Source organism: Paenibacillus sp. FSL F4-0122 (assembly GCF_038002845.1).
Classification (GTDB): domain Bacteria; phylum Bacillota; class Bacilli; order Paenibacillales; family Paenibacillaceae; genus Paenibacillus_AQ; species Paenibacillus_AQ odorifer.
In genome coordinates this window covers 2,998,920-3,056,103 of the sequence record NZ_JBBODI010000001.1, presented here as the reverse complement: position 1 = coordinate 3,056,103, position 57,184 = coordinate 2,998,920, and the positions used below count along the sequence as shown (strand labels likewise).

At 44.4% G+C, this 57,184-nt stretch carries 57 protein-coding genes, 14 tRNA genes and 4 rRNA genes (2 of these 75 only partly in view); 10 read left to right on the top strand and 65 right to left on the bottom strand.

The annotated features are described in order from the left end of the window. Positions 1-746, bottom strand: partial view of a beta-galactosidase gene (locus tag MHH49_RS13225; RefSeq protein ID WP_341138783.1) — the beginning only. 1,306 nt of this gene lie to the left of the window's left edge; the window shows 746 of its 2,052 coding nt (coding positions 1-746); it begins with the start codon at positions 744-746; the stop codon falls past the left edge of the window. Positions 747-916: 170 nt separating this feature from the next. Between MHH49_RS13225 and MHH49_RS13220 the strand changes: the two genes are divergently transcribed. Continuing rightward, entirely contained in the window at positions 917-1,750 is an 834-nt protein-coding gene (locus MHH49_RS13220; protein WP_341138193.1) for a helix-turn-helix transcriptional regulator, read from the top strand. A gap of 55 nt (positions 1,751-1,805) precedes the next feature. Here the strand turns inward: MHH49_RS13220 and MHH49_RS13215 are convergent, their stop codons facing one another. The 9 genes from MHH49_RS13215 to MHH49_RS13175 all read right to left on the bottom strand — a co-directional run bounded on the left by MHH49_RS13215 (position 1,806) and on the right by MHH49_RS13175 (position 8,419). Continuing rightward, positions 1,806-2,330, bottom strand: coding sequence for a hypothetical protein (locus tag MHH49_RS13215; protein WP_076141929.1), 525 nt, complete (start codon positions 2,328-2,330; stop codon positions 1,806-1,808). A 30-nt stretch (positions 2,331-2,360) separates the two neighbouring features. Further along, the gene (locus MHH49_RS13210) at positions 2,361-2,858 is read right to left on the bottom strand and encodes a hypothetical protein (protein ID WP_341138192.1); all 498 of its coding nucleotides are present in this window, start codon (positions 2,856-2,858) and stop codon (positions 2,361-2,363) included. 357 nt (positions 2,859-3,215) lie between these two features. Beyond that, positions 3,216-4,004: a helix-turn-helix domain-containing protein gene (locus MHH49_RS13205; protein WP_076296442.1), complete on the bottom strand. Its 789-nt coding sequence runs from the start codon at positions 4,002-4,004 to the stop codon at positions 3,216-3,218. A 419-nt stretch (positions 4,005-4,423) separates the two neighbouring features. Further along, positions 4,424-4,795, bottom strand: a complete 372-nt coding sequence (locus MHH49_RS13200) for an iron chaperone (protein WP_076296443.1) — start codon at positions 4,793-4,795, stop codon at positions 4,424-4,426. 58 nt (positions 4,796-4,853) lie between these two features. Continuing rightward, entirely contained in the window at positions 4,854-5,288 is a 435-nt protein-coding gene (locus tag MHH49_RS13195) for a hypothetical protein (RefSeq protein WP_094902382.1), read from the bottom strand. After that, a complete protein-coding gene (locus tag MHH49_RS13190; protein WP_036681352.1) occupies positions 5,272-5,490 on the bottom strand; it encodes a helix-turn-helix transcriptional regulator in 219 nt (72 codons plus the stop codon). The genes MHH49_RS13195 and MHH49_RS13190 overlap by 17 nt, the downstream gene beginning before the upstream one ends. A 574-nt stretch (positions 5,491-6,064) precedes the next feature. Then, positions 6,065-6,553 carry a DUF2199 domain-containing protein gene (locus MHH49_RS13185; protein ID WP_341138191.1) on the bottom strand — a complete coding sequence of 163 codons (489 nt, stop codon included), beginning with the start codon at positions 6,551-6,553 and terminating at the stop codon, positions 6,065-6,067. Between the two features lie 94 nt (positions 6,554-6,647). Further along, entirely contained in the window at positions 6,648-7,124 is a 477-nt protein-coding gene (locus MHH49_RS13180; RefSeq protein ID WP_341138782.1) for a GNAT family N-acetyltransferase, read from the bottom strand. A gap of 500 nt (positions 7,125-7,624) precedes the next feature. Beyond that, entirely contained in the window at positions 7,625-8,419 is a 795-nt protein-coding gene (locus MHH49_RS13175) for a MerR family transcriptional regulator (protein ID WP_341138190.1), read from the bottom strand. Between the two features lie 253 nt (positions 8,420-8,672). Between MHH49_RS13175 and MHH49_RS13170 the strand changes: the two genes are divergently transcribed. Then, entirely contained in the window at positions 8,673-9,347 is a 675-nt protein-coding gene (locus MHH49_RS13170; RefSeq protein ID WP_341138189.1) for a DUF4097 family beta strand repeat-containing protein, read from the top strand. A 475-nt stretch (positions 9,348-9,822) separates the two neighbouring features. Here MHH49_RS13170 and glmS read toward each other — a convergent pair whose 3' ends face one another. From glmS to MHH49_RS13130, 8 genes are all read right to left on the bottom strand, one after another. Further along, positions 9,823-11,655, bottom strand: coding sequence for a glutamine--fructose-6-phosphate transaminase (isomerizing) (gene glmS, locus MHH49_RS13165; RefSeq protein WP_036681297.1), 1,833 nt, complete (start codon positions 11,653-11,655; stop codon positions 9,823-9,825). Positions 11,656-12,295: 640 nt separating this feature from the next. Next, positions 12,296-13,636, bottom strand: a complete 1,341-nt coding sequence (glmM, locus tag MHH49_RS13160) for a phosphoglucosamine mutase (protein ID WP_036681292.1) — start codon at positions 13,634-13,636, stop codon at positions 12,296-12,298. Between the two features lie 88 nt (positions 13,637-13,724). Next, complete coding sequence (locus tag MHH49_RS13155; protein WP_341138188.1) at positions 13,725-15,185, bottom strand: CdaR family protein; 1,461 nt, start codon at positions 15,183-15,185, stop codon at positions 13,725-13,727. Next, positions 15,178-16,008: a diadenylate cyclase CdaA gene (gene cdaA, locus MHH49_RS13150; RefSeq protein ID WP_036681290.1), complete on the bottom strand. Its 831-nt coding sequence runs from the start codon at positions 16,006-16,008 to the stop codon at positions 15,178-15,180. Before cdaA ends, MHH49_RS13155 begins: the two co-directional genes overlap by 8 nt. 214 nt (positions 16,009-16,222) lie before the next feature. After that, positions 16,223-16,837: a zf-HC2 domain-containing protein gene (locus MHH49_RS13145; protein WP_036681404.1), complete on the bottom strand. Its 615-nt coding sequence runs from the start codon at positions 16,835-16,837 to the stop codon at positions 16,223-16,225. A 121-nt stretch (positions 16,838-16,958) separates the two neighbouring features. Continuing rightward, complete coding sequence (gene sigW, locus MHH49_RS13140; protein ID WP_036681288.1) at positions 16,959-17,525, bottom strand: RNA polymerase sigma factor SigW; 567 nt, start codon at positions 17,523-17,525, stop codon at positions 16,959-16,961. 514 nt (positions 17,526-18,039) lie between these two features. Next, positions 18,040-20,832 carry a phosphoenolpyruvate carboxylase gene (ppc, locus tag MHH49_RS13135; RefSeq protein ID WP_036681287.1) on the bottom strand — a complete coding sequence of 931 codons (2,793 nt, stop codon included), beginning with the start codon at positions 20,830-20,832 and terminating at the stop codon, positions 18,040-18,042. A gap of 234 nt (positions 20,833-21,066) precedes the next feature. Next, on the bottom strand, positions 21,067-21,960 hold the full coding sequence (locus MHH49_RS13130; protein WP_036681285.1) for a LysR family transcriptional regulator: 894 nt from the start codon (positions 21,958-21,960) through the stop codon (positions 21,067-21,069). Between the two features lie 165 nt (positions 21,961-22,125). On the opposite strand from MHH49_RS13130, the gene MHH49_RS13125 reads away from it, so the two are divergent. The 4 genes from MHH49_RS13125 (at position 22,126) to MHH49_RS13110 (ending at position 27,256) form a co-directional block, all read left to right on the top strand. After that, the gene (locus tag MHH49_RS13125; protein ID WP_076099886.1) at positions 22,126-23,094 is read left to right on the top strand and encodes an ABC transporter ATP-binding protein; all 969 of its coding nucleotides are present in this window, start codon (positions 22,126-22,128) and stop codon (positions 23,092-23,094) included. A 90-nt stretch (positions 23,095-23,184) separates the two neighbouring features. Next, positions 23,185-24,264 carry an ABC transporter substrate-binding protein gene (locus tag MHH49_RS13120; RefSeq protein ID WP_076099904.1) on the top strand — a complete coding sequence of 360 codons (1,080 nt, stop codon included), beginning with the start codon at positions 23,185-23,187 and terminating at the stop codon, positions 24,262-24,264. A gap of 5 nt (positions 24,265-24,269) precedes the next feature. Next, positions 24,270-25,949, top strand: a complete 1,680-nt coding sequence (locus tag MHH49_RS13115; RefSeq protein ID WP_076141916.1) for an ABC transporter permease — start codon at positions 24,270-24,272, stop codon at positions 25,947-25,949. Beyond that, positions 25,946-27,256, top strand: coding sequence for an MBL fold metallo-hydrolase (locus MHH49_RS13110; RefSeq protein WP_341138187.1), 1,311 nt, complete (start codon positions 25,946-25,948; stop codon positions 27,254-27,256). The genes MHH49_RS13115 and MHH49_RS13110 overlap by 4 nt, the downstream gene beginning before the upstream one ends. 103 nt (positions 27,257-27,359) lie before the next feature. Here the strand turns inward: MHH49_RS13110 and MHH49_RS13105 are convergent, their stop codons facing one another. From MHH49_RS13105 to MHH49_RS12990, 24 genes are all read right to left on the bottom strand, one after another. Further along, positions 27,360-27,641, bottom strand: coding sequence for a holin (locus MHH49_RS13105; protein ID WP_076099882.1), 282 nt, complete (start codon positions 27,639-27,641; stop codon positions 27,360-27,362). Positions 27,642-27,653: 12 nt separating this feature from the next. Continuing rightward, entirely contained in the window at positions 27,654-28,346 is a 693-nt protein-coding gene (locus MHH49_RS13100) for a M15 family metallopeptidase (RefSeq protein ID WP_341138186.1), read from the bottom strand. Next, positions 28,318-28,707 carry a hypothetical protein gene (locus tag MHH49_RS13095; RefSeq protein WP_341138185.1) on the bottom strand — a complete coding sequence of 130 codons (390 nt, stop codon included), beginning with the start codon at positions 28,705-28,707 and terminating at the stop codon, positions 28,318-28,320. Before MHH49_RS13095 ends, MHH49_RS13100 begins: the two co-directional genes overlap by 29 nt. Continuing rightward, positions 28,700-28,900, bottom strand: coding sequence for a hypothetical protein (locus MHH49_RS13090; RefSeq protein ID WP_036681274.1), 201 nt, complete (start codon positions 28,898-28,900; stop codon positions 28,700-28,702). Before MHH49_RS13090 ends, MHH49_RS13095 begins: the two co-directional genes overlap by 8 nt. A 2-nt stretch (positions 28,901-28,902) precedes the next feature. Further along, a complete protein-coding gene (locus MHH49_RS13085; protein ID WP_036681272.1) occupies positions 28,903-29,184 on the bottom strand; it encodes a hypothetical protein in 282 nt (93 codons plus the stop codon). Between the two features lie 94 nt (positions 29,185-29,278). After that, on the bottom strand, positions 29,279-29,497 hold the full coding sequence (locus MHH49_RS13080) for a hypothetical protein (protein WP_036681268.1): 219 nt from the start codon (positions 29,495-29,497) through the stop codon (positions 29,279-29,281). A 25-nt stretch (positions 29,498-29,522) separates the two neighbouring features. Next, positions 29,523-29,963: an XkdW family protein gene (locus MHH49_RS13075; protein WP_036681266.1), complete on the bottom strand. Its 441-nt coding sequence runs from the start codon at positions 29,961-29,963 to the stop codon at positions 29,523-29,525. 18 nt (positions 29,964-29,981) lie between these two features. Continuing rightward, positions 29,982-31,478, bottom strand: a complete 1,497-nt coding sequence (locus tag MHH49_RS13070; RefSeq protein ID WP_036681265.1) for a hypothetical protein — start codon at positions 31,476-31,478, stop codon at positions 29,982-29,984. A gap of 11 nt (positions 31,479-31,489) precedes the next feature. Further along, positions 31,490-32,101 carry a putative phage tail protein gene (locus tag MHH49_RS13065; protein WP_076105556.1) on the bottom strand — a complete coding sequence of 204 codons (612 nt, stop codon included), beginning with the start codon at positions 32,099-32,101 and terminating at the stop codon, positions 31,490-31,492. A 3-nt stretch (positions 32,102-32,104) separates the two neighbouring features. Then, entirely contained in the window at positions 32,105-32,440 is a 336-nt protein-coding gene (locus tag MHH49_RS13060) for a hyaluronate lyase N-terminal domain-containing protein (protein WP_076099872.1), read from the bottom strand. Positions 32,441-32,451: 11 nt separating this feature from the next. Beyond that, positions 32,452-33,474: a DUF2793 domain-containing protein gene (locus MHH49_RS13055; protein ID WP_341138184.1), complete on the bottom strand. Its 1,023-nt coding sequence runs from the start codon at positions 33,472-33,474 to the stop codon at positions 32,452-32,454. A 1-nt stretch (position 33,475) separates the two neighbouring features. After that, entirely contained in the window at positions 33,476-33,889 is a 414-nt protein-coding gene (locus tag MHH49_RS13050; RefSeq protein WP_036681259.1) for a hypothetical protein, read from the bottom strand. 1 nt (position 33,890) lies between these two features. Then, entirely contained in the window at positions 33,891-34,949 is a 1,059-nt protein-coding gene (locus MHH49_RS13045; RefSeq protein WP_094902367.1) for a baseplate J/gp47 family protein, read from the bottom strand. Further along, positions 34,942-35,373: a DUF2634 domain-containing protein gene (locus tag MHH49_RS13040; RefSeq protein WP_076147401.1), complete on the bottom strand. Its 432-nt coding sequence runs from the start codon at positions 35,371-35,373 to the stop codon at positions 34,942-34,944. The genes MHH49_RS13045 and MHH49_RS13040 overlap by 8 nt, the downstream gene beginning before the upstream one ends. Next, positions 35,370-35,666, bottom strand: coding sequence for a DUF2577 domain-containing protein (locus MHH49_RS13035; protein WP_076147429.1), 297 nt, complete (start codon positions 35,664-35,666; stop codon positions 35,370-35,372). Before MHH49_RS13035 ends, MHH49_RS13040 begins: the two co-directional genes overlap by 4 nt. 5 nt (positions 35,667-35,671) lie before the next feature. Beyond that, entirely contained in the window at positions 35,672-36,634 is a 963-nt protein-coding gene (locus MHH49_RS13030) for an XkdQ/YqbQ family protein (protein ID WP_036681255.1), read from the bottom strand. A 9-nt stretch (positions 36,635-36,643) separates the two neighbouring features. Further along, entirely contained in the window at positions 36,644-37,396 is a 753-nt protein-coding gene (locus tag MHH49_RS13025) for a LysM peptidoglycan-binding domain-containing protein (protein ID WP_076147399.1), read from the bottom strand. Position 37,397: 1 nt separating this feature from the next. Further along, the gene (locus MHH49_RS13020; protein ID WP_341138183.1) at positions 37,398-39,443 is read right to left on the bottom strand and encodes a hypothetical protein; all 2,046 of its coding nucleotides are present in this window, start codon (positions 39,441-39,443) and stop codon (positions 37,398-37,400) included. Positions 39,444-39,637: 194 nt separating this feature from the next. Beyond that, entirely contained in the window at positions 39,638-40,060 is a 423-nt protein-coding gene (locus MHH49_RS13015) for a phage tail assembly chaperone (RefSeq protein WP_036681247.1), read from the bottom strand. Positions 40,061-40,186: 126 nt separating this feature from the next. After that, positions 40,187-40,657, bottom strand: a complete 471-nt coding sequence (locus MHH49_RS13010; RefSeq protein ID WP_036681245.1) for a phage tail tube protein — start codon at positions 40,655-40,657, stop codon at positions 40,187-40,189. 1 nt (position 40,658) lies between these two features. After that, the gene (locus MHH49_RS13005; protein ID WP_341138182.1) at positions 40,659-41,981 is read right to left on the bottom strand and encodes a phage tail sheath family protein; all 1,323 of its coding nucleotides are present in this window, start codon (positions 41,979-41,981) and stop codon (positions 40,659-40,661) included. Next, complete coding sequence (locus MHH49_RS13000; protein ID WP_036681241.1) at positions 41,981-42,160, bottom strand: hypothetical protein; 180 nt, start codon at positions 42,158-42,160, stop codon at positions 41,981-41,983. Before MHH49_RS13000 ends, MHH49_RS13005 begins: the two co-directional genes overlap by 1 nt. Then, positions 42,157-42,570, bottom strand: a complete 414-nt coding sequence (locus MHH49_RS12995; protein WP_038573440.1) for a phage tail terminator family protein — start codon at positions 42,568-42,570, stop codon at positions 42,157-42,159. Before MHH49_RS12995 ends, MHH49_RS13000 begins: the two co-directional genes overlap by 4 nt. A 531-nt stretch (positions 42,571-43,101) precedes the next feature. Next, a complete protein-coding gene (locus tag MHH49_RS12990) occupies positions 43,102-43,599 on the bottom strand; it encodes an ArpU family phage packaging/lysis transcriptional regulator (RefSeq protein WP_038574900.1) in 498 nt (165 codons plus the stop codon). Between the two features lie 288 nt (positions 43,600-43,887). On the opposite strand from MHH49_RS12990, the gene MHH49_RS12985 reads away from it, so the two are divergent. Then, on the top strand, positions 43,888-44,319 hold the full coding sequence (locus tag MHH49_RS12985) for a helix-turn-helix domain-containing protein (RefSeq protein WP_038573442.1): 432 nt from the start codon (positions 43,888-43,890) through the stop codon (positions 44,317-44,319). Positions 44,320-44,347: 28 nt separating this feature from the next. Then, on the top strand, positions 44,348-44,761 hold the full coding sequence (locus tag MHH49_RS12980; protein WP_036681396.1) for an ImmA/IrrE family metallo-endopeptidase: 414 nt from the start codon (positions 44,348-44,350) through the stop codon (positions 44,759-44,761). Between the two features lie 100 nt (positions 44,762-44,861). On the opposite strand, the gene MHH49_RS12975 is transcribed toward MHH49_RS12980, so the two are convergent. The 20 genes from MHH49_RS12975 to MHH49_RS12880 form a co-directional block, all read right to left on the bottom strand. Further along, positions 44,862-44,935: transfer RNA gene (locus MHH49_RS12975), tRNA-Pro, on the bottom strand. Between the two features lie 14 nt (positions 44,936-44,949). Then, positions 44,950-45,023: transfer RNA gene (locus MHH49_RS12970), tRNA-Gly, on the bottom strand. 11 nt (positions 45,024-45,034) lie between these two features. After that, positions 45,035-45,108 (bottom strand) — tRNA-Pro (locus MHH49_RS12965). Between the two features lie 32 nt (positions 45,109-45,140). Continuing rightward, positions 45,141-45,217 (bottom strand) — tRNA-Arg (locus tag MHH49_RS12960). 7 nt (positions 45,218-45,224) lie between these two features. Continuing rightward, positions 45,225-45,299 (bottom strand) — tRNA-Gly (locus tag MHH49_RS12955). Positions 45,300-45,305: 6 nt separating this feature from the next. Beyond that, positions 45,306-45,389: transfer RNA gene (locus MHH49_RS12950), tRNA-Leu, on the bottom strand. A gap of 16 nt (positions 45,390-45,405) precedes the next feature. Continuing rightward, positions 45,406-45,478: transfer RNA gene (locus tag MHH49_RS12945), tRNA-Lys, on the bottom strand. Between the two features lie 5 nt (positions 45,479-45,483). After that, positions 45,484-45,558, bottom strand: a tRNA-Gln gene (locus MHH49_RS12940). A 43-nt stretch (positions 45,559-45,601) separates the two neighbouring features. Beyond that, positions 45,602-45,677 (bottom strand) — tRNA-Val (locus tag MHH49_RS12935). 40 nt (positions 45,678-45,717) lie between these two features. Next, a tRNA-Glu gene (locus MHH49_RS12930) sits at positions 45,718-45,792 on the bottom strand. 11 nt (positions 45,793-45,803) lie between these two features. Beyond that, positions 45,804-45,879 (bottom strand) — tRNA-Thr (locus MHH49_RS12925). Position 45,880: 1 nt separating this feature from the next. Beyond that, a tRNA-Asn gene (locus tag MHH49_RS12920) sits at positions 45,881-45,956 on the bottom strand. A 6-nt stretch (positions 45,957-45,962) separates the two neighbouring features. Further along, positions 45,963-46,079: ribosomal RNA gene (gene rrf, locus MHH49_RS12915) — 5S ribosomal RNA — on the bottom strand. Positions 46,080-46,152: 73 nt separating this feature from the next. After that, positions 46,153-49,079, bottom strand: a 23S ribosomal RNA gene (locus MHH49_RS12910). 139 nt (positions 49,080-49,218) lie between these two features. Further along, positions 49,219-49,294, bottom strand: a tRNA-Ala gene (locus MHH49_RS12905). Between the two features lie 26 nt (positions 49,295-49,320). After that, a tRNA-Ile gene (locus MHH49_RS12900) sits at positions 49,321-49,397 on the bottom strand. 46 nt (positions 49,398-49,443) lie between these two features. Continuing rightward, positions 49,444-49,560 (bottom strand): 5S ribosomal RNA (rrf, locus tag MHH49_RS12895). A gap of 124 nt (positions 49,561-49,684) precedes the next feature. After that, positions 49,685-51,242, bottom strand: a 16S ribosomal RNA gene (locus MHH49_RS12890). The 16S, 23S and 5S rRNA genes sit together here with 14 tRNA genes alongside, the layout of an rRNA operon. Before the next feature lie 360 nt (positions 51,243-51,602). Continuing rightward, positions 51,603-51,833, bottom strand: coding sequence for a hypothetical protein (locus tag MHH49_RS12885; protein ID WP_036680631.1), 231 nt, complete (start codon positions 51,831-51,833; stop codon positions 51,603-51,605). Positions 51,834-52,085: 252 nt separating this feature from the next. Further along, a complete protein-coding gene (locus tag MHH49_RS12880; RefSeq protein WP_341138181.1) occupies positions 52,086-52,697 on the bottom strand; it encodes a stage II sporulation protein M in 612 nt (203 codons plus the stop codon). 108 nt (positions 52,698-52,805) lie between these two features. On the opposite strand from MHH49_RS12880, the gene pdaB reads away from it, so the two are divergent. Further along, the gene (gene pdaB / locus MHH49_RS12875) at positions 52,806-53,609 is read left to right on the top strand and encodes a polysaccharide deacetylase family sporulation protein PdaB (RefSeq protein ID WP_036680629.1); all 804 of its coding nucleotides are present in this window, start codon (positions 52,806-52,808) and stop codon (positions 53,607-53,609) included. A gap of 50 nt (positions 53,610-53,659) precedes the next feature. On the opposite strand, the gene MHH49_RS12870 is transcribed toward pdaB, so the two are convergent. Together MHH49_RS12870 and MHH49_RS12865 are read right to left on the bottom strand one after the other, a co-directional pair. Beyond that, positions 53,660-54,481, bottom strand: coding sequence for a PPK2 family polyphosphate kinase (locus tag MHH49_RS12870; RefSeq protein WP_052097348.1), 822 nt, complete (start codon positions 54,479-54,481; stop codon positions 53,660-53,662). A gap of 242 nt (positions 54,482-54,723) precedes the next feature. Next, positions 54,724-55,314: a KinB-signaling pathway activation protein gene (locus tag MHH49_RS12865; protein ID WP_038574906.1), complete on the bottom strand. Its 591-nt coding sequence runs from the start codon at positions 55,312-55,314 to the stop codon at positions 54,724-54,726. Between the two features lie 132 nt (positions 55,315-55,446). Here MHH49_RS12865 and gerD point away from each other — a divergent pair, with 132 nt between their 5' ends. Next, positions 55,447-56,133, top strand: a complete 687-nt coding sequence (gene gerD / locus MHH49_RS12860) for a spore germination lipoprotein GerD (RefSeq protein WP_036680627.1) — start codon at positions 55,447-55,449, stop codon at positions 56,131-56,133. Positions 56,134-56,192: 59 nt separating this feature from the next. Here gerD and MHH49_RS12855 read toward each other — a convergent pair whose 3' ends face one another. Further along, positions 56,193-57,184, bottom strand: the 3' portion of a protein-coding gene (locus MHH49_RS12855; protein WP_076186606.1) for an Mrp/NBP35 family ATP-binding protein. It continues 118 nt past the right edge of the window; the window shows 992 of its 1,110 coding nt (coding positions 119-1,110); its start codon lies off the right edge, out of view — the gene reads right to left on this strand; its stop codon occupies positions 56,193-56,195.

Here is a 57,184-nt window from a genome sequence, read left to right as displayed (position 1 = left end):
ACCCATTGCTTAGGGGCAAGTTTACGAATGATATCCGCTTGGTTTTTGGCAAAAGAAATTGTATTGTCCGAAATAAACCGTTTTTCATCCAATGCCTGATGAGGATTGGGCTGCTTCGGTACTGGAGTCGGACGTGGGAGATAGACCTGAGACCAGTCACTATAGCTTTGATTCCAAAAAACAGCTCCCCATGCCTCGTTCAAATGCTCAAGCGTAACATATTTCTGCTGTAGCCATTCCCGGAAGGCCTTATGGTCACTCTCCGAATAAAATTCACTGATCTCACAGTTGAGTTCATTATCAATTTGCCAGCCAACTACACCCGGATGATTGCCGTAATGTTCAGCCATTTGTTCTGCAATACGTGCACACAGTTCCCGGTATTTAGGACTGCTGTAATTATAATGACGGCGCATGCCATGCTGAAGTGTAACACCTTCGTAGGTTACATTTAATACTTCTGGATACTTATCAGTCAACCAAGCTGGAGGCGTTGCCGTCGGAGTACCAAGTACAACCTGAAGACCATATTTATGTGCTAGATCAATCGCCCGATCAAAGAGCCCGAACTGAAACTCCCCTTCTATGGGTTCAAAAATAGACCAAGCAAACTCCCCCATCCGAATGATCGTAAAGCCGAGTTCACGCATCCGGCGATAATCGTCCTCCCACATGTTTTCTGGCCAGTGCTCCGGATAATAACAAACGCCAAGCTCGAATTTTTCAGTTGCGACAGGTTTCTTCATCATTACCTCCAAAGTATTAAAAATATGCTTTCAATATTTTATAATTCTATTGTAGTATCAATGATAAGAGATCTTATATAACAAAATATTGCTATCATATAACAATCTTGCGTTTATTGCCTTAATCCAACTTGCGCTCTGTTGCGCTACAGAAATGGGTGCTGCCAAACATGAAGAAACAATGGTATTTGCCGACACCGGCTTTTTCAAAATATGTCTGTTATCCTGAATTTTTGGGACATTACACTCACTTTCCACAACATACAGAGAGAAGAAGCGAAGGGTTTCTGGGGAGTTATAACCTGCATTTGATTTTTGGTGGGGAGGGTTATGTATTCCATGAGGGCGAACGTATTCCGATGAGTAGAGGACGAGGTTTTCTGTACCCAAAAGGGGCTTATCAGCAATACGGCTCTGACCCAGGCGAGCCTTGGGATGTCCGATGGGTTCATTTTAATATTGAAATCGTCCTCCCCTTATTAGAAGAAGTGGACCAGTCTCGTGCATACCTGTTCACTTTTGATTTGGATGCTAAGCTGGACGAGCTATTCGAGGAAATGTACCTACTGAGCGCTTCCTACGTGACCCGTAGCGAGCCAAGACTATCTGCTCTGCTGTATGAGCTTCTAGTTAAATTGCTGCAGAACTCCGAGCCGCTTCACGGCTCAGTACCGCACGAGGTTAGGCAGTCCATCCGGAGTGCTGCAGATATCATTCATGTCGAATGTGCCAGCCCTTGGTCTCTGGAATCGATGGCAAGATTGACCGGGTACAGCAGCTATCATTTTCTAAGGCTGTTCCGGGTGGTTATGGGCAAAACTCCAAACCGTTATTTAATCGATTGTCGGCTGGCTAAAGCCAAGCTTTTACTGGTTTCCACAGGACTCTCCATTGCTCAGGTTGCGACTCAGTCCGGTTTTGCCCAGTCCAGCTATTTCATTAAAGTGTTCAGAAGGTTTGAAGGCATGTCTCCTGTGAAATACCGGCAGGCTTTTGGGGCGTAGACGATCTTCCTTCAGTCCGTAGAGATTCAATCTTAGTCTCTTGGACTTATCACCCTTAAAGATCATCCTTAAGAGAAATTTCACTCTCAATATCTAAACTTATTGTTTCGGAATGAATCTCCCCTTCATTATCATTCCATGTAATAGATAAAGTGGTGTTTTCATAATTTTGTCTATTTTTATTTAATTCGTCATACGAATACGGACCTGTTATAGACCCGATATCAGTGTTACTTAATATTGAAACGGGTCCATCCGTTGACCTAGCTTCATTTACAAGAACTGTTTCATCCTTATTATTAGTGTTTTTTTCATTGACTTCATACTTATAATAGCTACTATTCACTAAAGCGCTTGGGTCTCCCTTGAACACTAACTTCCCATGTCCCCGTAAAATTTTGCTAGATGAAATTATTATTTTGTAATCTAAAACATCCCATGTATCCCCTGTACCCTTAAGCGTATATACTTGAACACCAGTGTTTAAATTAGTTTCGAACTCTTTATTGAAATATAAATAACTCCATATCGCATTCGAAATAATAACCACAGCTACAAGCACTAGGATTAGTTTTTTCATATCTGCTCCTTTATAAATACTCCCCAGCCATTATTTATATCTTAAATTCCATTCTTTTGACCAATTCGGAAATGCTTCTCCGGTCAATTCTTCGAGTGTTTTTCCATCAATGGTGTAAACCCAGCCCATATGTAATTCATCGAAATCAGGAAAACTATAGCCTCCTATCACTTCATCGTCTGCTTCTAGCAGAAAAATCAGGGTTTGTTTTTTTGTATCCTTCTCATTATCTAAGGGGTGGTTTTTAACGATTAACTTACTTGTAGTTATTTCCTTACCTATATAATCGATTGGATCAACACTTTGAACACTCCAATATTGTATGTATGGCATTTCCGTCAGCAGTTTTTTATCTAATAAATATTCAGAAACAATTCCTTCATTACTAATGATCAGATAGCCCATATCGGTAATAAATTGTTCAGCTTTGCTATATTCTTTTTTTGAATTATCGCTAATTTCCTCATCACTACATCCCAATAAAAAGATTAAGAATAACGGAACTATGATTGTCCTTAATTTTTTCATAGGTTCTCTCCTTGCATTGTTTATTATCTCCGCGATAGCCCCATAGATTAATCTTGTTGTATGAATTTAGTATCATCAAACTCTTTAGCGTCTTATAGGCTCTCCATTCCACGCTGCTCTTCTAATTGTTATACCGTCTGACTTCATAAAATAAGTTTTAAACTGACCCTAGAAATTGAAACAGCGACAGCAATGGACGAGAAAATAAAATCCTAGACTTTCGCTGTTTCATTGAACTAAAGTTCCCCATTAACATAATATTCCTTAACTTATTTGCTTTCTTAATCAGGATTCGTTATATATTGTTAACAATAGACATCTGCCAAATATTATACATTGATTCAAGAGCCTAACTTATTATTCTGCCAACTTTTTTCTTATTTTTCTCCAAAAGCCGTCATTCCTCCGATTAATATGCTTTTCATTGTAGATCAGCAGACTATAGGAGGACAACAAAGTAGATGTTCGAATAATTACATATGTGCCTATAGCAATCAAAATGACGCAAATAGGATAATAAGGGATTAACACGCCTTTGGAGATCCCCTTTCTCTCTAGCAAAAAGCCCATTCCACCTACCGCCAACATGCCAGCACCCACAATGATCACAGCTGCGTACCTACTCTTCAATCTATTCAAACGTTCTGTTAATTGCTTCACATAACCTTGATCCAGCATAAGAGCCTCTTTATCCAGCACATGGTACCTTTCCTCGTCTTTCAGTATGGCGGACACAAGAACAACGACACCCGCTGCCGCCAACAAAATGATAATAAGAAAAGAATAAATGACTTGTTCCTTCCGAAGCATCAAATACGGCAAAAAAGACATAATTAGAAGGCACACACCTGTCGCAATGCGATTGGATGACTTTCGCTGATGAATCAAATACCCTTCCGCCATCTCTTGGCTGACATAATACCCACGCTCTTCAACGCCGCCCTTTACCTCGCCCTCCTTTAGCAAATAATCAATGGACACCTCGAACAGGTTTCCAATCATTAGCAATTTTTCGGTTTCGGGGTACCCCTGTCCGTTTTCCCACTTGCTGACTGCCTGTCTGGTTGTGCACAGTTTTTCGGCCAGCACTTCCTGGGAATAACCTTTTTCTTTTCTAAGTTGCAACAATTTTTCACTGAAAGACATTTGCTTGCTCTCCTTTGCTATATCTTGCCTTAATTATAGAAAAACAATGGAGTCTATGCTATATGATTGAGGTTGCGTTTACGACACTTGCAGTTGCAAATGCGTAATACATTTTCTTCTGACATCTAGAATCGCAGCAATACCCTGACCTCTTAAACGTTTCCGCGTTCAGGAATACTAGTGGCTTAGAGCGTTCCAGCACCGAGTCATAGTCTTAGCCTCCTAGGATTGTCTCCGCATAACAGGTTGAACTAACGTGTATAAATTCGCTTTCAACATTCCATCCACCTTCCAAAATATTGAATATTTTGTGCTGAGAATTCAAATAAAAAAGACAAATCACGTATTAAAGTGACTTGTCCTACGGTGCTTCCACATATAAATTTGCTTAAAATGAATTGAACGCTAAATAATACGTTTTATTTCCGCCAAAAAGTTGAACAGTCTGCCTTATCCAAAATATTAAACTCGATCATTTTTTCAAGTAATGAGAAATCAACTGGACTTTCCCACCGGATGCGTAACAACTGCTTGGTGTGATCATAACCTGCCTGCACAATTTCATCAGAAAAACGATTAATTCCTGCAATTTCAGGGGCAACCGCCAAATGATGTTTGGATACACTAAAGCCAATAATAAAAGTATCGTGATCGGTAAACATAGGCTGATTCCACGCAACTTTTGGCTTTAAATCAGTGAATTTTCTGGCTACCCAAGTCAAAACTTCTTCCATTCTTTCCCGATGTTGCGGGTTATCAATTTGCGCTAAATATTCTGCAAATACTTCCATGTCATTCTCTCCTAAAAAAATATTTTCAAATGGTCTAATTGATGTTACGTCACTCCAATTACATTCTCTTAGCATAATAATTAAACAGGAAGATTCCTAAGGAGATTTGAAAAACAAAAACACCACATAACACAGTGACTACAGTTTGATCTACTCCCATTAAACTAAATACAACAGTTAGAGCCATTAGGATGTAAAAGTTAACAATATTAGTTTTCCAACCGGCTTTTTCTCTTATTCTTATTTTCCGTTCGTCATTAGCCTCAATTTTACTCATTCTAACTTTCTCATCATTTTTTACTTTGTTCTGAGGCTTATTAAGCCATAACGAATACCCCATATTTCCTACTCCAAGCACTGCAAGGACTGAACCCACACCAATGAGCAAACCGGAAATTCCTTTTAGCTTCTCGTCAGTTAAAATAAATCCACCCATATAAACCATAATAGCACCTGCAATTGTTAAGAGCACCCATTTACTTGCCGTTTTCATTACCCAGCTCCTCCTCGTAAATGAAAATATCTTCAATACTCATTTCAAAAAATCGCGCAATCTTAAATGCAAGAATGATGGATGGGTTATACCGGCCATTTTCAAGTGAACCAATCGTTTGCCTGGATACTTCCAATTTATCCGCTAGTTCTTCTTGTTTAATACCTTTTTCTTTTCTAATCTCTTCAAGCCTGTTTTTCAATATCTTACCTCCTGAAGCAATTATGGAAAGTTAACTTTCCGTAAGAATAACACATTGAAGTGTGTATGTAAAGCTAACTTTCCATCAGCTGAAATTGATTGCAATTTAACCCGTGATCTTTATAGGTGTAATGATTTAGGGCACGCCTTGTTGATACTACATCTGTAGAATTGGGCATGAAAAAACGCCACCCGCTAACTCCCTAATAGGAGTACGGGGTGACGTTGAGTGTTTTACGGGCGAAAACTTATGAAAGAAAAGTTCAGTTAGCTTAGCCTGCCTCAAGAATATACCCTCCGAAAGTTTGCCTTTTTAATAAAAAAGTCCCGATGATTATTCACATCATCGGGACTAACGTGTCATTGTCAGCAGAAAATAAAATATTAGACTGTCTCTGTTTCATTGAACAAAAGTCTCCTGTTAGCTTAAACGACATTACGCACCGAGTTTAGCCTTGCAGGGTTGTCTGCTAATTACGGTTCACCGAAAATCCTTAGCAGACCAAGCAGAGCGGCGTAGATATGATTTAATAAGATGTCGGCAGCTTCTTCGACTATACTTTCAAATTCTTCTCTTACTGACTATGATTTATTAAATGAGCAATTTCTTTAACTCTCTCCATTGTAATTCCTTCTCTTTGTTCAACTGCAAGTTGATGATTCGTTTGTTCTAATTCTATTAACGGAACAGCACCAACCTCTTGTGTATGCACCATTGTCTTTAACGATAATGTAGTTATTGGATATATTGAAAGTTCAGTCGATAACCAACCAAAATAAGGTTCTTCCGTCTCCCTTCCTAATACGTGCAATAATTCATTAGACTTCAGAAAGTTTTCTTCACTAAGAGAAACCCACACACTCCATATAAATTTCTCTTTGCTATCAATTATTGGTATTTCAATATGTCCTCTAATAAAGAAATGCTGTTCATCAATTACACAAAAATCTCTAATTAATTCTGTTCTTTTCTCTTCTGGTACAGTGTAAAAATAATATGGTGCTTCACTTCCGTAACATAAAGGAAGTTCACTTAATTCGTTGTTACAGTGAGGGCATTTCATGTTTTCTGCTCCTTATAGTTTCTCGCCGATTTCTTATAACGTCTTATTTGGGAACTTTGTGATAATTCCATCTGTTGAGTATTCGCGAAATTACTTAGTTATCCTGCCCTTTTAATTCAATAAAAACGGCAGCTGATCCTCTGATCGGCTGCCTTCTTGTTGCGATTAAACTATCGTGACCCATTAGTTTAATCATATCAACTCTGAGTATAAACATTGGTGTAGCTCCATCCTCTGTATTAAAGCCAATTTTATTATAGAAATTCACTGCATGAGGATAAGAAATTAATACTTTTGTTTTACACCCTTTATATCTATCAAGCATTATATTCATCATTTCCTTACCTATACCAATACCTATACTCTGATAACTCGGATTAATAAGCATATAATGAAAATATACCGTTAAAACACCATCTGACAAAGCATTTATTAAACCGACAAGCTTTCCTCCTTCCCAAGCGGTAACAATTGAATGAGACCCTCCGATTGCTTGTAAAAGCTCGTTTGGATACTTGCCAGACTCCCATTCTACCGAAAGAAATAACTCTTGGAGTGCATCCTTAGTGATATCCTCTTAGCTTGGAGCGTAATAAATACTCACCCCTATACCTTCCTTTCATAAAACTAACTACGGCACAACATCTGTTTTAAACTCCCATATTTCGATGGTTTTGCAATCCTTACGAAGCCATAAAATAATACCAACAAAGAAATTTCGGATTTATCAAAGTGAATAATCACTTTATTTACCTCAATATACTATTAAAAAATATGTATAGAAAATGGATTAACTGAAGTGGAATTTGTATTTATTCACATTAGAGAATTCATGATAATACTTTTTTCACTTAAGCATACAAATCCTAAGAGGCATATAGCGTTAATCTGCCAGTTAGCTAAATAGATAACATTGAACTATAGTTAAATATTTAGCTAATCGGCGAAGTATAACGTTCTTGTCCTCAGCCTGGGGCAAGAAACGTGATTGCTTAATCAAAAAAAAGCCGCTAAATTAGCTACTTTTAATCAAACGATTTTCTCTTCCTAAACCTTTCCTTTGTTTTTAATCTAACATGTGCTTTTCTTAATGAACAGTTGTATCTGATAATCCCACTGCAATATTCCAGTCACAATAATGTTATGAAGAACAAAATCTGGACACACATCGTATTCCGTCTTTGCCCTTTCAAGTAAATTTTGTAATACAGCATTCTTATTCTCTTCGGTACAGTTTGCACACAGATAGTCCCCTTCTGGTAGCACAGTTAACCCCTCTAAAGACGGATATTTCAAGCAAACAGCAAATAACCGTGTTATTCCTTCAGTCGTAAACATTCCCGCCATATCTTCAAACAGAAATTGTGAATGCAGAGAAGTCTCAATTTGTTGATAGAAATGTCTGTGATAGTCCCATAAATTCTTAAGTGTGGGGCTTTCCATTTTATTCGAAAACATAATTACCCTTTCCTCTATGTGTCTGACAAAGTAATTTTCACTTTGACTATAATCGTTGTGGAACTTATTTTCATAATGTAGATAAGCACGTTTAATTTTCGATTTTGCATACTGCAGACGAGCAATTTTATCGTCTGCTCTTTTTTCTGCCTGTTTTAGAAATTCAATTACTTTAGAGAGATCATTCTGCTGCAATATATCTTTAATATCCATTAAAGTAAGATCCATTGCTTTGAGCAGTTCAATGGTTTGCAGCTTTACGAGCTCCTGCTCGGAATAGTATCGATATCCCGACAATTCATCTTTATGGCATGGCTTGACTAACCCAATACGATCATAGTGCCGCAAGGTCTCACTGGTCATCTCTACGATTTCTGCTGCTTGCTTAATTGTAAAATAGTTGTTCATATCTACCCTCTTGACCTTTTTGTAACACAAAAGTTTATGATGATTAAAACATATGCGACTGATAAACGCAACGAAATACAAAAATGATCCGATCCAACTCTTGCAACATATTTGGGTAGACTTTTTCAAGATCATTATGTTTAGCTCTAATGCTTAGTTGCATATCGCAATTTTTTTTGCAGAGCAGCTTAGGATTGGTATTCGTAGGACTGGCATTAAAAAGAAAAATGATTTAACAAAGGAGCATTTTATAATGAAAAGTACTGCAAAAAAATTACTAACTACTATAGGCATATTGGTGACACTATTGATATCATTGGCAGGATGCTCCTCCTACTCCACTTCCATGGAGGAAAAAAATTACATCATCCCTGCCCAAAAGATTGATACTTTAACAATTGATGTAAAGGACAAAAAAATAACTATCCTCCAATCTAAAGATGAACAAATTCATATTGTTTACTATGAAAGTGAGAAAGATTTTTACAAGATTGATCTATCTGATGATAAAGAACTATCAATGGTAAGTGACAGTAATAAGGAATGGAACGACTATATCGGAGGAAAAGGCTCGCAAGTAACCAGAACTATTCAGGTATGGATACCTGACGCAACTTTAAAAAATTTGACTTTAAAAACATCAAATGAAAGTATTGTATTACCAACAATCGCGTTTTTGGGGACAGTGGAAGTAAACATAAATAACGGAAATATCCAATTGGACAAATTGAATGCAGGGGCGGCTATAACCCTTGAAACAAAAAACGGAAATATTAGCGGTTCAATTCTAGGGTCATATGATGATTTCGCGATCTTAAGCAAGGTAAAGAAAGGAGATAGCAATTTGCCTGCCAATAAAGAGAATGGTTCAAAAAAATTATCTGCTTATACAAATAACGGAAATATTAACTTGCAATTTTCTGAGTAGCCAGTAGTTAAATATTAGATCGTATGAAGTCAGATACAATATTGAAAGGGATAACCCCTGTTTCACTTTTGAAACTTCTGGCCTACCTCTTCGACTATTCCACCGGCCTATGACCGATACAATATCCCTCCCTCTTGTAATGGAAAATCACCTTGATAAAGTTGTTAATCCGACCCGTAAATCGATTATCTTATGATGTACCCGAGGGCCAAAATTAAGCTTGATCGTGAATTCCATCAAAATAAGGTATAAGCCGCATTACAGCGGCTTATACCTTCATGATTTTATTTGACTGTTTTGAACCATCCTTTGGAACTGAATGTATCCGATGCATATAAAAAGTACTACTAACGATATAATTTAAATAATACCGTATATTGGATATTCAAACTATCCTGCCAGTTAGCTTAATGAAGCATCTCAGTCTAATACTTTATTTTCTTTTGACAACAACTATACTTTTATATCACCAAACCTACTCCACAGTAACACTCTTCGCCAAGTTACGTGGTTTATCCACATCATGACCCAGCGCAAGAGAAGCATAATAAGACAATAATTGCAGAGGCACTACGGACAAAGCTGCTGTCAGCATTGGAAGTGTCTTTGGAATCACGAACACTTGATCAACTGATCTAAGCAGGTCAGTCAAATGCTCTTGGTGAGTGATTGCCAGCACGTCTGCGCCACGAGCTTTCACTTCTTTGATGTTGCTGACGGTCTTCTCAAGTACAGCTTCCTGAGTTGCCAGGGCAATAACTGGAACACCTTCTTCGATCAGAGCCAATGTACCGTGTTTCAATTCACCTGCAGCATAAGCTTCGGAGTGAATATAAGAGATTTCTTTCAGCTTCAAAGATCCTTCTTGAGCAACAGCGTAGTCTACGCCGCGGCCGATGAAGAACAAGTTTTTGTGCTCAGAAATTTGTTCAGCATAACCTTTGATCGCTTCTTTTTGAGCTAGGATCTCTTCCACTTGCTCTGGCAGAGATTGCATAGCTGCAAGAATCTTAGTAACTTGTGCTTCGGTTTGTGTTCCACGAACTTCAGCCAAGTAAAGAGCAAACAATCCAAATGCGATCAATTGTGAAGTGTAAGCTTTGGTCGAAGCTACTGCAATTTCCGGACCCGCCAAGGTTACCAACACATCGTTTGCTTCCCGAGCAATAGAGCTGCCCACTACGTTAGTGATCGCCAATACGTGTGCCCCGTTAGCTTGCGCTTCACGCAGAGCTGCCAAAGTATCTGCAGTCTCACCGGATTGGCTGACTACGATAACCAAAGTTTCTGGAGTCACGATTGGGGAACGGTAACGATATTCCGAAGCGATATCATTTTCTACTGGAATACGAACCAAAGATTCGATCATAGTACGTCCTACCACACCTGCGTTGTATGCTGTTCCGCAAGCAACGACTTGAATGTTACGGATGTTCTTGATTTGTTCTTCAGTCATGTTCAATTCAGGCAATACAACCTTGTTGCCTTCCGCATTGATGCGACCACGCATTGTGTCGCGGTAAGCCTTAGGTTGCTCGTGTATTTCTTTCAACATGAAATGCTCGTAGCCGCCTTTTTCTGCGGTAACTGCATCCCAATCGACAGTAATCATTTCCCGAGAAATAAAATTGCCTTCAATCGTCATCAATTCGACAGCATCTCTTGTCAGCACAGCCATTTCGCCGTCATTCAAAATATATACGTTACGGGTATATTCAAGCAGTGCAGGAATATCTGACCCGATAAAGTTTTCTCCTTCGCCAAGACCGATAATGAGCGGGCTAGCTTGACGAACAGCCACCAGTTTATCTGGTTCATATTCAGTCAGGACGCCTAATGCAAACGCACCGCGCATGAACGTAATCGCTTTTTGTACAGCCTTCACGATATCCCCGTCATATTCGCGAGCAATCAGATGTGAAATAACTTCTGTATCTGTTTCAGAGACAAAGTGGCATCCGCCAGCGATCAGCTCTTCTTTCAGATCCAGATAGTTTTCGACAATACCGTTGTGAACTACCGAGAACTTCATGCTGTTATCCGTATGTGGATGTGAGTTCTCATCGGATGGTTTACCGTGAGTTGCCCAGCGTGTGTGTCCGATACCTGCGCTACCTGCCAGCGGGCTGTCTTGGAGCTTCGACTGCAGATTCGCCAAACGGCCTTGAGCTTTCACTACTTGCAGTCCTTCTTGGGTAAATACAGCAATACCAGCGGAATCATATCCACGATATTCCAATTTCTTCAAGCCCTCAACCAAGATCCCCTGCGAATTCTGATTACCAATATATCCTACAATACCACACATTATAATTTCCCCCGTCCGAGTTATCGTAATGTGGCGGCATAAGGAAAGAAACGTGCCGTGCGGCATGTTTTTGAGAAAAAGCAAATATTCTGTTGTATTTTAGGATCAACAAAATAAACTGTCACTTACATTCTAATGTTCATGAAATGCACAGCCTTCTCCTCTGCCGTGGCAGAAATAACGTGTTTCCTTCTGATGCGCGCACACATGAATAATATAATTTGTTGCACCCATGAAAACGTTGTGTGAAAGGTCGCCCTTTCATTTTCCGTATCCATTTACGGCTCTGGTGCATCACCGGGAGGTCCCCGCCGAACATTTCGAACACCTCCACCTCGTCAGCTTACGTCTGCCGTGATCCGTTCAAGCCATAGCCTACATAACAAGTAAGCAGCTTTCCCTTCTCTCCCGCGCTAGACCAAGCTCTGGCGCTTGCTATTGCTAACCTCACAATCCCCGCTTTCCTTCTAGAATGACACTTAATCTATTATATGCACCTTGTAGTACTTTGGCAATGGCGCACCAACCTAAATTTTACAAAACCAGTTCAAACGATCCAATCCTAAAATAAAATAACACTGGTGCAACGAATCCGAATCGCTCTCGCTCACTGCACCAGCCTTATAGTTAAGGTAATGGATTATACCAATTCGCGTTGAACTACTTCCACAATTTGATTCACATAAAGATCCAGATCTGCCTTATCCGGTCCCTCTGCCATAACGCGGATTAGAGATTCCGTACCTGACGGACGTACAAGCACACGGCCATTGTCGCCTAGCTTGCCTTCTACTTCAGCGATAGCCGCTTCTATAGCTACGTTATTAGGGTAATTAGTCTTATCCTGTACACGAACATTAACCAGCACCTGCGGGTATTTAGTCATCATACTCTTAACTTCGCTAAGCTGTTTGCCTGTAGCCTTAAGTGTGTCTACCAGCTGAATAGCTGTAAGAATACCATCACCAGTAGTATTGTAATCCAGGAAAATAACATGTCCAGACTGTTCTCCACCTAGATTAAAGCCTCCACGACGCATTTCTTCCATAACATAACGATCCCCTACAGCTGTCTTAGCGGTATTCAGGGATAATTTCTCGGTAGCTTTATAAAATCCGATGTTACTCATAACGGTTGATACAATCGTGCTATCCTTCAGCTTACCTGCACGGTTCATCGCATCGCCACAAATACAAAGGATAAAGTCACCATCGACTTCATCACCATTATTATCAATAGCGATCAAGCGGTCTGCATCTCCGTCAAAAGCAAGTCCCAAATCAGCTCCATGACGTAAGACTTCTTCACGCAAAGTCTCTGGATGTGTCGAACCAAATCCATCATTAATATTCAATCCATCTGGCTCAGCCCCGATAGAGATCACCTCAGCGCCAAGCTCTCTGAACAGTCTTGGAGCAAGCTCATACGCTGCGCCATGCGCACAGTCCAGTACAACCTTGATTCCCTTAAAGTCCTGAGAAATGGTAGTTTTCAAATACTCCAGATAAAGATACTTAGCGTCATTATCTACGGTAACCATACCTAAACCTGAACCGATAGGACGAGGCAATTCATCTACCTCCGCATCCATAAGCTCTTCAATTTGCAGTTCGGTTTCATCTGTTAGCTTGAAGCCATCCCCACCAAAGAACTTAATGCCGTTATCCTCTACCGGATTGTGAGAAGCTGAGATCATGACGCCTGCGTCTGCTTTTAACAATCTCGTAATATAGGCAACAGCAGGTGTACTAACTACGCCTATACGGATTACATCAGCTCCAATAGACAATAAGCCCGCAATCAGCGCGGATTCCAATAAAGGACCGGAAATACGTGTATCCATTCCGATAACAACCTTCGGTTTATCCAAGTTACCCGCTAGTACATATCCTCCACAACGGCCAATGCTATAAGCCATTTCTGCAGTCAATTCACGGTTTGCTACTCCCCGCACACCGTCTGTTCCAAAATACTTCCCCATTATTTTTCTCCTTTGAATACGCTACGTTAGCTTAATGTACTATCATATGATTTGCATACTATTTTGGTGTACCTCTGGGCTCAAAAGATTACGTCCCGCCCGTACCTACAGGATTTTCGGAATTCGTACTTGTGTTAGCTGTGCCGTTATTCTCCGGATTGGTATCCGTTGGTACAGGCGTTGGTGTTGCTCCAGCCTCTCCGCTATGAGTGGGCTTCTCCGTAGGTTCCTCATCACCTATAACAGGTTCAGAACTTGGCTCAGGAGTAGTAGTTACCCCCCCCGTATCTGGATGAGGTGTAGGAACTGGCGCTGCAGGTGATAACAGCTGCACGGTCACAGTAAGAGGCACCCCTGAATTGGCTAGTGCGATAAACTGGGGCAGCGATACCCGCAAAGAAACCTCGTGAGTTCCAGCCGAAAGACCGCTAACATCAGCCACAACCCCTATATCTTTCTTATCAAGTTGATCTAGTAAAGCAGGCGCACCCTTTAAGGTAAGCGCTATTTCCTTGCTTGAAGGATTAACAATACTTCCTTCCAGATCATCCCCCACACCCTGAAGCTTGACAGGTACCGCCTCAATCGTCCGCTCAGCAATTTCTGAGATGGTTAATGAAACATTCACAGCTTCGGGCATGACTTTCTCCGTTCCAGCCGGAGGCTTCAAATCGACCTTTACTTGTTTCGTTCCAGCAGAATCTATTGCACTAAGGTTAACAGTGGCTTCATAGGCTGATAAAGCTGCCAAAGCCTCTGCTTGTCCATACACTACGACTGCTTCCTGCTCAGGTGTCAATTTGGATAATACGAGAGAATCCGAAAGTTTTCCAGTAAAGCCAATCTCCAGCGGCAAACTCTTAAACGGTAAGGTAATCGGCAATTCCACGGATACAGTAGAAGGCTCAATTACAGCATTTTTAATTTCATTTCCATCCTTATCATAAGCGTGTAGCTTCAATTTTTTCTCTTTAAATGTCTCATTTTCACCGTTAAGCTCAATGGTTCCTTGTATCTTAGCTACCTTGCTCAGTTCATTATCAGCAAGTGTGACTTCGACAGTATCTGTAGGCTGCAGGACCGGGGTGCCTATTTGGTAGCCCTCTGCAGGTTTCCCCTTCGTAACCAAGGATATGGGAAAAGACTTTGTATTCCGTGATTCTACATGTACGGTAACCTCTTTAGGATTCATTCTTACCAGGGATACACCTTTTGGCAGTTTATAATAAAGTGGCAACGTGGTATCTCCAGGTTCGACCTTAGTCAGATCAAGCATTACTTTATAGTCATCCGAGAACTGAAAGGAGATATCGGAATTTTTACCCGCTACCTCCAGACTCACACTGTCGACAGCCAAAGGTTCAAGGACATATTTATCCTCGTCAAGGCCGGTCACTTCAATCTTCACATTCTCAATAGTTTTTGTTTTAATATCCACTGTTGTCTGTCCAGAAGGCGCAGTATCGACATGAACCATCGTAAACAAAATGATCCCGAACACAAGGGCCAGAATCTTATTGAAATTGTTATTGTTCATCCACTTATCCATGGTTCTTGTCCCCCTTCCGTTTCCAGAAAGTTGAACCCTTCTCCTTCAGCGATGAACTTACACTAAGCTCTTGATGGAGCTTCGATATCATGGATTCTTCCTTAATGTCTCTCACGATCTGGCCATTAATTGCAAGGGAAATCTGCCCTGTCTCCTCTGAGACAATGACAGACACCGAGTCCGCAACCTCACTTATTCCTATAGCAGCGCGATGACGGGTTCCCAGTTCTTTGCTGATAAAAGGATTCTCGGACAAAGGCAAGTAACAAGCAGCCGCAGCAATCTGATTTCCCTGCATAATAAGGGCTCCGTCATGCAGAGGTGTATTGGGAATGAAGATGTTAATGAGTAATTCGGAGCTGACCAGGGAACGCATGGGTATACCTGACTCTGTATATTCGTTTAGCCCTGTCTCCCGCTCAAAAACGATTAACGCCCCTATTTTTCTGCGAGATAAATAATTCACGGCTTTAATCACTTCGCCGATTAACTTACTGATCTCTTCGTCACTTTCTCCAGCCCGTCCGAAAAATCTGCCCCGTCCAAGCTGCTCCAGTCCCCTTCGTAGTTCCGGCTGAAAAATGATAAAGACAGCTAGGACCCCGAAAGTAAACATTTGATTCATTAGCCATTTAAGTGTATACAAGTCCAAGATTGTGCTTACCGCCCAAATCAAGACCAGAACCAATATCCCTTTTAAAAGCTGAATCGCCCGCGTCCCGCGTACCATATTAAGCACTTTATAAATAATGTAACTGACGATTAGGATATCAATTATATCTTTAATGGAATCTTTCCATGTTAGCTCAGTAAAATAACTCATTGCCTAAAACCCCCGTCATTTCAAATTAGCTGGGTTTATGTAAAATGTCTGTTAGCTCTGTATCATATCTAGGTTATAACGTTCGGGCTTCAGTTGCAAGTTTAGTCCCTCAATCCTTTCCGAAACCACCCAATTTAAGGAAACAAAAAAGCGCCATCTTTCCGGAAAAAGAGGCGCTAATTAATATTCCTGCTCAAGGTAACCACTGCCCGCATTAACGGTAGGCAACTTCAGAGAACATGTTCGTCACTTTATACCAGAACCAGCTTACTGCCTGGTCTATGCTTTTGACTTGCCCAGAAATATGAGCTGTTGAAGCCTGATATAGAGATCCGTCAATGACTGTCACGTTGCCGTTCACTTCTCCATATACCTGTGCTTTACCGTTCTCTATGGTAAGGTCTCCGGTAATTATTTTGCCGGAAGGTACAATTACAGTATCCCCTTTGATGACCACTTGATCCAAATCAACACCTCTAACTACAAGTTGTCTGTCTGGACTCCAAAAAGTTACGGTGCTCATCAGCATAACGACAAGGAATAGAGATGCCGCTGTAAGTGCAGGGTGTCTCTTGATCCAGGTAATAAAGGCTTTTTCTTTCTTAGTCTTTGGCAATGAACTCATTATCCGGCTCACAAGATCATCTGAAGCTACAGGATTCTGATGCATTAGGGAGAACATCAACATATCTGTCTGTTCCAATTCTTTAAACTTTGCACGGCAATCTGGACAGGATAGAAGATGCTCCTTCAATTCCCTCTGCTGCTGTTCGGGCAAGTCGTCATCCAAGTAGTCATGCATCATAGAGACGGCCAGTTTGCATTCCATAGGAGCCAATCCTTTCATGAGTGCTATTTAATTATCCTAAGACAAAGGGTCAGGACACATAAGACTTGCTTAACTTACATACGTCGCTCTCGAAAAGATGTTTCATAAAAAAAATCTATTTTTACATTTTCGGGCCTAATTTTTTACGCAAAAATTCACGGCCTCGGTGTACACGCGTCTTAATCGTGGTCACGGGCATATCCAGGACATCACTAATCTCCTGAAGTGACAGATCCTGCAGGTACCTCAGAATCATCACCGACCTGTATTTCACAGGCAGACTGTCAATCGCCTCATAGATTAGCCCCTGCGTCTCAGAGAGCAATAGTTCGGTCTCAGGTGTCACATTATCGCTCGGAATCAACGAGTAGCCATCAAGGCCCTCCTGATCGTTCATTTCAGCATCCAGCGAATAGGTTGGTTTTCGTTTACGCAATCTATCAATACAGAGGTTCGTTCCAATCCGGTAAATCCATGTGGAGAACTTCTGTTTATCATCATAACGATCCAAATTCCTATACACACGCAAAAAGGTCTCCTGAACAATATCCTCCGCCTCATGGCGATTGTTCAACATCCTGTAAGCTAAATGATATATTTTGTCTTTATATAGTTCCACAAGCTCGGCAAATGCCCTTTGGTCGCCCTTCAAGGCGAGCTTTGTCAATCTGCCTTCCAAATTCTCCACCTGTTAACTCCCCCAGACTTGCCGCCCTTGGTATTTCTTCGCAAATATCCACGGTACAAGCAATTAAATCGTAATTCAAGTTTGTGTAAAAATCAAGGATTGTATTGTAACCTTCTATGTAAACTGAGTTAAAAACTGGACAACTTGGTATAGGCGATTAAGTGCGGCTCCGAGAAATATTTGGACTTCCGGTCGCTGTTATCCTCACATTTTCTGATTATAAACCGCATATAGCGGTCGAAATCTGAGGATAAAGGCGAACGCTGGCGCTCCTACAGTTCCAAATATTCTCTACGCTGCTCCATCACCGAAGTAATAAGTGCCACGTTATTTACCTCCGATTACATCTCGGTTACTTGGGTAGGGTAATAAAAAAAATATCGGGTTTGACTCTCCAATATTTAGGCACAAGTAAAGTTCACAGCAGCAATATACAGTTTATGATCACAACAACTTGTATTAGGCAAAAAAAGTCCGCCCCAAATAGGGCGGACTTTTTGTTGTTAAGACTATATCAGCCGGTATTCCGAAGACCGGCGGCAATGCCGTTGATGGTAAGCAATACTTCGCGAAGCAGTTCGCTATCATCTCCATCGATTTCACGGAGCGCTCTAAGCTCGGATAGCAATTGAACCTGCAGGTAGCTAAGCGGATCAACGTATGGATTACGGAGTCTGATCGACTCTTGAATCACAGGAACGTTATCCAGAATATCCTGCTGGCCTGTAATCTTCAGGATCAGCTCAGAGGTCAGATTAAATTCATCTTCAATCTGGCCGAAGATCCGTTGACGTGCTTCCTCGTTCTTGCCCATGCTGGCGTATTCCTTAGCAATAATCAAGTCCGCTTTTGAAATAGCCATTTGCAGCGTATCTATCAGTGTAGTAAAGAATGAGAAGTTCTCATACATATGTTGCATTATCTTCAGATTCTCTTCCTTACCCTCATAGAAACTCTGCAGTCCGGTTCCAGCAGCGTACCAGGCTGGGAGCAAATAACGGCTTTGTGTCCATGCAAATACCCAAGGAATTGCACGCAGATCTTCAAAACGGTCGCTGTTCTTCCGCTTGGAAGGACGGGAACCGATATTAAGCTCTCCAACCTCAGGCAGAGGTGTTGATTCTTTGAAATAAGTCAGGAAATCCGGATCACGGAAGATCAAATCCTGATATTTGTTCAGCGAGACCTCAGAAATCCGGGCAACAATCTCTTCCCATTTCTCTTCATAAAGATCCGCTTGTGGCACTCTCGCACTAATTGCTGCTGTTACAAGCGCAGATGTTGCTTGCTCCAGACTGCGGTAAGCAATCCCCTGCATGGAGTAACGGGAGGAGATTACTTCTCCCTGCTCGGTAATCTTAATCCCGCCGCCAATTGTCGAAGCTGGCTGAGCAAGAATACTGCGGTTAAGCGGCATACCCCCGCGGCCGAGCGCTCCACCACGACCATGGAAGAACTTTAGCTTGATTCCGAACTGATCGGCTGTCGCTGTAATTTCTTTTAGGGCAACACGCAGTTCCCAGTTAGCAGTAACCACGCCGCCATCTTTATTACTATCTGAATATCCAAGCATGATTTCCTGCAAATCATTCATTGCTCTTACCGCATCACGGTAGATCGGCATACTGAGCAGTGTGTGCATAATTTGCGGTGCTTCATGCAAATCATCAATCGTTTCAAAAAGTGGCACAGCTTGCAGGGTACATACAACTGTACCGTCGTTATCCTTGCGGAATAGTCCTACCTCTTTGGCGAAGACCATAACCTCCAGAATGTCGCTTGCAGCTTCCGCCATACTGATCAGATAACTGGTGATACATTGTTTGCCGTACTCTTCCTGCGATGCGAAGATCGTCCGGTAAACCGCCAGACACTCCTCTGTACTTTCAGTGTAAGTCTGGTAAGAAGAGGTCAACGGACGTGGATCATTCAGCAATTTCTCCAGCAGATCAATCTTCTCGATCTCCGTCAACTTAGAGTAATCCGGCGAAATGTTCATCTTCGCCAAAATTTCTGTCATGGCATTCTCATGTTCTTGGCTGTGTTGACGCACGTCAAGAGTTGCCGTATGGAATCCGAACAGCTCCACTTGGCGGATTAGCTTTTTAATATAGGTATCGGCCACATAGTCGGCATAGTGATGTCGTAGACTGCGGTCAATGACATTCAAATCATCTATGAACTCCTCAGGTGTAGCATAACGCTCAGGAGTATCTTTTTTCTCATCATCCAAAACATTTTGTGTCTTAGAGATCATGTAGCTAAGTTTAATTCGGTAAGGTTCGTTGTCATTGCGCCATTCTTCCATCTTGCCTAGGTTAATGATCTCACGATCAGCTTCGATGGATTCTACTAGCTCAGGCGTCACTTTAACAATACTTGTGCTAAAGCTTAGATATTTCATGAGTTCACGCATAATACGCTGATATTCACGAATGGCCAGCTTACGCTGCATGCGTAAAGTCTGCGCAGTGACTGTTGAGGTTACCGAAGGGTTACCATCACGGTCTCCGCCAATCCATGATCCAAAACGCAAGTAGGTTGGCACATGCCAATTCTGTCCTGGATAGTATTTGCTCAGACAGCGTTCAAGCTCTTGATACACATCCGGCAATACATGGAAAATAGTCTCATGGAAATAGTACATTCCATTGCGCACTTCATCGAGTACTGTTGGCTTGCGGTCACGTAGCTCATCCGTTTGCCAAAGCGTAATCACTTCATTCAATAGCTTCTCGCGAAGCTGTTCACGTTCACGGAAAGTTAGAGTAGGGTTATCAAGACCCATAACATCATCGGATATCCGTTTATGAATATCGAGAATCGCACGGCGCATGGCTTCCGTTGGATGTGCCGTCATTACAAGTTCCAGAGACAATCCTTCAATAATCTCGTTGACTTCCTCATGAGAGAAATCACGTTCACGAAGCTCTTGAATAGCGCTTTCTATAGAACCGGGTTGAACTGTCTCCCCAGCTGAACGTTCATAGTCACGTTTACGGCGAATCCGGTGGTTCTGTTCGGCAATATTCACCAATTGAAAATAAATGGCGAACGCTCTTATTACCTGATGACGGTTCTCCGGATCCAAAGAATTGATTAACTCCTTAAATTCACTATGCAGTTCAGGTAAAAATAGTGAGCGTAGCGATTTACTGGTCTCGCGGATCTTCTCCACGATCTCTAGCAGTTCGTTACCGCCTTGGTGAACCAAGACCTCTCCTAAAATGTTCCCCAAGAACCGTACGTCCCGTCGCAGCAGATTGTTAGAGTTGCTTTTGCTGACGGTAGTCGTAAGTTCGGTCATGCTGCTCCCCCCATTCTCTTCCGGATCAATGTGTTAAGTTTGTCTGTCTAAATATCGTCTATTAAAGCTTCCTCATATCATACAATAAAACCGTTTGAAAATCTGCAACTTTTTTGTGCTGTAAAGCGACACAGTACCTAAGATTATACACCAATTTCTGAATTTATACAGTCCTTATATTTTATGTATTCTTTCATATATATAATGGCTCTATCGTATATTCTCTATGTATGCTTATATTCGGATTGTGCGGAGCTGGTCAATGAACAGTCCAATTAAAGGAGAATAATGACGATCACGGTTATACGAATAATAAATATGTCTTTCAAAATTATAATCCGGAATGGCTCGCATTAGCAATCTTCCTCTGGCTACCTCGTCCTCCACAGCAAGTCGTGAAATAAATGAGACATGCTGTCCACTCATAAGCGATTGCTTAATCGCCTCCAGTGAATCGAGCAAAATATGCGGTTTTGATTCTTTTCCCTCTCGTTCAAACCATTTATCCGTCAAATGGCGTGTGCTTGATTCCTTGTCATGCAAAATAAAGCTCGCTGAAGCGATCATCGCCGAGTTTAAATTAGAAAATCCGGCAAAATCATGTGTAGGTGCAAAAACAAGGACAAGCTCATCTTCACATAAGGCTTGAGTATGCAGATCAGGCAGATAAAAAGATTCCGTAGACAAGATACCAAGATCAATCTCATGACTGGCAAGCATTTCTTTGATCACCGGTGAAGGTTTAACCGATAAAGAAATGGTAATCCCCGGATGTTGTTCGCCAAACAGCCCCAATATTTTTGGAAGAATATATGTAGCTGGAACATAACTGGCACCAATTTTCAGCGTCCCCCGGCCTGCCTGACTGAACTCTTTTACCACCCGCTCCGCCTCCGCAGCAAGCGCATTGATTTTGATTGCATAATGAAGAAAAGCTTTACCACTCTCCGTAAGAATCATTTTATCCATTCTGGATTCAAATAACTTCTCCCCCAATTGCTGCTCTAAATTCTTCAAATGATACGTAACGGTGGGCTGCTTTAGTCCAAGTTTATCTGCTACCGTGGTAATTTTTTTATGTTTATTCAGCAGTTCTACAATTTCCAGCTTCATTAGATTAAGGTTCATTCTCTTCCACTCCCTCGCCTTTTCCTAAACGGTAACATAGAAGAATTCTATGAATGTTAAAATAAATCGGCAAAAAAGTTAATATCACAGTTACATTCAGCAAATATAGCGGGAATTCTTTACCTTTACACTAAGAACAAGCTTAAGAACAGGCAGGTAGATAGAATGAAGGAAATTACAATCCACAGATTGGAAAAGAAATTCGGAGATGTGCATGCCTTAAAGGCTGCAGATCTGAAGATTCCCGCTGGAAGCTTTACGACATTACTCGGTCCTTCAGGTTGTGGAAAGACGACACTACTCCGTCTGATTGCTGGGCTGGAAACACCGGATGCAGGAGAAATTCTGATCGATGATGAGTTTATTTTTTCAGGCAGCAAAAGAATTAGCCACCCTATTCATCGCCGTAACTTTGGCATGGTTTTTCAAGATTTCGCCCTCTGGCCGCATCTGACTGTGTTCGAGAATGTAGCCTTCGGACTTCGAGCTTCCAAACAAAAAAAGAATTTACGGGTTCGGGTACAGGAGGCACTTCGATCGGTCAAGCTGGAGGGGTTAGAGCTGCGTTTTCCACATCAGCTGTCCGGTGGACAACAGCAGCGGGTTGCTTTTGCCAGAGCCGTAGTCATGCGCCCTCAGCTTGTATTATTCGATGAGCCATTAAGTGCGCTAGATGCGGTCTTGCGAGATGAAATGAGGCTGGAGTTAATCTCCTTGGTGAAAAACATGGGCATTACAGCCCTGTATGTGACGCATGATCAAACCGAGGCGATGTCTATGTCAGATGAAGTAGTTGTAATGCAAGGTGGCACTATTTTACAGAGTGGTTCTCCTGAGGACATTTATCGAAAACCGAGCCATCCTTTTGTAGCCCACTTTATTGGAAAATCCAACTGGATCGTTCCGGATAAACAGATGCTGCGTCCAGAACATTTACGCTGGTCTCAGGAGGATGCTTCCTTTCTTCCTTTTACAGGGACTATTCAGCATGTGAGTTATATGGGGGATCGCTATGAGATCATTCTGAACATGGAGCACAATGGGACTTGGACCGCTTATCATGATCGGCGCCTACCTGTAGGGGAAAAGATTCAGCTGTACGCTTCAGAGCACCAAATCCATCATCTGAATTAAGCGTCCACTGCATGGAATGGCTCTATATGATGCTGTTCCATGCAGCAAGATGCACACAACAATATTAGGGAGGCAATTACATTGAATCAAATGAAAAAGACAAAAGGGTTAAGTTCACTTCTTCTAACAACTGCACTTGGCATTACTCTAGTGGGCTGCGGCTCCTCGAACACCCCTGCGGCTAACGCAAGCAACAACCAAACCGATACTGCGGCGGCGACGCAAACTGAAGCCCCACAACCAACAGAAAAGACACTAAGCGGCAATCTTGTCGTTTACAGTGCAGGACCTGAAGGTTTAGCCAATAAAATCAAAGACGGCTTTGAAGCCAAAACTGGCGTTAAGGTTGAAATGTTCCAAGGCACTACAGGAAAAATACTTGCCCGCATGGAAGCAGAAAAATCCAATCCGGTCGTTGATGTTGTTGTCCTCGCCTCTCTTCCGTCCATGCAAGGAATGAAAAACGACGGATTATTACTTCCATATAAAGAGGCGGTTAATGCAGATAAGCTCGTTAGCGATTGGTCAGACACAGCAGATGGCAATTATTTTAGCTATAGCGCATCCGCACTGGGGATTGTCTACAATACTAAAAAAGTAAGCACACCTCCGACTTCATGGGATGATCTCACTAAAGCGGAATGGAAGGGTGCAGTCAATATCCCCGATCCTTCACTTTCCGGCTCGGCTCTTGATTTCATGACTGGGTATTTAAGTGCTAAGGGGGACAGTGGCTGGGATCTTTTTAAACAATATAAAAGCAATGAAGTAGCTATGGCAGGCGCCAATCAAGAGGCACTTGATCCGGTGATTACCGGTGCTAAATCCGTCGTTGCTGCTGGCGTAGATTACATGGCTTATAAAGCAAAAGCTGACGGAGAACCTGTGGATATCGTCTACCCTGCTGAAGGAACTGTAATCAGCCCTCGTCCGGCTGCGATCATTAAGACAAGCCCGAATGTAGATAACGCTAAGGCTTTTATCGACTACCTTCTATCCGATGAAGCGCAAGCCCTTGTTGCCAAAGCCTATTTGCTGCCAGGCAGAACTGACGTGAAGGCAGAAAATCGTGCCAATCTTGAAGAAATTAAAACATTTGATGTGAATTGGGAATGGATGAACGAGCACGGCGATGAAGTTTCCTCGACCTTCACACAAATTTTTAAATAAGCGTAATGAATACTAACTCTTTGCGCTCATTTAAATGGGTGAGCGGTGGACTGGCTTTATTTATACTAACCGTGCTCGTGCTGCTACCACTCCTGCTCATTTTCTGGACCAGTGTTTATCCAGAGGGGCATCTCGATATAACCGCACCACTACGAACCATTATGGGGAGCAATGACCTAGTAGAGGTACTGCTGAATTCTATCGGGCTTGGGGTAAGCGTTATTCTGCTAACTACTTTGTTTGCGCTGCCTCTAGCCTGGATTATGGCAAAAACTGACTTAGGGCGCCACAACTGGCTGGATGTCGTGCTGTTAATTCCATTTATGACGCCGCCTTACATTGGTTCTATGGGCTGGATGTTGTTTATGCAGACGGGCGGGTATATGGAGCAATTTCTGCCCTCCTCCTCCGTGCTTACACCGTATTTCTTTAGCTATGGGGGTATGGTGCTGATCATGAGCCTTCACCTGTTCCCCTTCCTGTATCTGCTGCTGCGCAATGCGCTTTTGCAGATCGGGGGCAATCTGGAGGAAGCAGCCTCTGTTCACGGCGCCCCCTTCTTTTACAGATTTAAAAGAGTGATTATTCCTTTACTGCTCTCTAGCTATGGGCTTGGAGCACTGCTCATCTTCGTTAAAACAATTGCTGAATTCGGTACCCCTGCGACCTTTGGCCGCAGGATCGGCTTTTACGTTCTGACCTCTGAGATCCATAAATATATCTCCAGTTGGCCGATTGATTTCGGTAAGGCTACTTCACTAGCCTCCTTGCTGCTCGGAGTTTGTCTTGTCATGTGGTACATCCAAACTGTAATTAGCAGCCGCTACTCTTACCGTCTGATCGGTGGAAAAGGAACTCGTACTAACCGTTATAAGAGTACAGGAATCGTAGGGTTTCTTAGCTGGGGTTATGTTCTTCTATTGCTTCTGGCATCCATCGGCATTCCTTATTTCTCTATCATAACAGCCTCATTATTGAAGCTTCGGGGAGAAGGTGTATCCTGGAGCAATCTAACCTTAAAACATTATGCAGAGCTGTTATCCCCGGGTTCGCAAGGACTTGAGGCCTTATTAAATAGCTTTACATTAGCTATCGTTGCTTCCAGTATCGCTGTTATTCTCGGGACTTGGTTTGCCTTAACGGTAGGAAAAGGGGCTACATTCAAGCAGAAAATTACAGATTTATTCAGCTTGCTTCCAAATACAGTCCCGGGAATTGTAATTGTAGTAGGGCTAATTCTGCTGTGGAATGCCCGCTGGATGCCTATCCCGCTCTATAATACCTACTGGATGGTTGTACTGACTTATGTCGTACTTTTCCTTCCTTATACTGTTCAGTATGTAAAAGCAAGCTATGGGCAGATCGATTCCTCTCTGATGCAAGCGGGACAAGTATTCGGAGGAAGTAAGCTGTATGTGTTCCGCCGTATCCTGCTTCCCCTCATCCTTCCGGGGATGGTAGCTGGCTGGATGATGACCTTCACCATTTCCAACCGGGAACTGGTAGCCTCATTACTCATTCTGCCACCTTCAATGCAGACCTCGGCAACCTATATTTTTGCCCAGTTTGAACAAGGTGCGGTAGCCATGGGGATGGCCATGGCTGTAATCTCTGTAGGCATCACTACCCTATTACTATTAGTCTTAGAATATTTAAGCCCAGATAGAAAGCGGAGACAACAATGAGCAGACTAACGATTTGGGGAGGGGCCGGAGAGCATGGCCGTTCCTCCTATCTTTTGCAGGGCAAGGATTCACGAAATGGCATCCTGCTCGATTGTGGCGTAAAAAAAGAAGGCCCAGGGGAATACCCCCTACTTGATAAGGATATTATTCCACATTTGCAGGCAGTATTTCTGTCTCATGCTCATGAGGATCATTCCATAGCGCTGCCCTTACTTTATAAACACGGATACAGAGGTAAGGTATGGACTACTAGATCCACCTCATTACAGCTTCCTGATTATTTCGAGGCCTGGGATAAATATGTGGCAGCTCAATCCGCCCCGCTCCCTTATGAGGAAACGGATAAAGAAGCTATTCAATTCAAGTATTTAGAGGAGTATGTCTCCCCTCAAACTTGGCTGACGCTTGCGCCTAACCTTCGAGTTCAATGGGGACGTAGCGGGCATTTAGCAGGTTCGGTTTGGTTGGGCCTAGAATGGGAGGACAAAACTGTATTTTTCTCAGGGGATTATACGGAGGAGTCACAGCTGCTCACGGCAGACACCCCAGCAATTATGGAAGCCGAAGCTAAAAATGTGGCTGATCTGTCCATTATCGATGCTGCTTATGGGGCAGATCCTGATGAGCAGCTTGTAAAATTACAGCAATTAGAGATAGCCATCCACAACACCTTGCAAAAAGAGGGTACAGTCCTCTTTCCTGTGCCTATCCATGGCAGAAGCCAGGAATTGATCGTATGGGCAAATGAATGTTTTCCAGATCATCAATTGATCGTTGAAGAAGCACTCGTCGCTCCTTTACGAGCATTAAGCGACAAGGTGGAATGGCTGAAAGAGGACGCTATTCCGCGCGCAAATGCGCTTTTTAACAGAAAAAACTTGTGTGTTGTATCTAATTCGGACGAACGCGCGAAGGCAATGTTGAATCTTAAGGGAGCTATCGTATTCACCAATGACGGGATGATGCAGTCGGCAAAAGCGCAAGAATACTTTCATCAACTCTCTGTTTCTCCTGACAACCATGTGATTTTTACGGGACATTTAGCGGCAGGAAGCTTTGGACATCGTCTCGTTAAGCAAGCTATGATCGAAGAATCTAGCAGCGTACGCTGTACAGTCTCACTTATCCGCTATAAAGTCCATCAAGGCTTGCCGGACATTCGCAAAATGCTCCAAACGATTCCCAGCCACCGGACAGTGCTCGTCCATGCTCCCAAACCACATATCGACCATGTAGCTTCTATATTAAAAGAAGAAGGTTTCACAGGACTATATTCTTTACAACCCGGCAGCACGCTTTCGTTCTGAATCTTATTTATGTAATATCATGAGAAAAACAGTGGGGCTCTTCCTTAGGTCTTTTTCAGACTTTTTGGAACAGCCCTTTTTATGATTCGTACCTATTATCCGCTTACCCTTTCGTCGTGCCCGGGCGATCCTTAAAAGCTAGTTCAAACAACCCGGTTGCAGATAAGCCTGCAAGACCCCCAGCCCAAAGGCGAAGCACTAAATCAAGTTCGGTAAAAGGATACGCTACTACGCCGATGAACAAACCTATCAATAGTCCGATAATCGGTACTGCATTACGCGGGATGTTGATACTATTTTTGACCAACTGAACCAGTGCCAGTACGAATACTGCTAATATAGAGGCGAACGCCATAACATCATCTAAAATTGTTCCAGTTTCCATCCTTTTCCCTCCTTAGCGGGTACTTGTAATCTCAACCGTTCGAGTCGCAGAATCATAACCTACCTGAGCACCCAGCGCTTCTGCAATAACACGTACAGGGACGTAGGTGATGCCTTTTTCAAGCACTCCATCTGCAACCTTAACCCCATTAACCTTTACGACAGCAATAACATCACTCTTCAATTCTCCCTCCTCCTTCCGATTGATGACCTTATACGCTGACTCCACCGCAGATGTTGAGGGTTTTGTCCCTGCTCGTAACTGTGTGAGTGTTAACCCAAACGCCATTTGAAAATGTGGGTAATCCTTGAAGCTTGTCCAGTCGCCTCCCCACTCCAAGCCCAGCCCTTTTGCCTCCCTCACAACCTCCTGCCAATCTGCGATCTGGTTGTTATTGCCGTCCCGGCACATATCCCAAGACACACTAGATCCATTCGGCAGCAAAAGAGCAAAATCTACAGCCAATCCAAAATTGTGATAGCTATATCCGCCACGTGCATTGGTGACAATCGCTCCGGGCTTGGTACGGCCTTGTGCATATAGAGCATCCTGCTCGGCAATTGTGCGAAGTCCCTGCGTAATGAGAATGGGGATATTGAGTTTGTAGCAACGTTCGATTAGAGCAGTAGCAGCGGAACGGACTACGGGGTGTAGGTTGGTTAGACGTTGGGCTGATTTATTTTTCACCTGAGTTATTGTCAGCATGAAGTTCCTCTTTTCTGTCTATCTTTTTCAGATAAATAAATTGGTCGTATTTCCCGGAACGTGTCAGTATCGCTAATATTATAATTCCACCAGTTGTACCGAATTGGGCAATAGCCCAGCTATAATTAAGCCAAGTCAGCCATGTTTCCATGTCCACTCCTAGTAATTCTGCCAAACGGAATAGTAGAACGATAAGCATATTGAATGTATAAGCCAATAAGAAAAAAAGCATAGCCAGCATAAACACGCTGACCACACCTTTTTGGAATCTTTCGTAAAAATATTGCCTGTGGCGATGAATAATGTATAATCCGCAGGCCGTAGTAGTGCCATATAGCACCAATAATAAAAATTCAATCATGTGCATCATGATCCCCTCGATCATAAACTAAATATTTGGCGAACCGGTTACGATCAATCTCCTCCTGAATTTCCTGCGAGACATTTTTATAATGACTTATGGTCAGTGTAACGCTGGTAGAGGCTCTACGGAGCTCCATCTCTTTATCAACATGCCGGGGGAGAAGCAGCCGCCGAATCCATTGTGACAGCATTCCTAACTCCCCCTGTCTTCCGTATGGTCAATCTTCAGTTTCTTTAAGACGTCCAGTGTGGGCTGCATAAACTCCGAGCGCTCCTTATCCAAAATCGCTTGCAGACGATCCCGATCCTCCTCTGCCCGATCCAGCATTTCTCGCGGTACAAGGTTCCCTTTGACAATCGCACGCAATAACACCATCAGCACGATCATCAAAATGAAAGCAACAATATAAGCCAGCCCATACTTATCTGCCAGCGGCAGCAGCTTCTCCAATTGCGCAATATCCCCTTCGCCCATTCGTCCGCTCCTTTCTGTAATGATGTTGATGCGTAATAGCCCCCGGCACCACCGAGGGCACAAAAAAACACGCCCCTGTGTGGATGCGTGCTAATTATTTGGCTGATGAAGCTTGCTCAGTCGAATCGTTTTCAGCAAAATGAAATTCTGATCGTTTCTGGATAATCTGATCCTTAACCAAAATCTCATTATCCGGCTGCATGTTATAGGAAGAAATGATATTCTCTATCGGACCCTCCTCACGATCAAAACGAGTGATGCAGGCATTGGCCATCAAGCGGATTTTGGCGGCTGTTATTGAATCCATTGTCATAATTACAACTCACCTCCTTTTGGGTTTATATGCTGAGTAATTCAGCCATAATGACTTCGACATCTTGAAGCCTGTCTTGCAAAGCAGTATTCTCAGCACGGAGTTGCTCGACTTCGCTTAATTCTGGTGGTTTGTTAGCTTCTGCTTCTAGATATGCTTCCCACGCCGCTTCCAGTTCTTCTTCCGTTGGTTGCGGGGCGTCTAGGTTCCAAGCTGCGATGTATGGGCCACGTTCTACAATGTCATAGTCTTCACCCTCGACTAGTCGATTAAAATCCACTACATAACGATAGTGTACACCTTCTATATACTCGGTTTCGTCTTCATCTAATGGTCGGATTTCGTAGCGTGTCCGTCCGTGTACGCCTTCGTGTAATACGGGTTCAGCTCCATTATCTTGCACTATGAAATCTTTTATTGGGTCGGCGTTTGGGTATAGATACATAATTGCTTGTGCTATATTCATTGTTCCTCATCCCCTTTTCTATGCAACTTTAACTATTCTCAAATGACTGAAAAGACCGTCACCAGTTACCCCAACGTTAGATGTTCCGTAATGATAAATGTAAAATTCAAGCGTATGCCCAGCGCTAAGATCTGTATTAGAAACCCCAAGGACGGAAACGTCTTGCCCACTAGCTGACGCAACGGTTCTTCCAATGCACTGATCCCGCGCTCCGTTTTTATAAATTTGAATCTGAACCACAAATGGCAAGGGTACGGATGTGCATGTAGCCATAACATCAATAGCGTATATACCAGCAGCTTTTGCAGTGAAAACCCCGGTGGTCGCATTCCATTCACCTAAACGATCATAGTAAACCGATGGGAATAAAAGTTTAGTGAATGTGTTCGGTACGATTGTTTGTGTAGCGCTACCGCCGCACGCAATATTACTTCTGGAATTCGTTGTATTATCTCCCCATGGGTTAAGAACTCCACTTGTGATGATACCATTTAATGAGCCTTCGGGAGTTATTCCTGATGGCTGTGAGCCATATTTATAGATTGAACCGCCATGACTAGTGTAAAGACCTACGCCATTCGCTTGCCCCGTGTTTTCGAGTGATGTAACAATCGAAGCACTTCCGACTATTATTCCAAAGTTTCGTCCAGATACCGAAGAATTTCTAATGTCTGCGTTTTGACCTGCAATATTAATGCCCGGATAATTAGCGGTAGTTCCACAGGAGCAATTTTTAATGTCGATGTTTCCACCGTCATACGCATTAAAACCCATTGAGGTTGTGGTATTAGCAGAAAAACCGTCTATAACAATACGATTGCACCGTTCAGCCACGAAGGAGCGGATAGTTACAGAAGTACCCATAAATTGAACATGACCACCGCCTACTTTGCCGCTAATCCTCACATCTTCGGCATAGGTTCCAGATGTAACATTTATAGATGCAGTATGATTAACAACTTGAGGAATCATGCCGATAGCCCTATTGATTGTTTTAAATGCCCCTGCTGCCGTATTGGCTAAACCGTTGTTTATGTCATTCCCATCCGTCCGTACATAGTACGTAATATCCGCTGTCGTCTGCTGAGGCGTAGTAACCAACGGCGCCTTACCATTCAACTGCCCCTGAATCCCACTAGTCACCCCATCCAAATACCCAAACTCTGCGTTCGAGACCACGCCAGTCCCAATCTTCGAAGCATCAATTCCGGCTGAAGCATTAACATCGGCGTTTACAATCACCCCAGCCGCAATAGCCGTAACTCCATCACCAGTACTAGTGACATCCCCCGTGTGATTAGGATGCACATAATTATTCGCTCCCGTAGCAATCCCCGCCAGCTTCGTTTTCTCGGCAGCGGTGTAATCGTTCGTGGACAGCTGTTTGCCTGTTACTTTATCGACCTTACCATTCACTGCATTATCCAAAATGTCCATATTCCCGTTCAGATCGGCAATATCAACGATATCTGTTCCCTCTGGCTTCTTTAAGCCCAAATTTCCTGTGGTTTGCATATGTCACTCTCCTATCTATAAGTTCTTAATTCGTTCCATGTTTTACTGTGAGCACTCTCCCAAGTCAAAGCCTTAACAGAGTCCCACCAGGTATAGCTGAACACAAATTCATAAGCTAAATGCGCAGGTTTAATCTCTTCGATGATTTGAATCAACCCTGCCATATTCGGAGGAATCCCCAGTGTACTCACAAAATGAATCTCAAAACGGTACTCTTCAGGCACTTCCTTTACTTCAACCACTCCACCTGAAAAAGCTGACGCCGTCCGCTGAATCATTTCCGGTGTGGTCGTTCCATTTCCACGCAGCTTTGCCTTAATCATCTCTCGACGAGTGGCATAAGACTTGGATGGATCGCTGCTGAGTCCAAGTTCGGATTCCCAGCGCCCAAGGCTCACTGTAGCCGTTTCAATAAACGCCTGATCCAGTACATCTATAGTACCTACCTTCAGTCCACCAATTTCTAGCCCGATGGTCTCCTGAAGCTTCTCCATTTCGCGGACATCCTTATAATAATCCGGTAAATACTGCATTAGATCAGGCGCCTCGACTTCACCCGGATGGCTCGAATCTTTATCTGCGGAATATAACAATTCGCTGTATAAAGAGCTGCCGTAACTCATCCTCTACACCCCCTTCAGTTGATTCCAGGTTAGGGGGCCTTTGGGCAAATAATCATGTGTATGCGCCGCCGGAGGAAATACCACTGGTTTACCTGCTACCCCCGCCCAAGCTACACTATCCGCTTGTTGCGCAAAATCCACCTTGCCATTGTTATTCGTATCGTAAATGCTTTTCAGCATATCCCCGGTACTCTGCGCGGCTACCAGTAAGACATTGCCAGCGGCAGAACCAATGTACAGCTTGCCACTGTCTGTACAATACCCAAGCTCACCAATAGCCAGCGCTCCAATGGCGCTTTCCAAGCCGCGGCGTATTTGAATCAATGTTTTTAGAGCCATTGTCCCGCCCCCTAGAATGTTCCGCCATCAATACTGGCCACGGTAAGTTTATTGCCATTCGCAGCATCATAAACGATACTGCTTCCATCCACACTTACAGCTACACCGGCTGCATCCACGGTGATTCCTTTTCCAGCGTTAACCGCAATCGCGTCTGCAGTGACCGTGATCCCATTGCCCGCACCAATGTTCAGCGTCACAGCATCGGCTTGACCCCCACCAATCAGCCCGTTCCCGGCTGTAATGGTCTGTAGTGCACCACCGGTACGTACCCATGCGCTGCCGTTCCAGCTGTAAATCTTCTGCTCATCATCGACGTAAGCGGTCCAACCTACGGCAGGAACATAAAATACCCAAGCGGCAGATTGGTATTCAACAATTTGATTCGTTTTGCCCGCCCATGCCCCGGTTGCCCCTGCTGGAATAATATAACGATCCCCCTCAACCGGACTGGCAGGTGGAGCCAGCAGGTTCTGGTCTTTTACCGATGCTTGCGGTTCGATGTTATGCTTAGCCAGCTCAATTTCATTTTTAATCTTTTGCGCAGACCACAAGTCTGTAATCGTAGTCCCCGCATCATTGATCGTCCGGTGCTTGGCCACATCATCAATGTGAGTCTTGATCTCAGCGGCAGTCTTTACATTTGTCCCATCCGATACTTTATTGATATGTCCCGCACTAATATCCGCTTTAAGCACCTTCGCATAGGTTGCTCCATCAGCGATATCATCAATTGTACCTGTCAGATCGGTAAGCTTCTGCGCATTCACCCGCCGCCATGCTGCCCCATCATCAAAATATAAATATCCGCTATTCGAACCCGTAGTCACGTAATACAAACGACCAACGGATCCTGCAACCGGACGCGAAGCTTCTGGCCCTGACAGCGCCCTGCCGACCATGGAATTGGACGTGCCGTCACCAATATAAACTTCCTTAGTATCACTGCAAAAACCAAGCTCACCTGCCTTCAACACGCCATAACTCGTTAGCTCAGCCTTTGTACCCCGCTTTATTTGTATGGTCTGTGCCATTTTACACCTCTCTTCTAAATGATCCTCCGTCAATCTGGCCTTTGTTCTTATAACGCTCTATTTCAGTTTGGACAGCGGTAAGACTCACCTGCAAACCGTTAATATCCTCTGCTTCAACCGTATCGCCGGGGGTTTCGTAAGTCACATATACCTCAGGCACATCGGCAAAAATCTTAATCAACCGCCGCCAGGGCGCCTCATCCGGAAAAGACACAGTGAAATTGCGTAGCTCGATCCCGGAATACTGTGACCCTGTGTACACCGCAATGGTCTGATTATTAATATTGTCATGCGCTAGAAGACCACTGTAAACGCCATTTACAAGCGGTAATCTCTCTTCGATAACATAGCTGCTACCGTTTGCTTTTTTATTAAGTTTTTCTTGAAAAATATCAATTTGCTCTGGATAACCCATGCTACACCTCCAGTAGAACGTTACCGAACAACGGTACTTCTTCTTCGTTCAACATCACATTGCCCGCTCCACTGTTCAACTTCAGCTCTGTGTAATCCGCGACTCCTTCAGTAGCAAGCAATAATGCCCCGATGACAGACTGACTGATATAGGTTGCTGAAAAAGCCTTCTCCTTGCGATATTTCTCAAGCATCACCTGAAAGCCTTGGTTTACAGCTTGCAGTGCATAGCCAGAAGCAAGGGTTACCTTGGCGCTTATACTGATGTTTTTGCCCGCAGCCGGCGCCACGGTCACAACAGCCCCTACCGGTGCTTGTCCCTCACCCGCTCCTGAGACCGGATCAATATATTGCTGCACCTGAGCCGCCAACAGCTCGGATGCAGGTTTTTTTTCGGCGTCCACAATAATCACCTTCACAGTTTTAGGACCTTTCCATAATGGAAAAACACGTGCGCCTCCCACACCCGAAACTTGCAGTGCCCACTCCATATAGTGATATTTATTTCCGCTAGTAGCTGGGCGTCTGGCTGAATCCAAATAACGCTGGCGTAGCGCATCATCCGTTTCAATGTCCTCCCCAGGGATCAGAAGAGAAGCTATTTCTCCGCGCGCTAGGTCTGAAATATAATCCACTGGCAGTAAAGAGCCAAAATATCGATTTCCTTCTTCTCCAGCGGTTTCACTTTCCAAGCGATACACTCCAGGAGATAACTTCTCCACAGCCGTATAATTCAGCATTTCGAGTGAGAAGCGGCTGCCGAGTGGAACATCCAACAATCCTCCATCCGCCTTATAAAAAATCCCTTTCAGCTGTGCCTTGCTGGCTTCACGCCTTACAATGCCTGACCAGGAGATGCTTCGCTCCAAGTACTCTCCGGTAGCCGTATCTGCAAAATACAGATTATTATTCACATCCAGCTCAATATACATCTGTGCCAACTCAGCGGCTGCTGGAGCCAACGCGTCATAAATGATGCTGCCCTCGCGTTTATCCAATCCTGATGGAATCCGGTCCAGCATCCGCTCCAAAAGAGCCTCATACGTCTGATCCTCATACATCCTCATTCCACTCCTTTCTCAGCTGAAAATTTCCGTAACGTGTGACGACCTTGCAGTCAAAAGTTAGATTATCTCCGGTAAACGAAACAACAATATTCTCTAAGCTAAGGATTCGTTCATCCTGAAGTAGTGCCTCACTAACGATACGTCTGATTTCAGCTCTAACCAGCAGCCGATCCTTGCCAAGCACCAACCGCCACTCTGTTCCGTAATCCGAACTGTAAATCAGATGTTCAAACCGATCGGTTCGCAATATTTTAGCCACCGCCTGTTGAACAGCTTCTAGTCCATCCGTTTGGCCTGTAATCCTTTTTCTCTCCCAATCCATTCGGTACGTAAGACTAGGACTTTCCCCACGCTCAAGGTTGACCTCCCCCTCAAGCAGGGCCGTTATCGGTCCAGCTTTTCCAATCGCCGGGATCATATCGGACTCACCAGCCGATCCAGGACAATGTAGCTTTGTCCGCCCTGCATTCGAACCATTAATACGCGGTCCCCACTCGCTAATCCTCGCCGAAGTATTACTTCTTTGCCCTCGATGTAGATCTTGCTTTCCATTACCGATTCAGGCAGCACTAACGCATTCCCCGATAAAACAAACCGCTGATCCACCTGAATCTGCAAAGGAGCTGCCACCGTTACCGTTCCATAAGAAAAAGCCACGGGATTTGTACTTCCCACGGCTCCTAGACTTGCTTTTTTAATAATATCTAACATCATTTCTACACCACCTTAATATCGAGGGACATTGTATGCTCCCCTCCAGAAATCTTATGGCTGCATTGGTCCACCAGAAACAATTGAGTCTCGAATTCATCCAATAGGACATAAATGAAATTGCCTGCTCTTACACGCATATCACCAATCGCCTGTATGGAGAGACTAAGCTTTTCACGATTGTGCATTTTCAGCAGATTGTTTGCCTTCTCCTGAATTTGTGCAGCATTCGCTTTGTCATCAGCCTTTTGATACAAGTGCAGGATACCCCAGCGTTTCACATTGTCCTTGTCACTGACCGGATAGAAATCGCGTTTGCCCGATGCCTCGTTGTCCTTGTACAGAAAAATCGTGTTGTACGTATCGTCATCAATACTTTTTTTGAGCGAATAATCGTACAGATAATGCCCCGCTCCCAGCACCAGGTTAAGCAGCATAGAATCCGGTTTACGCAGCGTCAGCTTCCCAAAATCATCGTAAAAAGCCATCAGCCGCCCCTTAAACTGAAGCTCACTGCCGATGGCTCCCATAATGATGTCCAACAGCTTTTTGTCATCTTCAATTAAAGAAGGAATCCGGTACTCTGTCTCCTCCAGCACACCTGTCTTTAATCCGTAGTCCGTTGTTATTTTCTTGATCACATCACTAGCCGTAACATCCTGCAAAACATAACTACCATTGCCCAGCAAATAACGAATCTGATCATAGGCAGTCAGCTTAATCTCCTGATCCGAGCCCGTATCAATGCTGAACACAAATCCGTAAAATACATCTACATTATCTTTACTGAACTGAATAATATCACCGTTGCTGATCCCGAACTTGGGGAGCTGATAAATTCCGTTGTCCACAAGCGTTAACTCTAGCGTTGACGGTTTACCTGACCGTGCAGTTTTCCAAGAAATATCTGAGACGATGCCAGAAATATCCCATAGATTCCCTTCCTTATTCTTCACTAGCAGTTCCATAACATCCTCCTACGGCAGCTTGATGACTTTACCGATGGGCAGCTTTTTCAGCTCACTATCCGGAATGCCATTAAGCTTCTGAATGGCTTTGTACTTCGAGCCATCTCCTAGGTTTTTTTGAGCGATGCTCCATAGACTGTCTCCAGCTTTTAAGGTATAGGTAGTAGGCTTTGCCTTTTCATTGGCCCGCTTCTGCTCCGCCTTCACTTCACCTTTAACAACCTTCACAGCTACTGCCTGATAGAATACGTATTTTTTGAGAGATAACGAATATTCAATATCCCCTGACGTACCCGCACTAAGCTTCCAAGTGAAACCTTCAATGCTCATAGCCATATTCACAGCAAAATCAATTTCTAAAGATGCATCCTCACTAATTGAAGATTCCTCTAGCCATTTCTGTGGTTTGTTTAACTTCTTTTTATCCTTTTTCGTATCATCGGGATACCTCACACCGGAGAACACAAACCGAATGGGCCGACGACTCGTCATCCATTTCTTAATAAGCTCCACATATTCAAAAGGTCTCTTCAGCCCGTCCTCCTGCACCAATACGAACGGATACCTTTGTGCCGGAAAAATACTTTCAATCGTGATCTCCGTAAGCTTCGGATAAGCAATCGTATTGATCTCACCCAGATCGATAATGGTATAGCTTTTTCCATCTCCACTCTCCTTGATTTCCAAGGTCTCTGGATTGACTGGCAGCCGGATTGCATCCTCCTGATTATTAAAACCCAAAAAAATCCCGTACTCTTCCACGTTACGTATACACCCCCTGCGCCGTAGAGACAAACTCCTCGTTCAGCTTTTGCCCGATCTTGTTGATAATCGTATCAATGTCTCCGGCATTGTTAATATTTCCGGTCGTCACCTGCACCGTCGGCGTAAGCTCCACAAAATTCTGGATCGCCTGAATCTCGGCCAGCTCGCGGAGCATTTTCAGATCATCACTGGAGATGTCTACGGTGTCGTTGATGGAGCCGAGCTCGTTCACACGGTTGACGGTGTTCAGATTACCAGGTACTCCTGCATTTTGAAAAGAACCTGCAGCGGAAGGCGTATTTAACGCAGGAGTCTTCGTCACAGGAACTACTGGAACCTCAGGAATGGTAGGCGATTTCGGAGGTTTCGTTGAATCATCTTGATGAGTAGTATTCCATTGATTGATTGTAGTCTCGTTATTCGTATTCCCCCCTACGTTTAGGCTTTCTTTAAATTTGTTAACATCAAATTCTTGCGTATATTTTGCAGCCGTATCAAAAGTATTTTCAATGCTCATCTCCACGTTCTGTTTAAATTGACTGCTGTCAACCTGTTCAAGATGAAGATTAATCTCTGATTCTATACCTATAAATTTACCAACAGCCCCAATTACTTTATTAATACCACCTAATAAAAAATTGGCAGCATCAATGATACCATTAATAAATCCGGTCCATAGATCAATCACATACCCTACAAAATCTGCAACGATTTGTCCGAGAGCCCTGAACATATTGGCAAGAAAATCTCTTACTGGCTGAAGAGCTGCAACAATTCCTAAAAAAGCCACAATAAGTGCAATAACAAGTCCAATTACAAGCGCAATAGGATTGGCATTTAACACAGCGTTGTAAATCCCTTGCGCTGCGGTAGCGATCCCAGTCGCAATTGCTGACATATTTGTTGCGATTGCTGCTGCACCCATAGCAATTTTATAAGCAATAATCCCAGCAACAATTCCCAAAAGAATGGGTACTACATAAGGCAACGTGCTGCTAAGAACACTCCAAAGGAATAAGGCTCCCTGTACAACTTGTGAAAAACCTTGTGCTATAATAGCCAATCCAATGGCCATCCCATCGATAATAGGCTGAAAGGTACCTTCTGAGAACGCATCATTAAGAATGCTTAACAGCGGAGAAAATGCTGCAAGTGCCCCTTGTCCCATGCCAGCTAAGGAATTGTTATAGTTTCCAAGAAGTGTCTGCCACTGATTTACGGGTGAATCCATCATGGTTTGCAGCGAAGTACTCGTCATACCTGCCGTTGTCATGATATCTCCCAAAGTACTTAAAAAAGCGCCCATGTTCCCCGTACTGGCTACTAGGTCGAGTCCACCAAGCTCCTCTTCATCTACCTGAAGCATCGATGCTAAGTCACTAGAGTCTCCATCAAATGCAGAATTAATAGCTGATGAAGTATCGCCAATATCCTTACCTTCTGGAGACATCATACTAAGCCTTGTGGAATAATCCATTAGCTTATCTAGCTGGTCCGTATTTTGTGTTTTAGGATAAAACGACAAGACACTTTCCATAGACTTGCTGACGTCCTGTCCGGTTTCTAGCGCTCTCTTCTTGAATTTATCAAACATAGCTACACCAACATCAGCATTTCCGGTTTTTGCTTTGAAAAGATCTTCCCACTTTTGCTGCTCAGCAGCTGGCACAAGCACCTTCTCCATGACACCCTTAACTTTTTCCACCATACCCTTAGCCTTTTCAAAGGCCCCCGTAAGCTTTTCCCAGGTTCCTGCTTGCTTTTCAGCTCCTCCAGCCCCTCTATCAGCCGCATCATTCAGTCTCTCCTGAGCCTGAACCGCACCTCCAATAGAAGCTTGAATTCTGGTATAAGCTGCACTGTAATTATTAGTGATGTTGTACACGGGTTTATTGACTATTTTCATACTGATACGGTTTAAGGTTGCTGAAAAGGAATTTGAAATATTTGCCGAGACCTGTGTTGTAATCTGATTGGTTATATCATTGATCCATTGATTGGAAACTTGCTGTATTCCAGCTATATTATTTTGTACACCTGCCATTCTCTCACCCCCTAACTATCTCTTCCTCGCCTTACTCCGTGCCTGATCGCGCTTCTCCTTCTCCACACGAACAGCAATCATCGCATATATTGCGGCGCGTTCGCGGGAAGACAGCTTCATCAGCTCATGGGGTAAAATGTGCAGCTCATGGAGGGCGTAATAAGCAAAATTGGCTTCACTATCGCCCTCGTTGATTAGTTTTTTACTTCATCCACCAGCTCGTTCATGTCCGTGCCAAAACCATTTAAGGCCTGCACCCGCTCACCCAACGCCGCGAATTCACCCGGAAGCAGCATTTTACGCAGCAGTGTTTCAGCGCCAAGTACGCCATAAGAACGCTGCAGTTCAGCATTTTTTAGATCCGGATGCATTACACTTGAGGTCATCAGCTTCGCCATATAATCGTTAGGCTCAATTTCAGAGGTATACACTCCGTTTTTCCCTTTGACTTTGCGGGTTGCGGCCTTGCGGCATTCCTGATTCTCATCCTCAGTCATACTGCGCAACTTCCAGGCCACCGCATTTCCTTCCTTATCCTTAAAACGCTGGGATACCACAAACTCCTCGGTCGTGTCACATGCTACATTTTGGGCAAAAAACAAACTTAATTCGCTCATTGTCTTCCTCCTAGAATTATTTATTTAGATACTTCTCCTGCTACTAGCTGCCAATAGACAGAGAAGAGACCCGTCGCTCATTCTACGTTCGGGTCTTGCTTGCTCCAATCTATCTAGTTGTCTTAATTAAAGCCCGGAACCTGCCGGAGCACCAAAAGCTTGCACAATCTGCACATCTTCAAAGGTAAAGCTAACTTCTTCTTCCAGAGCGTCTGACTCTGTATCGAGTGAGGCCATGATGACACTATCGAGGTTCACCCCTTTTAGAATAATCCGTTGTGCCCCCACGCTGGACGATGGATCCTCGTTCGTAACCTCAATATCGAAGTACTGATCAACACCCGTATTCATATAATCGAGCATCATCTGGCGGAAACGACTAGTCATATAAAAAATCGTCATCGAACCGCTGCCCGACCATCCAGTCGCTTTATGCTGAACACCCCGGCGGCCCAGTGTTTTCACCTCTGCCTTTGTTTTTTCTACTGTAGCCTCAAGAGTTTTCACATAGAACATCTCTTCGGTTTGCGTACCAATCACAGCATAAGCACGGCCCTCCTGGCCGGAAATCGTATCACTAGCTTTTAAAAATGCCATCTTAAACCACCTTCACTTTCATATATACTTTTTCTACGGAATCTACCGGTTTCACAGCCACATCCAGCACGATACTGTCACTATCTGCACCAGCCACAACTACAACATCTGTCTGCGCGTTAAAGCCCTCAATCGCACCCATATCCTGCAAATCATTCATATAAGTCGCACACTGTGACCAGAAAAGAGCACGGCCATCTTCATTATTCGCGACCTTACCGATATAGTAGTTCTCAAAAATACGCTTCATATCATTTGCAATTCCATCCAGCACGCGAAGTACACGATTTTTGGAGAATGCTTTGCCTTTGTCCGGTGAAAATGCGGTAAATGTATTAATATCCTGTTCCACCACAGCCCGTCCGCCACTGTAAGTAAAGATAAGCTCTCCTTTTAGCAACGCAGCTGTAGTCTCAGAATGGCTAAGTCTTACATCAGCATCCACCGAATCATCATAACCCTGATAAGTCAGCGATTCATTAACAGCTGCTGCTGCTGTAGCACCAGCTACCCAAGCAACGGCATTGACGTTATCAATCGTAGTTCCGTCGCTCAGTACTACCCCATTATTCACGCTAATCACACCTTCATGACCTGCAGCCGCATAATCGGATAGTACGGCCTGTACCTTTTTCCCTTCTGTATCCCGAAGCCGTCTCACAAAAGAACTGTAGAGTGCCTTGAGAGCACTATCCTGCGATATTAGACCCACTGTTTGGAATTCTTGCACCTCAAGAGCAGACAGGAAGTCACTATGTGCTCCATTCGTCACGGTTCCGTTAGCCCCCCCTGTAAGCGGCATGCCTGCAATTAGCTTCAAGCCTTCTGCACCATTTTTCTGGAATTGAACATAATCGTTCGCGACCAACTCCTCAGCCGTTCCAACCGTTTGCTTGTTCAGTTCTGTTCCATTAAGCAACGTCTTTACATCAAAAAGAGCAACATTCTCTATATTTTTCTCAATCACAATCGAAAGATCATTTCCGCGTACACCGCCATATTTAGCTGTTACCTGAAGACCGTTATTTGTGACTGCCGCTTTAACGCCTTCATTCAATCGATAGAGCAGCAAGGTTCCCGCCCGTTTCAGCGCTTCACGCACTGGCAGTAGAGTTGGATGTTCCAAATCAACTCCTAGCAGCTTATTCACATCATCCTGCGGGGTAATCTTCATGATTACTCCCGGTTCTCCCCAAGATAGGGCAAGCGCCAATGCCGTAATCCCGCGTTCTCCCATTTTGCCGATGGCACCTTGATTTGATGCTACATTTACGTATACCCCAGGGCGCACCTTATTTTGCGTTGTCCATGTTCCGCCTGCCATTAGTTCATTACCTCCTTATTTTTGAACAATCCCATAGATTGCTTTGCTTCTTCGAGCGTATAGTTCTTGCCATCCTGCAAAATAACGTTCAATATATCCTTTTCCCTCGGCGTAAAAAGTGAGGAATTCACAATCTGTTCCTTACTGAACCCATTCCCGTTACTCCCTTTAGTACTCATTTCAATCGTTCTCCTCCAATCATTTGTCCCATCTTAATGCTGTCAGGCTTGTCGTTTTGCAAATACAACATATAGTCAACTGTAAACAGCGGCCCATGCCCCTCAGTTCCAGCTTCCCAAGCTTGCCTAACTACACGAAAAGCTCCACCATCCTGCTCCATCCCTGCCATCGCCTCACTTAGCTTATCTGCCATTCTTTCAGCTTCCAGCAAATTGCCTTGCTCATAACGGATGCCAAAACGGTAGACCGCTAAATACCTGCCCTCCCGCTGCCGATCCAGTGTTGCTGAGATCAGTCCGGGATGAAAATAAGCTGTTTGAGGTTTTTCTCCTTCTACATATACAGGCACATCAGGAAAATACCGTTCAAGTGTACTTGTAATGTGTTCTCGCAATTGTTGTACCGACATCACTCCATTCCTTTCTGATCTGCGATCGTTCGTCGATCCTTGATGGTGTTAACCTTCAACTGCATGAACATTAAGCAGACACCCCCTCAACTAGTTTAAGAAAAAAGGATACTATCCGAGGTTGGATAATATCCCTTCTTCATTAGGCAAATGCGAGAAGAATCTTTCACCGCTAGGTTTGTTCTCATCACCCTTAGGGCGGAACTATTAGCAGAGCATTCATGCTCTTGCGGTGTTCTTTTGCTTCATTTGCCATGTTATAATCATACCCCCATATTTTCCTTGCGGAGAGGGTAAACGGACGAGGTTTTGGCTAGCTTTTGGATGGTATAGAGCGGTTTTTCGGAGGAACATAATTGAAGACAAGCTTAAGAGCCCTCGTCCCTCCTTTTATGGACGGCAAGCATTTGTGCGAGGATTATAAGGATAAAGTACATCCTGAAACTTATACTTTCTTATAATTCAAAAAAAGACCGCATCATCCACTCGGACGATACAGTCTTCTTTACTAATCACACTATTCTATTTCTATTAAGTAATACTCATTTTCTCTTTCTTTACCCTAGGCGCTGTTGTTACTAAAGTTTGCAGAGATAGTAAACCGAGATCCGTTAACGCTAATGCCATCTTGTAAAAAGCCTTCGAGCGTATCTTCACGTAAGTGTCCTTACTTACCGGTGGATCAAACACATGATTGTAAATCGTATAATCGTACATCTCGTCTCTTCTCATATACCTTTCCCGTACCAGCTGCTGTTCTCTCGTATCGAGTCTCTCTACCACAGAGTCTATTGCGGAACAATAAGCTCTCCTTGCGGCCGGGATGTCCACATTATAAGAAGCTATCGCAGCAGTCTGATCAGTTACAGTGTTAGTAGGACCATGGAATCTTTCTGTGTATGAATAGGTTGTGCTTGCTTCCTTAGCTTCAAATGTAACGGTCTTAAAAATACGGTATTTCTCCAACATGCTCTCTATAGCGACCTGGGTTCGGCGACGGTCCAACTCTGGTAAAGTTGATATGTTCATCATTTATGCACTCCTTTTGGGTTTAACTGAATGAGATTTAATTTGCGGAATTTTCCAGCCCAATGTGATAAAATAAATCTTGTTCGTATTCTGTTCGTATTTTTCTATAATATACCACTTCTTTACCAATCTCGTAAAACCCCGTTTTAGGCTGTTTTTATCGAAAAAGAGCGTATATCCCTCCATTATCTTGCCTTTTGGCAATAATATACGCTTTGTTGTTTACCTATTGGCAAAAATGGCTTATATTATTATCATAAGGTTACAGCCAATAAGGAGTGAGTTGAGATGAAACAGGAATTCGGGGATTATATGAAGCATCTTCGGGAAACAAAGGGACTCACCATTAATCAATTAGCAGCAGCAGCCGGAATTAGCGGTTCGCAAATTTCCCGGATTGAGAATGGATTAAGAGGGGTTCCTAAACCAACCACGTTACGCAAAATTGCCGAGGCTACTGGTGTCCCCTACGAGGAGCTAATGGATCAGGCAGGGTATTTGCAGGACCAGACTCTTTCAAGCGATGAGGCTGTCCCAGATTGGGCTACAAGCAAAGATAAACGAGACTTTCGAAAAATGCTAGAGGATGATGGAGAGCTGATGTTTGACGGAATTCCATTAGACAAAGAAGATAAACAGAGGATAAAAGATGTACTAACCGGATTGTTCTGGGAAGCCAAACAGATGAATAAGAGAAAAAAATCCAAAGACACTAAATAACTATACTAACATGCTGCAGGTGAAGAACATGGATGAACTGATCAATAGTCTGATTAAAAAATATAAAACCAACTGCCCGTTCGAGCTTGCCGCAGCACTAGGCATTCAAATTCGTTTCATGAACCTGGGGACTGGCACAAAGGGATTATATTATCGAAAACTAAGAAGAAGGTTTATCGTCATTCATAATGAGTTGCCTGTAGAATGGCAGCGCTTCGTTTGTGCGCATGAATTAGGACATGATCGGCTTCACAAGGGAATCAATCGCTTTTTTTTGGAGGAAAGCTCCTATTTCTCTCCTGGGAAGCTTGAACGTCAAGCTAATGTCTTTGCTGTAAAATTACTTTCTTCGGGCAGAAGCCCCGAACAAGAGGAATCATGGAGAAACTATTATCTACGGATTGGAATTCCACCGGAAGTCCGATTTTTTTTGGAGGAATAATAGAACATACGTTCTTCGGCTGTATTTATATGTTTATTCAATACATAACAAAAAAGCCCTTACCGAAGTAAGAGCTTTTAAGCAGCGATTAAGCTGAGTATCGGGATGACACGATTTGAACATGCGACCCCCTGGTCCCAAACCAGGTGCTCTACCAAGCTGAGCTACATCCCGTTACTATAAAATTATGGAGCGGGTGATGGGAATCGAACCCACGCTATCAGCTTGGAAGGCTGAAGTTCTACCATTGAACTACACCCGCAAAGGTGAAAATCGGGATGACACGATTTGAACATGCGACCCCCTGGTCCCAAACCAGGTGCTCTACCAAGCTGAGCTACATCCCGTTATAAATACTATAATTGCTTAACAATAAAAATGGCGCGCCCTGAGAGATTCGAACTCCCGGCCTTTTGATTCGTAGTCAAACGCTCTATCCAGCTGAGCTAAGGGCGCAAAATTATGGAGCGGACGACGGGAATCGAACCCGCGACCCTCGCCTTGGCAAGGCGATGCTCTACCGCTGAGCCACGTCCGCAATAAATGGTGCGCGTGAAGGGACTTGAACCCCCACGTCGTGAAACGCCAGATCCTAAGTCTGGTGCGTCTGCCATTCCGCCACACGCGCATGATAATAATAAAAGTGAGCCATGAAGGACTCGAACCTTCGACACCCTGATTAAAAGTCAGGTGCTCTACCAACTGAGCTAATGGCTCGCACTTGGCTGGGGATATAGGATTCGAACCTATGAGTGACGGAGTCAAAGTCCGTTGCCTTACCGCTTGGCTAATCCCCATTGATGGTACCTCTATGTTGCCCATAATCTCTTAGGAAGATTATGGTGGAGGCTGAGGGGATCGAACCCCCGACCCTCTGCTTGTAAGGCAGATGCTCTCCCAGCTGAGCTAAGCCTCCATATCTATGGGACCCTCTAAGGGTAAGTACAAGTAAAAGTTGGTGACCCGTATGGGATTCGAACCCATGTTACCTCCGTGAAAGGGAGGTGTCTTAACCCCTTGACCAACGGGCCTTGCAAATCTGTGGAGCTCTCAACCGGATTCGAACCGGTGACCTCTTCCTTACCATGGAAGCACTCTACCTGCTGAGCTATGAGAGCATGGCTCCCCGAACAGGACTCGAACCTGTGACAACTCGATTAACAGTCGAGTGCTCTACCAACTGAGCTATCAGGGAATATCCGCTTGGCAACGTCCTACTCTCCCAGGACCCTTCGGTCCAAGTACCATCGGCGCTGGAGGGCTTAACGGTCGTGTTCGGGATGGGTACGCGTGGAACCCCTCCGCTATCGCCACCAAACGGGCATTTACAGCGTAAATGCTCAGGCTTGATGCCTGAAAACTGAATCCGAAACGAATTTGCATTCTAAGTATAGGATAAGCCCTCGACCGATTAGTATTGGTCAGCTCCATGCATTGCTGCACTTCCACCTCCAACCTATCTACCTCGTCGTCTTCAAGGGGTCTTACTAATTGGGAAATCTCATCTTGAGGGGGGCTTCACGCTTAGATGCTTTCAGCGCTTATCCCGTCCGTACGTAGCTACCCAGCCATGCTCCTGGCGGAACAACTGGTGCACCAGCGGTACGTCCATCCCGGTCCTCTCGTACTAAGGACAGCTCCTCTCAAATTTCCTGCGCCCACGACAGATAGGGACCGAACTGTCTCACGACGTTCTGAACCCAGCTCGCGTACCGCTTTAATGGGCGAACAGCCCAACCCTTGGGACCTACTTCAGCCCCAGGATGCGATGAGCCGACATCGAGGTGCCAAACCTCCCCGTCGATGTGGACTCTTGGGGGAGATAAGCCTGTTATCCCCAGGGTAGCTTTTATCCGTTGAGCGATGGCCCTTCCATGCGGTACCACCGGATCACTAAGTCCGACTTTCGTCCCTGCTCGACTTGTAGGTCTCGCAGTCAAGCTCCCTTATGCCTTTGCACTCTGCGAATGATTTCCAACCATTCTGAGGGAACCTTGGAACGCCTCCGTTACTCTTTAGGAGGCGACCGCCCCAGTCAAACTGCCCGCCTGACACGGTCCCCGTACCCGGTAAGGGCACTAGGTTAGAACCTAGATACGATCAGGGTGGTATCCCAACGGCGCCTCCACCGAAGCTTGCGCTCCGATTTCTACGGCTCCCACCTATCCTGTACAGATCGTACCCAAATTCAATATCAAGCTGCAGTAAAGCTCCATGGGGTCTTTCCGTCTTGTCGCGGGTAACCTGCATCTTCACAGGTATTAAAATTTCACCGGATCTCTCGTTGAGACAGCGCCCAAGTCGTTACGCCATTCGTGCGGGTCAGAATTTACCTGACAAGGAATTTCGCTACCTTAGGACCGTTATAGTTACGGCCGCCGTTTACTGGGGCTTCGGTTCATAGCTTCGGGTTACCCCTAACCACTCCCCTTAACCTTCCAGCACCGGGCAGGCGTCAGCCCGTATACTTCGCCTTGCGGCTTCGCACAGACCTGTGTTTTTGCTAAACAGTCGCTTGGGCCTTTTCACTGCGGCCCCCTCGTGCTATTCACACTACCGGGGCACCCCTTCTCCCGAAGTTACGGGGTCATTTTGCCGAGTTCCTTAACGAGAGTTCTTCCGCGCGCCTTAGAATTCTCTTCTCGCCTACCTGTGTCGGTTTGCGGTACGGGCACCTTCTCCTGGCTAGAGGCTTTTCTTGGCAGTGTGAGATCATGACCTTCGCTACTATAATTTTCGCTCCCCATCACAGCCTAGCCTTAATGATGTGCGGATTTGCCTACACATCAGCCTCACTGCTTAGACGGACATCCATCAGTCCGCGTCACTACCCTCCTGCGTCACCCCATCGCTCATAGCGGATTACGGTGGTACAGTAATTTCAAACTGTTGTCCTTCGACTACGCCTTTCGGCCTCGCCTTAGGTCCCGACTTACCCTGAGCGGACGAGCCTTCCTCAGGAAACCTTGGGCTTTCGGCGGATCAGATTCTCACTGATCTTTTCGTTACTCATACCGGCATTCTCACTTGTGTAGTGTCCAGCGCTCTTTTCAGTACACCTTCAACCCCTACACAACGCTCCCCTACCCCAGATACATACGTATCTAGCCATAGCTTCGGTGGTGTGTTTAGCCCCGTTACATTTTCGGCGCAGAGTCACTCGACCAGTGAGCTATTACGCACTCTTTCAATGGTGGCTGCTTCTAAGCCAACATCCTGGTTGTCTGTGCAACTCCACATCCTTTCCCACTTAACACACACTTGGGGACCTTAGCTGATGGTCTGGGCTGTTTCCCTTTTGACAATGGATCTTAGCACTCACTGTCTGACTCCCGGCAATAAGTATATGGCATTCGGAGTTTGACTGAGCTTGGTAATCCTTGCGGACCCCGCACCCAATCAGTGCTCTACCTCCACTACTCTTATACCGAGGCTAGCCCTAAAGCTATTTCGGGGAGAACCAGCTATCTCCGAGTTCGATTGGAATTTCTCCGCTACCCCCACCTCATCCCCGCACTTTTCAACGTACGTGGGTTCGGGCCTCCAGTGCGTGTTACCGCACCTTCACCCTGGACAGGGGTAGATCACACGGTTTCGGGTCTACGTCCACATACTCAATCGCCCTATTCAGACTCGCTTTCGCTGCGGCTCCACCTTCTCGGCTTAACCTTGCATGTTAAACGTAACTCGCCGGTTCATTCTACAAAAGGCACGCCATCACCCATAGATCGGGCTCTGACTTTTTGTAAGCACACGGTTTCAGGTTCTATTTCACTCCCCTTCCGGGGTGCTTTTCACCTTTCCCTCACGGTACTGTTTCACTATCGGTCGCCAGGTAGTATTTAGCCTTAGCAGATGGTCCTGCTGGATTCATACGGGGTTTCACGTGCCCCGCACTACTCGGGATCCGTCTCGGAGAGAATACAGTTTAGGTTACAGGGCTTTTACCTCTATCGCGGGCCTTTCCAGACCTCTTCACCTACCATATTCCTTTGTAACTCCATGTGAGACGTCCCACAACCCCTAAGAGCAAGCTCTTAGGTTTAGGCTGTTCCGCGTTCGCTCGCCGCTACTGACGGAATCACTATTGTTTTCTCTTCCTCAGGGTACTTAGATGTTTCAGTTCCCCTGGTCTGCCTCTACATTTCCTATGTATTCAGAAATGAGTAACTGCGAATTACCACAGCTGGGTTTCCCCATTCGGACACCCCCGGATCAAAGCTTGCTTACAGCTCCCCGAGGCAGTTTCGTTGTTCGCCACGTCCTTCGTCGGCTCCTGGCGCCTAGGCATCCTCCGTGTGCTCTTATTAGCTTAACCTTGATTCTTCCGAAGAAAAATCTCACTAATAACATTTACTTGTTTACACAAGTTGCTAAAAGATGTTCTAAAACGCAAATTCGTTTCGGTATCCAGTTTTCAAGGATCAAGTTAAAAAAGTTATTCATTTAAAAATTTATGGTGGAGCCAAGCGGGATCGAACCGCTGACCTCCTGCTTGCAAGGCAGGCGCTCTCCCAGCTGAGCTATGGCCCCATAAAATTACTCTATATAATGTTATATGGTGGGCCTTGGTGGACTCGAACCACCGACCTCACCCTTATCAGAGGTGCGCTCTAACCAACTGAGCTAAAAGCCCATATAACATATATAACATTGTGAATCAACCAATGAATTGGTTGTCCGCTTGGCAACGTCCTACTCTCCCAGGACCCTTCGGTCCAAGTACCATCGGCGCTGGAGGGCTTAACGGTCGTGTTCGGGATGGGTACGTGTGGAACCCCTCCGCTATCGCCACCAAACGCATGCGAAAGAGACTTGCTCTTTCAAAACTGAACACGAGTGAGTATTCGAACCCGAAGGTTCTATTATGGAAGTTAAACTTCCGATTTGAATGTCCTCATTGCAGAGAACGATTCTCCATAGAAAGGAGGTGATCCAGCCGCACCTTCCGATACGGCTACCTTGTTACGACTTCACCCCAATCATCTACCCCACCTTCGGCGGCTGGCTCCCTTGCGGGTTACCCCACCGACTTCGGGTGTTGTAAACTCTCGTGGTGTGACGGGCGGTGTGTACAAGACCCGGGAACGTATTCACCGCGGCATGCTGATCCGCGATTACTAGCAATTCCGACTTCATGCAGGCGAGTTGCAGCCTGCAATCCGAACTGAGACCGGCTTTGATGGGATTGGCTCCACCTCGCGGCTTCGCTTCCCGTTGTACCGGCCATTGTAGTACGTGTGTAGCCCAGGTCATAAGGGGCATGATGATTTGACGTCATCCCCACCTTCCTCCGGTTTGTCACCGGCAGTCACTCTAGAGTGCCCAGCATTACCTGCTGGCAACTAAAGTTAAGGGTTGCGCTCGTTGCGGGACTTAACCCAACATCTCACGACACGAGCTGACGACAACCATGCACCACCTGTCTCCTCTGTCCCGAAGGCCGCTGCTATCTCTAGCAGATTCAGAGGGATGTCAAGACCTGGTAAGGTTCTTCGCGTTGCTTCGAATTAAACCACATACTCCACTGCTTGTGCGGGTCCCCGTCAATTCCTTTGAGTTTCAGTCTTGCGACCGTACTCCCCAGGCGGAGTGCTTACTGTGTTAACTTCGGCACCAAGGGTATCGAAACCCCTAACACCTAGCACTCATCGTTTACGGCGTGGACTACCAGGGTATCTAATCCTGTTTGCTCCCCACGCTTTCGCGCCTCAGCGTCAGTTACAGCCCAGAAAGTCGCCTTCGCCACTGGTGTTCCTCCACATATCTACGCATTTCACCGCTACACGTGGAATTCCACTTTCCTCTTCTGTACTCAAGCCACCCAGTTTCCAGTGCGACCTCAGGTTGAGCCCAAGGTTTAAACACCAGACTTAAATAGCCGCCTGCGCGCGCTTTACGCCCAATAATTCCGGACAACGCTTGCCCCCTACGTATTACCGCGGCTGCTGGCACGTAGTTAGCCGGGGCTTTCTTCTCAGGTACCGTCACTCCGGTAGCAGTTACTCTACCGGACGTTCTTCCCTGGCAACAGAGCTTTACGATCCGAAAACCTTCATCACTCACGCGGCGTTGCTCCGTCAGGCTTTCGCCCATTGCGGAAGATTCCCTACTGCTGCCTCCCGTAGGAGTCTGGGCCGTGTCTCAGTCCCAGTGTGGCCGTTCACCCTCTCAGGTCGGCTACGCATCGTCGCCTTGGTGGGCCGTTACCCCACCAACTAGCTAATGCGCCGCAGGCCCATCCCTCAGTGACAGATTGCTCCGTCTTTCATTCTTCTCTCAGGAGAAAAAAGAAATTATCCGGTATTAGCTACCGTTTCCGGTAGTTATCCCAGTCTGAAGGGCAGGTTGCCTACGTGTTACTCACCCGTCCGCCGCTAAGTTATTTTGAAAGCAAGCTTTCAAAATAACTCCGCTCGACTTGCATGTATTAGGCACGCCGCCAGCGTTCGTCCTGAGCCAGGATCAAACTCTCCAATTAGTATTGAAAAGAGCGATATGCTCATTTTGAAACATCTGACGAGAAAATTAATTCTCTAATTTCGGACCTCACTTGCGTGATTTCCTACTCACTCGTTGTTCAGTTTTCAAAGATCAATGTCTCTCATTTCGTCGTCGTTGTTTATCAGCGGCGACCTTTATAATATATCACAGTGTTAAGCTGTTTGGCAAGTCTTTTTTTTGAAAAATCTTTTTTTTCAATTTTTCTTGCCTTCCGCTTCCCTTTTACACAAGCAAAAGGAGCGCGAGATATAATTTATCATGAGCACTCCTTTTTAGTCAAGCTATTTTATTAAATAATCTGAAAACTTTATAAAACTGTAGCAATTCTCGTATATCTTCAGTGTTTATACTGAGAAGAACGTCCACCCCATGCATACTTGGAAAGCTCTTTCTGAGGAGCGAAGCGAGCATACATCCGGAATACAGTCTTATATCTATTAGCGATGGCGTGCCTGATATTTTGGTCCAAGCGCTGATCACTCAAATCTAACAGCATCTCATCTAGTTCTTTTCTCAAAACATAATCCAGTTCCTTGCATTCCTTTTCGTTAAACAACATTCCCAACATATGCTTGGCCTCCTTCATGAAGTTGCAATTAACACCTTCTCTAAACCCCCAAAACCTTTTTGCATAATCAGTAAGTACATCTCATGGAGAAAGCTGCCTTAAGATCCTCTTACACTAGATTAACCGGAGTCCTCTTTTTATAACCATAATTATTAAAAATTCCCTTTATGGTTTCTTCTCGATTATATACTCCTTACCTTTAGGCAATCCTTGGATGAACGCCCTTAATGTTATGCTCTATTCCCGGAAGTTTTATGATAAAAGTGAAAAAGTAATTGTACTTTCAATAATGGCTGCAACAAATAACAGGATTACAGTCCATATGGAAGCCGTAAGTGTTTGACGCATGAAAGCAGACCAGTCTGCGCTTCTCTCCTCTTTTCTATCTGTAGATCGAAATAAACTTGAAATCACTTTCCCGCCAAAATGCAGTCCAAAGGCACACGCGATAATGATTGCCGGAATCTCTATAATCCCGTGTGGCAGTAATCCTTTTACGATTAAATCGAACAAATCCTGTCCTTGCAGTGCGGATAAATGTATCAAGTAGCCAATTACCGCTCCGTTTATAAATAAGAATATAGCTGGCAATATGCCGAACAACGCTCCCAGGAAAATAATAACCACGCCCTTGATGGCGTTATTCAGAAATATAAATACAAAGAAGTTCCATTGCGGATTAGAGGTGTCTCTTAAGTTTCCGCTGATCTCACTTAGCCCTTCCAATTGCTGAACCAATAGTTTTTCCAGACTACTTGTGGCTACCCAGCCAACAAACGCTCCTATTACGAAGAGCAGACAGGACAGCAGCAAAGCCTTGCGGATCGATTTAATATCTTTAACAAACGTGAAGAACGACAACATAAATACCTCCTGAAATTGTGATCTCTGTTTCTTAGGTCATAACCGTGCGGTACGAGCATACATTTAGAACAAACAAGCATTTCGCATGGGAGAGGAGCGCTGTCATTAATGAATTCTTTTTATGTATTCAGCGGCAAAAAGATCAAAAGGTTCATCTATATCTTCGCCGCTGTGCTTCTTGCTGCTGGAGTTGTCTATGTCGAGAGGGGCAATATCACCGTTTTTTCTGAGGCTGGACCTTCTGCCATTTACAGTGTGCCAACAGAGAAGAAGCTGATTGCCCTAACCTTCGATATTAGCTGGGGGGAAAAGAGACCCGAACCAATTTTGAAGGTACTTGAAGACAAGAAAGTGGACAAAGCCACCTTCTTCCTATCGTCACCATGGAGTAAGACTCACCCCGATATTGTAACAAGCATCAAAAACGCAGGATTCGAAATTGGCAGTCATGGCCATAAACACGTCAATTACAGCACTCTAAGTAACGAAGAGATTCGCACTCAGATCACAACGGCTCACACTGTGCTTACAGAATTAACCGGTAAAGAACCAAACTTAATTCGTATGCCTAATGGTGATTTTGACAAAAGAGTTCTGCAAGTGGCCAATGATCTTGGTTACAAAGTCATCCAGTGGGACACAGACTCTCTAGACTGGAAGAACATAGGTGTAGACAATATCGTGAAGCGTGTAACGACTAAAGCACATCCTGGTGATATCGTTCTACTGCATGCCAGCGATTCCTGCAAACAAACTCACGAAGCTCTTCCGCAAATTATCGATGAGCTCCGCAGACAAGGTTATGAATTCGTTACCGTCTCTGAGCTGATCAGCCAAAGCAACGCAGAGGGTAAAGAGGTTCGTGACTCGGCCTCACTAAATAGTGCCTTAGAGGATGCTGCTGGGCTGTAACATTCCTCCCAATCTTAGGTACCGCAATAGATGTTGGTCTTATCCAAATATTAATGACGCGGGGAAATGAGCTCCGATATGTCGGGTGTGGGGGTATTCAGCTTCGGATAGCTCAGATCCAGACTCTCCAGTGTCTTTACAACGATGGATAAGGCCAAATAGTTGCGGTACCATTGATGATTGGCTGGTATCCAGTACCAGGGTGCTTTATCAATACTAGACTCCTTAAAAACATCTACATATGCCTCTTGGTAATCATCCCAAAACTCCCGCTCCTGTAGATCACTTGCGTCGAATTTCCAGTGTTTTTTGGGATCTTCAAGCCGTTCTTTGATTTTCTTAAGCTGCTTTTCTTTTGAAATATGCAGAAAAAGCTTGATAATTGTCGTTCCCTCTTCCACCAGCATCTCCTCAAACTGCCGTATGTAACGAAAGCGGCGCTTCAAGTCATCCTTTTTCAGTCCCCCATGTACCCGCGGTACCAATACATCTTCATAGTGTGAGCGGTTAAATGCAGAGATGTAGCCTTTAGGGGGGGTCTTTTGATGCACTCTCCATAAGAAATCGTGAGCTTCTTCCTCCAGAGAAGGTTTCTTGAAGCTGGTCACTATAAAGCCTTGTGGATTGATCCCTGAAAAAATGTGTTTAACCGTTCCATCCTTACCGCTGGAATCCATCCCTTGCAGAATTACTAGCAGTGAATGCTTTTTCTGTGCAAAAAGAATATCTTGAAGTTCTGCCAACCGTTCCTTTAACTGCTCTGTTTTGGCTTCTGCTTCTTTTTTTGATTTAAAGTTACCTGTATCGTCCGGGTCCAGCTTGTTAAGCTGGATTTCATTTGTGTCTTTTATCATATAGCGCTTGATGTCCATATATTCCCCTCCTGAAAGTTTTGTGAGCGATGCTACGTTTTGTATTACTACGTACAAAACTCGCTTCGGAAGCATCTACTTAGTTTTGTGAGCGTTGCTACACACAAAGAATCCGCTCTATTGTTCTTTAAGATTAACCTCCTCCAGCGGATTCTAATCGTTAGGATACATTCTAGAGAAAAAACCCCGTCTTCTGAAGGCCAGAGCACGGGGTTCATGATTTGCTGAATTCGCCCCAGCCTTTATCCGGCTGCCGGCTTGAGAATACGGTGAAGCATCAAAATTTGGAATGCATTACAGGCGATGAGCGGAACAACAATAAACACTGTCGCACTATCAACACCTATACGGAGCACGCCGATAATTTCCACAATTGAAATAGCTGTCATAAAAAAGAGGGTTGGAATCCAAGCTGAGATGTTTGTACTTTTCACTTTGAAATAAGACACAATAATGGCAGCTAACAAAATAAAGATTCCTAATATTAGATCAGACAAGACACTTCTTTCCCCGCCAACGACGGTACGCAAAAAAATCAGTTCAAGCAATGCGAGCACAGAAAGCACCAGTTGTATGTATTTCCAAATTTTTGGCGGGAAAACACCATTGCCCATGTAATTTAAAATTAGATAAGCAAAAAAACCAAGTTGCGCATAAACACTGACAAGCATACCGTAGCCGAATAGTATCAGCGGGTATAAAAAGAAATCAGCGACACTTTTGAAATCAATTCGACCGTTCACGAATTGCAGTGCCAGACCTGCGATTACTGCTCCGCCCGCTCCTATTAGAAGGGTTGTCCAAAATAAATAAAACCATTTTTTTATACTCAGCCACTTCACCTCCCCCTATGTCAGATTTATTTTACCAAGGATACCGACAAAACACCATTACATCAGCAACATAAATGTGTGTTAATGCGGCATAATACAACTGGAGAATCCTAATAAAGGAGGGCAGCGCCAATGAAATGGAGATTTATCGGATCTGTGGGTTTGGCTTTAAGCTTTGTTATGGCCTTAACGGCTTGCGGAAGTGAGCAGAGCAGTTCTTCTTCTGGTCAGGGCAGTTATAAAGAAATGAAGACCATGGTTATTGATATATTAAAAAGTGAAGATGGAAAAAAAGCAGTTGAGGAATCATTATCAAATTCCAGTTCTGGAGGCACCAGCGGAATGAGTATGAAAATGATGCCACTTCAAACAACAGAGGATATAAAAACCGCTGTTAAAGATACCCTCACTGCACCGGAATATCAAAAGGAAATCGAGAAAATTATGACTGATCCCAAGTTCGCAGGCGATTTTGCTAAAGCCATTCAATCACAAAGCAAAGAATTGCACCTGCAACTAATTAAAGATCCCACCTATCAAAAATCCGTCGAGGAAATCATGAAGTCTCCAGAAATGATGACCATGTTTCTTAATCTCACCAAAACACCTGACTACCGAAAGCAATCCATGAAGACCATCCAGGAATCTATGCAGACTCCATTATTCCGGATGGAGGTATTGAATTTACTTAAAAAGGTCGTTCAGGACGAGCTCGAACCGAAGGAACAGAAAAAGGGTGGCGAAAGCGGCGATAAACAGGAAGGCAGCGGCAGCGGTGGTGAAAGTGGCAGCGGTAGCGGCGATGATTCAAGCACATAACCAAAAAGAGGCCTTATCCCACCTAACAAAGTGGGACGGCCTCTTTTTATGCATAATAATTAGTGCTCATATTTCGCAATCAGCTTATCGGCGATATCAGCAAACAACAACGCAGTTGCTGTGTCTTCCTTGTATACGGAAGGTGAGAAATCCGGTTCAGAAATATGGTTGTCCGGTGCGCCCAATGGAACTTGTGCAAGCAGCTCCGTATGGAGTGTCTCCGCAAGCCGAGCGCCTCCGCCTCTGCCAAAAATATAATCTTTTTTACCGCAGTCTTTACACTCATAATAAGCCATGTTCTCAATGACCCCAATAATCTCATGTTCTGTCTGCAGAGCCATAGAGCCCGCTCTAGCCGCCACAAACGCTGCGGTAGCATGAGGGGTAGTAACAATAATCTCTTTGCTGTGAGGAAGCATCTGATGTACGTCAAGCGCCACATCACCTGTACCTGGAGGAAGATCAAGCAGCATATAATCAAGTTCTCCCCAGCCCACATCACCGAAGAATTGGCGCAGCATTTTGCCAAGCATAGGTCCCCGCCAAATTACCGGACTATTCTCACGGATAAAGAAGCCCATAGACATGACCTTCACTCCGAAACGTTCCACAGGAATAATGATTCCCTCTTCTACAACGGGTCCCTCTTCGATTCCCATCATATCAGGGATGCTAAACCCATAAATGTCCGCATCAATCAATCCAACCTTTTTACCTTTTCTAGCCAAAGCTACTGCCAAATTCACAGTAACCGTAGACTTTCCAACACCGCCTTTACCACTGGCAATGGCGATAAAGTTAACACCAGAGTTCTCATTGATTAATTCATGATCGTCAAGGCCTGCTGCATGTCCCTTAAGTTTCCCCGGTTCATCAACCAACGGCTCTTCCCCGGCACTCTCTCCTCGAAGCAGAGCACGTTCATAATCGGTTGCATCACGCAGCCGGATATGCACATTAGTGACTCCACCTGCTTCAAGCAACTCACGAACCCGTTGTTCTAGATCCATGCGACTTTGCTCTTCAGGATCCAGACACACGATTGATAAAG

Coding starts and splice junctions, on each gene's coding strand:
- MHH49_RS13220 (WP_341138193.1), top strand. CDS start 917: ATGAAGAAACAATGGTATTTGCCGACACCGGCTTTTTCAAAATATGTC.
- MHH49_RS13215 (WP_076141929.1), bottom strand. CDS start 2,330: ATGAAAAAACTAATCCTAGTGCTTGTAGCTGTGGTTATTATTTCGAAT.
- MHH49_RS13210 (WP_341138192.1), bottom strand. CDS start 2,858: ATGAAAAAATTAAGGACAATCATAGTTCCGTTATTCTTAATCTTTTTA.
- MHH49_RS13205 (WP_076296442.1), bottom strand. CDS start 4,004: ATGTCTTTCAGTGAAAAATTGTTGCAACTTAGAAAAGAAAAAGGTTAT.
- MHH49_RS13200 (WP_076296443.1), bottom strand. CDS start 4,795: ATGGAAGTATTTGCAGAATATTTAGCGCAAATTGATAACCCGCAACAT.
- MHH49_RS13195 (WP_094902382.1), bottom strand. CDS start 5,288: ATGAAAACGGCAAGTAAATGGGTGCTCTTAACAATTGCAGGTGCTATT.
- MHH49_RS13185 (WP_341138191.1), bottom strand. CDS start 6,553: ATGAAATGCCCTCACTGTAACAACGAATTAAGTGAACTTCCTTTATGT.
- MHH49_RS13175 (WP_341138190.1), bottom strand. CDS start 8,419: ATGAACAACTATTTTACAATTAAGCAAGCAGCAGAAATCGTAGAGATG.
- MHH49_RS13170 (WP_341138189.1), top strand. CDS start 8,673: ATGAAAAGTACTGCAAAAAAATTACTAACTACTATAGGCATATTGGTG.
- glmS (WP_036681297.1), bottom strand. CDS start 11,655: ATGTGTGGTATTGTAGGATATATTGGTAATCAGAATTCGCAGGGGATC.
- glmM (WP_036681292.1), bottom strand. CDS start 13,636: ATGGGGAAGTATTTTGGAACAGACGGTGTGCGGGGAGTAGCAAACCGT.
- MHH49_RS13155 (WP_341138188.1), bottom strand. CDS start 15,185: ATGGATAAGTGGATGAACAATAACAATTTCAATAAGATTCTGGCCCTT.
- cdaA (WP_036681290.1), bottom strand. CDS start 16,008: ATGAGTTATTTTACTGAGCTAACATGGAAAGATTCCATTAAAGATATA.
- MHH49_RS13145 (WP_036681404.1), bottom strand. CDS start 16,837: ATGGAATGCAAACTGGCCGTCTCTATGATGCATGACTACTTGGATGAC.
- ppc (WP_036681287.1), bottom strand. CDS start 20,832: ATGACCGAACTTACGACTACCGTCAGCAAAAGCAACTCTAACAATCTG.
- MHH49_RS13130 (WP_036681285.1), bottom strand. CDS start 21,960: ATGAACCTTAATCTAATGAAGCTGGAAATTGTAGAACTGCTGAATAAA.
- MHH49_RS13125 (WP_076099886.1), top strand. CDS start 22,126: ATGAAGGAAATTACAATCCACAGATTGGAAAAGAAATTCGGAGATGTG.
- MHH49_RS13120 (WP_076099904.1), top strand. CDS start 23,185: ATGAAAAAGACAAAAGGGTTAAGTTCACTTCTTCTAACAACTGCACTT.
- MHH49_RS13115 (WP_076141916.1), top strand. CDS start 24,270: ATGAATACTAACTCTTTGCGCTCATTTAAATGGGTGAGCGGTGGACTG.
- MHH49_RS13110 (WP_341138187.1), top strand. CDS start 25,946: ATGAGCAGACTAACGATTTGGGGAGGGGCCGGAGAGCATGGCCGTTCC.
- MHH49_RS13105 (WP_076099882.1), bottom strand. CDS start 27,641: ATGGAAACTGGAACAATTTTAGATGATGTTATGGCGTTCGCCTCTATA.
- MHH49_RS13100 (WP_341138186.1), bottom strand. CDS start 28,346: ATGCTGACAATAACTCAGGTGAAAAATAAATCAGCCCAACGTCTAACC.
- MHH49_RS13095 (WP_341138185.1), bottom strand. CDS start 28,707: ATGATTGAATTTTTATTATTGGTGCTATATGGCACTACTACGGCCTGC.
- MHH49_RS13090 (WP_036681274.1), bottom strand. CDS start 28,900: ATGCTGTCACAATGGATTCGGCGGCTGCTTCTCCCCCGGCATGTTGAT.
- MHH49_RS13085 (WP_036681272.1), bottom strand. CDS start 29,184: ATGGGCGAAGGGGATATTGCGCAATTGGAGAAGCTGCTGCCGCTGGCA.
- MHH49_RS13080 (WP_036681268.1), bottom strand. CDS start 29,497: ATGACAATGGATTCAATAACAGCCGCCAAAATCCGCTTGATGGCCAAT.
- MHH49_RS13075 (WP_036681266.1), bottom strand. CDS start 29,963: ATGAATATAGCACAAGCAATTATGTATCTATACCCAAACGCCGACCCA.
- MHH49_RS13070 (WP_036681265.1), bottom strand. CDS start 31,478: ATGCAAACCACAGGAAATTTGGGCTTAAAGAAGCCAGAGGGAACAGAT.
- MHH49_RS13065 (WP_076105556.1), bottom strand. CDS start 32,101: ATGAGTTACGGCAGCTCTTTATACAGCGAATTGTTATATTCCGCAGAT.
- MHH49_RS13060 (WP_076099872.1), bottom strand. CDS start 32,440: ATGGCTCTAAAAACATTGATTCAAATACGCCGCGGCTTGGAAAGCGCC.
- MHH49_RS13055 (WP_341138184.1), bottom strand. CDS start 33,474: ATGGCACAGACCATACAAATAAAGCGGGGTACAAAGGCTGAGCTAACG.
- MHH49_RS13050 (WP_036681259.1), bottom strand. CDS start 33,889: ATGGGTTATCCAGAGCAAATTGATATTTTTCAAGAAAAACTTAATAAA.
- MHH49_RS13045 (WP_094902367.1), bottom strand. CDS start 34,949: ATGTATGAGGATCAGACGTATGAGGCTCTTTTGGAGCGGATGCTGGAC.
- MHH49_RS13040 (WP_076147401.1), bottom strand. CDS start 35,373: ATGATCCCGGCGATTGGAAAAGCTGGACCGATAACGGCCCTGCTTGAG.
- MHH49_RS13035 (WP_076147429.1), bottom strand. CDS start 35,666: ATGTTAGATATTATTAAAAAAGCAAGTCTAGGAGCCGTGGGAAGTACA.
- MHH49_RS13030 (WP_036681255.1), bottom strand. CDS start 36,634: ATGGAACTGCTAGTGAAGAATAAGGAAGGGAATCTATGGGATATTTCT.
- MHH49_RS13020 (WP_341138183.1), bottom strand. CDS start 39,443: ATGGCAGGTGTACAAAATAATATAGCTGGAATACAGCAAGTTTCCAAT.
- MHH49_RS13015 (WP_036681247.1), bottom strand. CDS start 40,060: ATGAGCGAATTAAGTTTGTTTTTTGCCCAAAATGTAGCATGTGACACG.
- MHH49_RS13010 (WP_036681245.1), bottom strand. CDS start 40,657: ATGGCATTTTTAAAAGCTAGTGATACGATTTCCGGCCAGGAGGGCCGT.
- MHH49_RS13005 (WP_341138182.1), bottom strand. CDS start 41,981: ATGGCAGGCGGAACATGGACAACGCAAAATAAGGTGCGCCCTGGGGTA.
- MHH49_RS13000 (WP_036681241.1), bottom strand. CDS start 42,160: ATGAGTACTAAAGGGAGTAACGGGAATGGGTTCAGTAAGGAACAGATT.
- MHH49_RS12995 (WP_038573440.1), bottom strand. CDS start 42,570: ATGTCGGTACAACAATTGCGAGAACACATTACAAGTACACTTGAACGG.
- MHH49_RS12990 (WP_038574900.1), bottom strand. CDS start 43,599: ATGAACATATCAACTTTACCAGAGTTGGACCGTCGCCGAACCCAGGTC.
- MHH49_RS12985 (WP_038573442.1), top strand. CDS start 43,888: ATGAAACAGGAATTCGGGGATTATATGAAGCATCTTCGGGAAACAAAG.
- MHH49_RS12980 (WP_036681396.1), top strand. CDS start 44,348: ATGGATGAACTGATCAATAGTCTGATTAAAAAATATAAAACCAACTGC.
- MHH49_RS12885 (WP_036680631.1), bottom strand. CDS start 51,833: ATGTTGGGAATGTTGTTTAACGAAAAGGAATGCAAGGAACTGGATTAT.
- MHH49_RS12880 (WP_341138181.1), bottom strand. CDS start 52,697: ATGTTGTCGTTCTTCACGTTTGTTAAAGATATTAAATCGATCCGCAAG.
- pdaB (WP_036680629.1), top strand. CDS start 52,806: ATGAATTCTTTTTATGTATTCAGCGGCAAAAAGATCAAAAGGTTCATC.
- MHH49_RS12870 (WP_052097348.1), bottom strand. CDS start 54,481: ATGGACATCAAGCGCTATATGATAAAAGACACAAATGAAATCCAGCTT.
- gerD (WP_036680627.1), top strand. CDS start 55,447: ATGAAATGGAGATTTATCGGATCTGTGGGTTTGGCTTTAAGCTTTGTT.